At 69.3% G+C, this 55,734-nt stretch carries 59 protein-coding genes, 1 tRNA gene and 2 pseudogenes (1 of these 62 only partly in view); 35 read left to right on the top strand and 27 right to left on the bottom strand.

Annotated features, from left to right (window positions below; genetic code table 11):
• Positions 1-320, bottom strand: the 5' portion of a protein-coding gene (locus FB561_RS00305; protein ID WP_145801472.1) for a MarR family winged helix-turn-helix transcriptional regulator. 178 nt of this gene lie to the left of the window's left edge; the window shows 320 of its 498 coding nt (coding positions 1-320); the start codon lies at positions 318-320; its stop codon lies off the left edge, out of view.
• Positions 321-415: 95 nt separating this feature from the next.
• Here FB561_RS00305 and FB561_RS00300 point away from each other — a divergent pair, with 95 nt between their 5' ends.
• Together FB561_RS00300 and FB561_RS00295 are read left to right on the top strand one after the other, a co-directional pair.
• Positions 416-1,204 carry a methyltransferase domain-containing protein gene (locus FB561_RS00300; protein ID WP_145801464.1) on the top strand — a complete coding sequence of 263 codons (789 nt, stop codon included), beginning with the start codon at positions 416-418 and terminating at the stop codon, positions 1,202-1,204.
• Positions 1,204-1,551, top strand: coding sequence for a VOC family protein (locus tag FB561_RS00295; protein WP_145801457.1), 348 nt, complete (start codon positions 1,204-1,206; stop codon positions 1,549-1,551). Before FB561_RS00300 ends, FB561_RS00295 begins: the two co-directional genes overlap by 1 nt.
• Positions 1,552-1,573: 22 nt before the next feature.
• Here FB561_RS00295 and FB561_RS00290 read toward each other — a convergent pair whose 3' ends face one another.
• The 7 genes from FB561_RS00290 to FB561_RS00260 form a co-directional block, all read right to left on the bottom strand.
• Positions 1,574-4,033 (bottom strand): ABC transporter permease, encoded by a 2,460-nt coding sequence (locus FB561_RS00290; protein WP_145801448.1) that lies wholly within the window; start codon positions 4,031-4,033, stop codon positions 1,574-1,576.
• A 2-nt stretch (positions 4,034-4,035) separates the two neighbouring features.
• Positions 4,036-4,815: an ABC transporter ATP-binding protein gene (locus FB561_RS00285; protein WP_145801441.1), complete on the bottom strand. Its 780-nt coding sequence runs from the start codon at positions 4,813-4,815 to the stop codon at positions 4,036-4,038.
• 272 nt (positions 4,816-5,087) lie between these two features.
• Positions 5,088-5,762, bottom strand: a complete 675-nt coding sequence (locus tag FB561_RS00280) for a response regulator transcription factor (RefSeq protein ID WP_145801433.1) — start codon at positions 5,760-5,762, stop codon at positions 5,088-5,090.
• Entirely contained in the window at positions 5,759-6,940 is a 1,182-nt protein-coding gene (locus tag FB561_RS00275; RefSeq protein WP_145801425.1) for a sensor histidine kinase, read from the bottom strand. Before FB561_RS00275 ends, FB561_RS00280 begins: the two co-directional genes overlap by 4 nt.
• A 183-nt stretch (positions 6,941-7,123) precedes the next feature.
• Positions 7,124-7,765: a TetR/AcrR family transcriptional regulator gene (locus tag FB561_RS00270; protein ID WP_145801417.1), complete on the bottom strand. Its 642-nt coding sequence runs from the start codon at positions 7,763-7,765 to the stop codon at positions 7,124-7,126.
• A gap of 75 nt (positions 7,766-7,840) precedes the next feature.
• The gene (locus FB561_RS00265; RefSeq protein ID WP_145801409.1) at positions 7,841-8,848 is read right to left on the bottom strand and encodes an acyl-CoA desaturase; all 1,008 of its coding nucleotides are present in this window, start codon (positions 8,846-8,848) and stop codon (positions 7,841-7,843) included.
• Between the two features lie 283 nt (positions 8,849-9,131).
• On the bottom strand, positions 9,132-10,052 hold the full coding sequence (locus FB561_RS00260; protein ID WP_170284540.1) for a tyrosine-type recombinase/integrase: 921 nt from the start codon (positions 10,050-10,052) through the stop codon (positions 9,132-9,134).
• A 431-nt stretch (positions 10,053-10,483) separates the two neighbouring features.
• Here FB561_RS00260 and FB561_RS00255 point away from each other — a divergent pair, with 431 nt between their 5' ends.
• Positions 10,484-10,753, top strand: a complete 270-nt coding sequence (locus tag FB561_RS00255; RefSeq protein ID WP_145801394.1) for a hypothetical protein — start codon at positions 10,484-10,486, stop codon at positions 10,751-10,753.
• 474 nt (positions 10,754-11,227) lie between these two features.
• Here FB561_RS00255 and FB561_RS00250 read toward each other — a convergent pair whose 3' ends face one another.
• The 3 genes from FB561_RS00250 to FB561_RS00240 all read right to left on the bottom strand — a co-directional run bounded on the left by FB561_RS00250 (position 11,228) and on the right by FB561_RS00240 (position 13,361).
• A complete protein-coding gene (locus FB561_RS00250; RefSeq protein WP_145801387.1) occupies positions 11,228-11,413 on the bottom strand; it encodes a hypothetical protein in 186 nt (61 codons plus the stop codon).
• A 67-nt stretch (positions 11,414-11,480) separates the two neighbouring features.
• Positions 11,481-11,840, bottom strand: a complete 360-nt coding sequence (locus FB561_RS00245; RefSeq protein WP_145801379.1) for a YciI family protein — start codon at positions 11,838-11,840, stop codon at positions 11,481-11,483.
• Positions 11,841-12,077: 237 nt separating this feature from the next.
• Complete coding sequence (locus FB561_RS00240) at positions 12,078-13,361, bottom strand: IS256 family transposase (protein WP_238335133.1); 1,284 nt, start codon at positions 13,359-13,361, stop codon at positions 12,078-12,080.
• A gap of 106 nt (positions 13,362-13,467) precedes the next feature.
• Between FB561_RS00240 and FB561_RS00235 the strand changes: the two genes are divergently transcribed.
• From FB561_RS00235 to FB561_RS00205, 7 genes are all read left to right on the top strand, one after another.
• Positions 13,468-13,863, top strand: coding sequence for a hypothetical protein (locus tag FB561_RS00235; RefSeq protein ID WP_145801363.1), 396 nt, complete (start codon positions 13,468-13,470; stop codon positions 13,861-13,863).
• Positions 13,864-14,041: 178 nt separating this feature from the next.
• Positions 14,042-14,359 carry a hypothetical protein gene (locus tag FB561_RS00230; RefSeq protein ID WP_145801356.1) on the top strand — a complete coding sequence of 106 codons (318 nt, stop codon included), beginning with the start codon at positions 14,042-14,044 and terminating at the stop codon, positions 14,357-14,359.
• On the top strand, positions 14,356-14,916 hold the full coding sequence (locus tag FB561_RS00225) for a GrpB family protein (RefSeq protein WP_145801347.1): 561 nt from the start codon (positions 14,356-14,358) through the stop codon (positions 14,914-14,916). The genes FB561_RS00230 and FB561_RS00225 overlap by 4 nt, the downstream gene beginning before the upstream one ends.
• A gap of 105 nt (positions 14,917-15,021) precedes the next feature.
• Positions 15,022-16,353, top strand: coding sequence for a hypothetical protein (locus FB561_RS00220; RefSeq protein WP_145801338.1), 1,332 nt, complete (start codon positions 15,022-15,024; stop codon positions 16,351-16,353).
• Between the two features lie 95 nt (positions 16,354-16,448).
• On the top strand, positions 16,449-17,963 hold the full coding sequence (glmU, locus tag FB561_RS00215; RefSeq protein WP_145801329.1) for a bifunctional UDP-N-acetylglucosamine diphosphorylase/glucosamine-1-phosphate N-acetyltransferase GlmU: 1,515 nt from the start codon (positions 16,449-16,451) through the stop codon (positions 17,961-17,963).
• Between the two features lie 14 nt (positions 17,964-17,977).
• A complete protein-coding gene (locus FB561_RS00210; RefSeq protein ID WP_145801321.1) occupies positions 17,978-18,958 on the top strand; it encodes a ribose-phosphate diphosphokinase in 981 nt (326 codons plus the stop codon).
• Positions 18,959-18,981: 23 nt separating this feature from the next.
• On the top strand, positions 18,982-19,746 hold the full coding sequence (locus tag FB561_RS00205; protein ID WP_145801312.1) for a DUF1932 domain-containing protein: 765 nt from the start codon (positions 18,982-18,984) through the stop codon (positions 19,744-19,746).
• On the opposite strand, the gene FB561_RS00200 is transcribed toward FB561_RS00205, so the two are convergent.
• Together FB561_RS00200 and FB561_RS00195 are read right to left on the bottom strand one after the other, a co-directional pair.
• The gene (locus FB561_RS00200; protein WP_145801304.1) at positions 19,736-20,362 is read right to left on the bottom strand and encodes a hypothetical protein; all 627 of its coding nucleotides are present in this window, start codon (positions 20,360-20,362) and stop codon (positions 19,736-19,738) included. The two genes, FB561_RS00205 and FB561_RS00200, sit on opposite strands and share 11 nt — an antisense overlap.
• Positions 20,362-21,042, bottom strand: a complete 681-nt coding sequence (locus FB561_RS00195; protein WP_145801296.1) for a hypothetical protein — start codon at positions 21,040-21,042, stop codon at positions 20,362-20,364. Before FB561_RS00195 ends, FB561_RS00200 begins: the two co-directional genes overlap by 1 nt.
• 333 nt (positions 21,043-21,375) lie before the next feature.
• Between FB561_RS00195 and FB561_RS00190 the strand changes: the two genes are divergently transcribed.
• The 5 genes from FB561_RS00190 (at position 21,376) to FB561_RS00170 (ending at position 28,057) form a co-directional block, all read left to right on the top strand.
• Positions 21,376-22,026 carry a 50S ribosomal protein L25/general stress protein Ctc gene (locus FB561_RS00190; protein ID WP_145801288.1) on the top strand — a complete coding sequence of 217 codons (651 nt, stop codon included), beginning with the start codon at positions 21,376-21,378 and terminating at the stop codon, positions 22,024-22,026.
• A 106-nt stretch (positions 22,027-22,132) separates the two neighbouring features.
• Positions 22,133-22,708, top strand: a complete 576-nt coding sequence (gene pth, locus FB561_RS00185) for an aminoacyl-tRNA hydrolase (RefSeq protein WP_145801280.1) — start codon at positions 22,133-22,135, stop codon at positions 22,706-22,708.
• Positions 22,705-26,382 carry a transcription-repair coupling factor gene (mfd, locus tag FB561_RS00180; protein WP_145801271.1) on the top strand — a complete coding sequence of 1,226 codons (3,678 nt, stop codon included), beginning with the start codon at positions 22,705-22,707 and terminating at the stop codon, positions 26,380-26,382. The genes pth and mfd overlap by 4 nt, the downstream gene beginning before the upstream one ends.
• A gap of 25 nt (positions 26,383-26,407) precedes the next feature.
• Positions 26,408-27,037 carry a SurA N-terminal domain-containing protein gene (locus FB561_RS00175; protein WP_145801263.1) on the top strand — a complete coding sequence of 210 codons (630 nt, stop codon included), beginning with the start codon at positions 26,408-26,410 and terminating at the stop codon, positions 27,035-27,037.
• Between the two features lie 12 nt (positions 27,038-27,049).
• Positions 27,050-28,057: a nucleoside triphosphate pyrophosphohydrolase gene (locus FB561_RS00170; protein ID WP_145801256.1), complete on the top strand. Its 1,008-nt coding sequence runs from the start codon at positions 27,050-27,052 to the stop codon at positions 28,055-28,057.
• Positions 28,058-28,060: 3 nt separating this feature from the next.
• Here the strand turns inward: FB561_RS00170 and FB561_RS00165 are convergent, their stop codons facing one another.
• Positions 28,061-28,372: a transcriptional regulator gene (locus FB561_RS00165; protein WP_145801248.1), complete on the bottom strand. Its 312-nt coding sequence runs from the start codon at positions 28,370-28,372 to the stop codon at positions 28,061-28,063.
• A complete protein-coding gene (locus FB561_RS00160; RefSeq protein ID WP_145801240.1) occupies positions 28,369-28,830 on the bottom strand; it encodes a hypothetical protein in 462 nt (153 codons plus the stop codon). The genes FB561_RS00165 and FB561_RS00160 overlap by 4 nt, the downstream gene beginning before the upstream one ends.
• A gap of 124 nt (positions 28,831-28,954) precedes the next feature.
• Between FB561_RS00160 and FB561_RS00155 the strand changes: the two genes are divergently transcribed.
• Together FB561_RS00155 and FB561_RS00150 are read left to right on the top strand one after the other, a co-directional pair.
• A complete protein-coding gene (locus FB561_RS00155) occupies positions 28,955-29,578 on the top strand; it encodes a hypothetical protein (protein ID WP_145801233.1) in 624 nt (207 codons plus the stop codon).
• A 165-nt stretch (positions 29,579-29,743) separates the two neighbouring features.
• Positions 29,744-29,845: pseudogene (locus FB561_RS00150) on the top strand (IS481 family transposase); the annotation flags it as partial.
• 42 nt (positions 29,846-29,887) lie between these two features.
• On the opposite strand, the gene FB561_RS00145 reads toward FB561_RS00150, so the two are convergent.
• Positions 29,888-31,035, bottom strand: a protein-coding gene (locus FB561_RS00145) for an IS3 family transposase (protein ID WP_145801226.1) whose coding sequence is annotated in 2 segments (ribosomal slippage) — positions 29,888-30,756 and positions 30,756-31,035 — 1,149 coding nt in all. Because the reading frame shifts where the segments join, the coding sequence is not laid out codon by codon here.
• Positions 31,036-31,106: 71 nt separating this feature from the next.
• Here FB561_RS00145 and FB561_RS00140 point away from each other — a divergent pair.
• Positions 31,107-31,973: pseudogene (locus FB561_RS00140) on the top strand (IS481 family transposase); the annotation flags it as partial.
• Positions 31,974-31,983: 10 nt separating this feature from the next.
• On the opposite strand, the gene FB561_RS00135 reads toward FB561_RS00140, so the two are convergent.
• Positions 31,984-32,727: a ZIP family metal transporter gene (locus FB561_RS00135; RefSeq protein WP_145801219.1), complete on the bottom strand. Its 744-nt coding sequence runs from the start codon at positions 32,725-32,727 to the stop codon at positions 31,984-31,986.
• Between the two features lie 105 nt (positions 32,728-32,832).
• On the opposite strand from FB561_RS00135, the gene FB561_RS00130 reads away from it, so the two are divergent.
• From FB561_RS00130 to FB561_RS00105, 6 genes are read left to right on the top strand one after another with little or no spacing between them, the layout of a single operon-like run.
• A complete protein-coding gene (locus FB561_RS00130) occupies positions 32,833-34,008 on the top strand; it encodes an ROK family transcriptional regulator (RefSeq protein ID WP_145801211.1) in 1,176 nt (391 codons plus the stop codon).
• Positions 34,005-35,060 carry a Gfo/Idh/MocA family protein gene (locus FB561_RS00125; RefSeq protein ID WP_145801202.1) on the top strand — a complete coding sequence of 352 codons (1,056 nt, stop codon included), beginning with the start codon at positions 34,005-34,007 and terminating at the stop codon, positions 35,058-35,060. The genes FB561_RS00130 and FB561_RS00125 overlap by 4 nt, the downstream gene beginning before the upstream one ends.
• Entirely contained in the window at positions 35,038-36,384 is a 1,347-nt protein-coding gene (locus FB561_RS00120; protein ID WP_145801194.1) for an ABC transporter substrate-binding protein, read from the top strand. Before FB561_RS00125 ends, FB561_RS00120 begins: the two co-directional genes overlap by 23 nt.
• A gap of 27 nt (positions 36,385-36,411) precedes the next feature.
• Positions 36,412-37,353: a carbohydrate ABC transporter permease gene (locus FB561_RS00115; protein ID WP_145801187.1), complete on the top strand. Its 942-nt coding sequence runs from the start codon at positions 36,412-36,414 to the stop codon at positions 37,351-37,353.
• Entirely contained in the window at positions 37,350-38,177 is an 828-nt protein-coding gene (locus tag FB561_RS00110; RefSeq protein ID WP_145801180.1) for a carbohydrate ABC transporter permease, read from the top strand. Before FB561_RS00115 ends, FB561_RS00110 begins: the two co-directional genes overlap by 4 nt.
• Complete coding sequence (locus FB561_RS00105) at positions 38,174-39,121, top strand: zinc-binding dehydrogenase (protein WP_145801174.1); 948 nt, start codon at positions 38,174-38,176, stop codon at positions 39,119-39,121. Before FB561_RS00110 ends, FB561_RS00105 begins: the two co-directional genes overlap by 4 nt.
• Positions 39,122-39,124: 3 nt before the next feature.
• On the opposite strand, the gene FB561_RS00100 is transcribed toward FB561_RS00105, so the two are convergent.
• Positions 39,125-39,646, bottom strand: coding sequence for a hypothetical protein (locus FB561_RS00100; protein ID WP_145801166.1), 522 nt, complete (start codon positions 39,644-39,646; stop codon positions 39,125-39,127).
• 70 nt (positions 39,647-39,716) lie between these two features.
• Between FB561_RS00100 and FB561_RS00095 the strand changes: the two genes are divergently transcribed.
• From FB561_RS00095 to FB561_RS00070, 6 genes are read left to right on the top strand one after another with little or no spacing between them, the layout of a single operon-like run.
• Positions 39,717-40,568, top strand: coding sequence for a LysR family transcriptional regulator (locus tag FB561_RS00095; RefSeq protein WP_145801159.1), 852 nt, complete (start codon positions 39,717-39,719; stop codon positions 40,566-40,568).
• The gene (locus tag FB561_RS00090) at positions 40,565-41,119 is read left to right on the top strand and encodes an RNA 2'-phosphotransferase (RefSeq protein ID WP_145801153.1); all 555 of its coding nucleotides are present in this window, start codon (positions 40,565-40,567) and stop codon (positions 41,117-41,119) included. The genes FB561_RS00095 and FB561_RS00090 overlap by 4 nt, the downstream gene beginning before the upstream one ends.
• A 40-nt stretch (positions 41,120-41,159) precedes the next feature.
• Positions 41,160-42,440, top strand: coding sequence for a phosphopyruvate hydratase (eno, locus tag FB561_RS00085; RefSeq protein ID WP_145801152.1), 1,281 nt, complete (start codon positions 41,160-41,162; stop codon positions 42,438-42,440).
• 4 nt (positions 42,441-42,444) lie between these two features.
• Positions 42,445-43,056: an FtsB family cell division protein gene (locus FB561_RS00080; protein ID WP_145801151.1), complete on the top strand. Its 612-nt coding sequence runs from the start codon at positions 42,445-42,447 to the stop codon at positions 43,054-43,056.
• Positions 43,053-43,535, top strand: a complete 483-nt coding sequence (locus FB561_RS00075) for a DUF501 domain-containing protein (protein WP_145801150.1) — start codon at positions 43,053-43,055, stop codon at positions 43,533-43,535. Before FB561_RS00080 ends, FB561_RS00075 begins: the two co-directional genes overlap by 4 nt.
• A complete protein-coding gene (locus FB561_RS00070; protein ID WP_238334581.1) occupies positions 43,528-44,451 on the top strand; it encodes a Ppx/GppA phosphatase family protein in 924 nt (307 codons plus the stop codon). The genes FB561_RS00075 and FB561_RS00070 overlap by 8 nt, the downstream gene beginning before the upstream one ends.
• A gap of 1 nt (position 44,452) precedes the next feature.
• Here the strand turns inward: FB561_RS00070 and FB561_RS00065 are convergent, their stop codons facing one another.
• Positions 44,453-45,679: a glycosyltransferase 87 family protein gene (locus FB561_RS00065; RefSeq protein ID WP_145801148.1), complete on the bottom strand. Its 1,227-nt coding sequence runs from the start codon at positions 45,677-45,679 to the stop codon at positions 44,453-44,455.
• Between the two features lie 218 nt (positions 45,680-45,897).
• On the opposite strand from FB561_RS00065, the gene FB561_RS00060 reads away from it, so the two are divergent.
• Together FB561_RS00060 and FB561_RS00055 are read left to right on the top strand one after the other, a co-directional pair.
• Positions 45,898-46,728, top strand: coding sequence for a uracil-DNA glycosylase (locus FB561_RS00060; protein WP_145801147.1), 831 nt, complete (start codon positions 45,898-45,900; stop codon positions 46,726-46,728).
• Between the two features lie 169 nt (positions 46,729-46,897).
• Complete coding sequence (locus FB561_RS00055; RefSeq protein ID WP_145801146.1) at positions 46,898-48,205, top strand: NAD(P)/FAD-dependent oxidoreductase; 1,308 nt, start codon at positions 46,898-46,900, stop codon at positions 48,203-48,205.
• Here the strand turns inward: FB561_RS00055 and FB561_RS00050 are convergent, their stop codons facing one another.
• The gene (locus FB561_RS00050; protein ID WP_145801145.1) at positions 48,206-48,871 is read right to left on the bottom strand and encodes a response regulator transcription factor; all 666 of its coding nucleotides are present in this window, start codon (positions 48,869-48,871) and stop codon (positions 48,206-48,208) included.
• 52 nt (positions 48,872-48,923) lie between these two features.
• Positions 48,924-50,045, bottom strand: a complete 1,122-nt coding sequence (locus FB561_RS00045) for a sensor histidine kinase (RefSeq protein ID WP_145801144.1) — start codon at positions 50,043-50,045, stop codon at positions 48,924-48,926.
• A 101-nt stretch (positions 50,046-50,146) separates the two neighbouring features.
• Here FB561_RS00045 and FB561_RS00040 point away from each other — a divergent pair, with 101 nt between their 5' ends.
• The 3 genes from FB561_RS00040 to FB561_RS00030 all read left to right on the top strand — a co-directional run bounded on the left by FB561_RS00040 (position 50,147) and on the right by FB561_RS00030 (position 51,383).
• Positions 50,147-50,653 carry a glycine cleavage system transcriptional repressor gene (locus FB561_RS00040; RefSeq protein WP_145801143.1) on the top strand — a complete coding sequence of 169 codons (507 nt, stop codon included), beginning with the start codon at positions 50,147-50,149 and terminating at the stop codon, positions 50,651-50,653.
• The gene (locus FB561_RS00035) at positions 50,650-51,225 is read left to right on the top strand and encodes a peptide deformylase (RefSeq protein ID WP_238334580.1); all 576 of its coding nucleotides are present in this window, start codon (positions 50,650-50,652) and stop codon (positions 51,223-51,225) included. The genes FB561_RS00040 and FB561_RS00035 overlap by 4 nt, the downstream gene beginning before the upstream one ends.
• 77 nt (positions 51,226-51,302) lie before the next feature.
• Positions 51,303-51,383 (top strand) — tRNA-Leu (locus tag FB561_RS00030).
• 93 nt (positions 51,384-51,476) lie between these two features.
• Here FB561_RS00030 and FB561_RS00025 read toward each other — a convergent pair.
• From FB561_RS00025 to FB561_RS37665, 6 genes are all read right to left on the bottom strand, one after another.
• The gene (locus FB561_RS00025) at positions 51,477-52,715 is read right to left on the bottom strand and encodes a tyrosine-type recombinase/integrase (RefSeq protein ID WP_202880505.1); all 1,239 of its coding nucleotides are present in this window, start codon (positions 52,713-52,715) and stop codon (positions 51,477-51,479) included.
• A 14-nt stretch (positions 52,716-52,729) separates the two neighbouring features.
• Positions 52,730-52,915 (bottom strand): helix-turn-helix domain-containing protein, encoded by a 186-nt coding sequence (locus tag FB561_RS00020; protein WP_145801142.1) that lies wholly within the window; start codon positions 52,913-52,915, stop codon positions 52,730-52,732.
• A gap of 31 nt (positions 52,916-52,946) precedes the next feature.
• Positions 52,947-54,506, bottom strand: coding sequence for a replication initiator (locus FB561_RS00015; protein WP_202880504.1), 1,560 nt, complete (start codon positions 54,504-54,506; stop codon positions 52,947-52,949).
• A 46-nt stretch (positions 54,507-54,552) separates the two neighbouring features.
• On the bottom strand, positions 54,553-54,804 hold the full coding sequence (locus tag FB561_RS00010; RefSeq protein WP_145801141.1) for a hypothetical protein: 252 nt from the start codon (positions 54,802-54,804) through the stop codon (positions 54,553-54,555).
• A 16-nt stretch (positions 54,805-54,820) separates the two neighbouring features.
• Positions 54,821-55,063, bottom strand: coding sequence for a hypothetical protein (locus FB561_RS00005; RefSeq protein ID WP_145801140.1), 243 nt, complete (start codon positions 55,061-55,063; stop codon positions 54,821-54,823).
• Positions 55,064-55,162: 99 nt separating this feature from the next.
• Positions 55,163-55,734: hypothetical protein (locus FB561_RS37665; RefSeq protein WP_202880503.1), on the bottom strand; the 572-nt coding region annotated here is incomplete at its 5' end.

The raw sequence follows: 55,734 nt of genomic DNA, 5'->3' as shown, positions 1-55,734 counted from the left end.
TCGGCCGGATCCGGTAGCCGCTCGACCAGCCCGCGCGCCGCGAGCCGGTCCACCCGGTTCGTCATCGTCCCCGAGGTCACCAGGGTCTCCTTGAGCAGCCGGCCGGGGGACAGCCGGTACGGAGCGCCCGCCCGCCGGAGCGCCGCGAGCACGTCGAACTCCCACGACTCCAGCCCGTGCGTCGAGAACGCCTGGCTCCGGGCCCGGTCCAGGTGGCGCGCCAGCCGGGTGACCCGGGACAGCACCTCCATCGGAGCCACGTCGAGGTCGGGCCGTTCCCGGCGCCAGGCCTCGATCAGCCGGTCGACCTCGTCTCTCATGTCTCCGAGGTTAGGCGATCAAGACTCTTGACATCAAGACAACTCGCGTGAGTAAAGTATCTCGACATCAAGAGATCTTCGTCGAGGGAGCGGGTATGCGATCGTCGCCGGTGTGGAGTCCGGAGCAGTACGGCAAGTACGCCGATGAGCGGGGCCGCCCGTTCGCCGACCTGGTCCGCCGGGTCGGTGCCGAGGAGCCGGCCGTCGTCGTCGACCTCGGCTGTGGGCCGGGCAGTCTGACCGCGACCCTGCTGGACCGGTGGCCGGCCGCGTCCGTGCACGGCGTCGACTCGTCGCCCGCGATGATCGCCGAGGCGGAGAAGCTGGCCGCGGACCGGCTCACGTTCGAGGTCGCGGATCTGCGCGAGTGGTCGGCGCCGGCCGGGTCGATCGACGTGATCGTCACCAACGCGACCCTGCAGTGGATCCCCGAACAGCTCGACCTGCTGCCCACCTTCGTCGAGGCGGTCAAGCCGGGCGGCTGGCTCGCGATCCAGATCCCCGGCAACGGCGACGCCCCCTCGCACGCGATCCTGCGCGAACTGGCCAACACCGCCCCGTACGCGGAGTACGCCGCTGAGCGGTCGCTGCGAGCCGAGGTGCCGAGCCCGGCCACGTACATCGACGTACTGAGCGGGCTGGGGTGCTCGGTGGACGCGTGGGAGACGACCTACAACCACCTGCTGCCCGGCGACAACGCGGTGCTCGAATGGGTCAAGGGGACGGGCGCCCGGCCGGTACTGCAGTCGCTGCCGGATGACTTGCGCCAGCGGTTCGAGGCGGAGTACGGCGCTCGGCTGGCGGAGGCGTACCCGCGGCGGGAGTACGGCACGTTGCTGCGGTTCCGGCGGATCTTCGCGGTCGCGCACAAGGCGGAGAGCTGATGCGGCTCGATCACGTCCAGGTGTCTTGCCCGCCTGGCGGCGAGGACGTGGCGCGGGCGTTCTACCGTGACGCGCTGGGGATGACCGAAGTGGAGAAGCCGCCGTTGCTCGCTGCCCGGGGCGGCTGCTGGTTCCGCGCCGGGGAGGCGGAGATCCATGTCGGGGTCGAGCAGGACTTCCGGCCCGCGCGGAAGGCGCATCCGGCGTTTCAGGTGGACGACCTGGACGTCTTGGCCGACAAGCTCGCCGGGCTCGGCTTCCCGGTGACGTGGGACAACGACACGATCCCGGGCCGTCGGCGCTTCCACACCGCCGACGGCCACGGGAACCGCGTCGAGCTCGTCTGACGACGAGGTGGCCGGTGTCAGCTCATTCGCTGGCGAGGGCTCCGGCCGGGGCGACCTTGGCCGCGCGCCGGGCCGGCAGGACCGAGGCGAGCAGCCCGGCCACCGCGGCGACCAGCGCGATCGTGACGAGCAGCCCACCCGGTACGGCGTACTGCACCTGACCGCCGGTCTGGGCGCCCATCAGGGCGGCCGTCCCGGTCCAGCCGTAGACCAGGCCGAGCACGATCCCGAGACCGGCCGCGACCAGGGCCATCAGCAACGACTCGACCGCGAGCATGCCGCGCAGTTGCCGCCGGGTCAGCCCCATCGCGCGGAGCAACGCGTTCTCCCGGGTGCGCTCGAGGACCGACAGGCTGAGCGTGTTCCCGACGCCGACCAGCGCGATCAGCACCGAGACCCCGAGCAGACCGACCGCGACCGCGAGCAGGACGTCGAAGATCTTCGTGTACGCACTGCGCTCGGCCAAGCCGCCGGACACCGACAGCTCCTTCACCGACGGGATCGACTGCTGGACCGACTCGATCACCGCCGGACCGTCGGCCTTCGGATCGGTGGCCAGCCAGTACCCGGACACCCCGGCGGACGGGGCCAGCTTCGCCAGGTCGGTCTGGGTCAGCGTGAACGGCTCCAGCCCGGTCGCCCGGTACGCCTGCAGGGTGAGCTTGTTCTGACCGGCGACCAAGGTGACGGTCGAGCCGTCCTTCAGATCGAGCATGTTCATCGTGTTCCGGTCGAGCAGCGCGACCCCTGGCTTGAGCTTGTCGGTCAGCTCGGGGTTGTGCACGACGGCGGGCGCCTTGGCCTGGTCGAGCGCGGTGAGGTCGAGCTCCTGCTGGCCGGACTTCACCTCGAGGGTTCGGACCGGGACGACCTCGGTGACGCCCTTGAGGTCGCGGAGCTGCTGCTCGGCGCCGGCGGGCATCTTCTCCTGGTATGCGGTCACCATCAGGTCGACCGGGTACTCGCTGTCCATCGTGACGTCGAACGTCTTGCGGACCGAGGCGATCCCGACACAGGTCAGGCTGATCAGCGTCACCCCGATCAGCAGCGCGGACGTGGTCGCGGCGGTGCGCTTCGGGTTGCGGACCGCGTTGCCGACCGCGATCCGGGCCGGCACACCGCCCTTGCGCGACGGCAGCAGGCCGAGCAGCCGGACCAGCGCGGGCACCAGCAGCGAACCGATCGCCAGGACGCCGAGGAAGGAGATCACGCCACCGCCGACACCGACGATGACCTGGTTCGTCATGGCACTTGCCGCCAGCAACAAACCGCCACCGGCGAGCAGCAGGAAGCCGAGGATCAGCCGGACGGCACCCGCCTTGGACGCCGCCACCGGAGCCGCGTCCGGCCGCAGCGCGGCCAGCGGAGCCACCTTGGTCGCGCGGCGCGCCGGTACAACGGCGGCGGCGATCGTGGCGACCGTCCCTAGCAGCAGCGGGAGGACCACGGACACCAGGTCGAGGTGGAGAGCGACCGGCGGGATCCCCCAGTCGAACTCCTGGGCCAGCCGCAGCCCGAGTGCCGACAACGCGACGCCGAACACGACCCCGATCGCGGACGCGACCAGGCCGACCACGGACGCCTCGGCCAGGACCGACGAGAACACCTGGCGCCGGGACGCCCCGACGCAGCGGAGCAACGCCATCTCGCGGGTGCGCTGGGCGATCACGATGGTGAAGGTGTTGGCGATCACCAGGCAGGCGACGAACAACGCGATCACGGCGAACATGCCGAACACGCCACCGAGGACGTCGATCCCGTTGGTGAACCCCTGGACCTCGTGCTCGATCCAGGCCGCACCCGTGAACGTCTCCAGGCCCTTGCCGAGCACGGGCGTGATGGCGGTGACCAGGTCGGCCTGGCTGACGCCGGGCTTCGCGGCGACCTTCACCGCGCTGATGTAGCCCTCCGGCTCGAAGATCTTGACCGACTGGGCGGTGGCGACCGCGTGCGACGGGCCGACCGTCTTGCTGTCGTCGAGCAGGCCGACGACGGTGACGGTCCAGCGCTTCTCGTCGTACGAGGACAGGGTGAGTTTGCTGCCGATGCCGACCTTGTTCTTCTCGGCCTCCTTGGCCGGGAGCGCGATCTCCAGGGTGCCGGCCGGCAGTCGGCCCTGGGTCGTCGTCGGCCCGGCGATCCGGGAGGTGTCGTACAGCGCGGAGACGGCGAGGTAGTCCGGGCGGACCTTGCCGGCCCAGGAGACCTGCAGGAACGCGGACGTGTCGATCACCGCGGACGCGACCTGCGGGACCTTGCGGATCGCCTCCGCGTCCTTGACCTGGACCGACTCGTTGTCGCCGATCACGACGGCGTCGACGCCGGCGTTCGCCTTGCCGATGGTCTCGTCGATTCCGTGCGACGCCGACGCGTGCGCGGTCATCGCCAGGGTGCCGAAGCCGACCCCCAGCACGATCGCCAGACAGGCGGCGACCAGGCGGCCCAGGTGGGCGCGCAGCGAGGACAGGATGGAGCGGCGCACGGTCAGGCTCCCAGCTGCCGCAGGGCGTCCAGCACCGTCTCCGGTGTCGGCTCGAACAGCTCACCGGCGAGCCGGCCGTCCGCCAGCATCACCACCCGGTCGGCGTACGACGCCGCGAGTGGGTCGTGGGTCACCATCACCACGGTCTGGCCGAACTCGCGGACCGAGCGGCGGAGGAACCCGAGCACCTCGGCGCCGGAGCGGGAGTCCAGGTTGCCGGTCGGCTCGTCGGCGAACACCACCTCGGGCCGGCCGACGAGGGCGCGGGCGACGGCGACGCGCTGCTGCTGGCCGCCGGACAGCTCGGACGGACGGTGGGTCAGCCGGTCACCCAGACCGAGGACCTGGACGAGCGTGTCCAGCCATTCCTTGTCGGGCTTGCGGTTGCCGAGCTCCAGTGGGAGCAGGATGTTGTCCTTCGCCGACATCATCGGCAACAGGTTGAACGACTGGAAGACGAACCCGATCCGGTCCCGGCGGATCCGGGTCAGCTCGTTGTCGGGCAACTGGGTCAGCTCGGTCTCGCCGAGCAGCACCTGGCCCGCGGTCGGGGTGTCGAGGCCGGCCAGGCAGTGCATCAACGTCGACTTGCCGGACCCGGACGGGCCCATGATCGCGGTGAACCGGCCGACCCCGAAGTCGACGGACACTCCGTCGAGCGCGGCCACCGCGGTGTCGCCCTGCCCGTACACCTTGCGCAACTCGTGCGCCCGGATCGCGGTCCGCGGCGCGGCGTCCTGCGGCAGACGACCGAGCGGCAGCTCACCGGTCTGGATGGTCATCGGTCTCCTCGAAGTCCCTCGGTGATGGGGCTGTCCCACCACCTTCCAAGAACCTAGTGAGAACGACCATGACCCGAATCGGACCTGAGACTGCACTCTCCGTACGACCTGGGTCGTACTAGGACCGCACCACCCTGGCCCAGTGGGTGATCACATACGCCGCACTGTCCGGCCCCGGCGGATCCCCACTCAACTCGGTCGACGTCTGCTTCGGCATCAGCAGGACGACCGCGACCGACCCGTCGCGCAGGTGGACGTTCAGGTGAAGGGGGTCAGGCGTGGGGTTTGACGAGGCCGGTCTCGTAGCCGAGGACGACCAGGGCGACCCGGTCGCGGAGGCCGGTCTTGGCGAGGATGCGGCCGATGTGGGTCTTGACCGTTGCCTCGGACAACGTGAAGAGCTGAGCGATCTCGGTGTTCGACAGGCCGCGGGCGACCTCGACCAGGACCTCGCGTTCGCGGGCGGTCAGGTCGCCTAGGTCGGGTTGCTCCTGCTCGCCGTCCGGGAGTGCGCCGGCGAAGTGTTCGAGCAGCCGCCGGGTGGTACTGGGGGAGACGACCGCGTCGCCGGAGTGCACCTGGCGGATCGCGCTGAGCAGGTCGGCCGGCGGGGTGTTCTTGAGCAGGAAGCCGGCCGCGCCCGCCTTGATCGCGGCGAACGCGTACTCGTCCAGGTCGAACGTGGTCAGCACGATCACCCTGGGGGCCTCAGGCAACGACTGGACCTGGCGGGTCGCCTCGACCCCGTCCAGCCGCGGCATCCGGACGTCCATCAGCACCACGTCCGCACCGGTCACCAGCAGCTTCTCCACCGCGTCGCCACCGTCGCCGGCCTGACCGACCACCCGCATGTCGGGCTGCGAGTCCACCAGCATCGTGAACCCGGCCCGGACCAGCTCCTGGTCGTCCACCAGGAAGACGCGGATCACGTCGTCGGTCTCGGTCACTGCTGGCCTCCAGGAAGGTTGTACGGCAGCCGGGCGACCACCTCGTAGCCGCCACCCGCCTTCGGTCCGGCGTTCACCGTACCGCCGGAGATCGAGGCGCGCTGCCGCATCCCGACCAGGCCGTGCCCCGGATCGGTGCTCGGCGCAACGGCCGCGCCCCGGCCGTCGTCGGTGACGACCACGGTCAGCATCTCGTGTCCGTAGTCCAGGGTGACGGAGGTCCGCGCTCCCGGGCCGGCGTGTTTCAGCGTGTTGGTCAGGCCTTCCTGGACGATCCGGTACGCCGTCAGCCCGAGCAGCGCGGGCAGGTTCCGGGGTTCGCCGCGCACCTCGTACGCCACGGTGAGCCCGGCGTCGCGGACGTTGTCGATCAGTTCCGGCAACGAGGAGACGCCGGGTTGCGGGCGCGGCTGGTTCGGATCGAGGTCCGGCTGGGTGTCCTGTTTGAGCAGGCCGAGCATCTTGCGCATCTCGGTCAGCGACGCGCGGCCGGTGTCGCCGATCGTGGCCAGCGCCTTCTTCGCCTGCTCGGGGGAGGCGTCCGCGGCGTACAGTCCGCCGTCGGCCTGGACGATCATGATCGACAACCCGTGCGCGACCACGTCGTGGATCTCCCGGGCGATCCGGGTCCGCTCGTTCGACACGGCCAGCGCGGCCTCGCGATCACGGTCCCGTTCGAGCTGGGCGGCGCGTTCCTCGAGTTGGGCGACGTACAGGCCGCGGGTGCGGCGGCGTTCACCGAAGGCCCAGACCCCGAAGACGAGGGCGCCGAGCGCGACCATCATGGTGACCTGCTGACGCCAGTCGCTGGTGCTCCAGTACCGGGACGTCGCCATCAGGACGCCGAGTCCGCCGATACCGAGCGCGATCCGGCTGTACCTGATCTCGCCGTAGACCGAGATCGTGTAGAGCGCGACCAGCAGGCCGACGTTGCCGGCCATCAGGTTCGCCCCGCCGAGCCACTGCAGCACCGCGACCGCGGCGACGCCGAAGAAGACCAGCTCGGGCCGGCTCCGGCGCCAGACCAGCGGGACCAGCATGCCGAGGCCGAGCACACCGGTCCAGTGTTCCTGCGCCAGTGACAGGAACCCGAAGAACATCGTCAGCCCGCCGGCCAGCAGCAGGTCGAACGCCTTGCTCCGGGCGGGCAGGGGCCGCGCGGCCAGGATCCCCGTCATGCGGGCCAGGGTACGGGGCCGCGATCGCCCGGAAGTCATGCCATGGGCGGATCCGGCGAGCCGGAGTGTCGTCCCACGGGCGGACTCCCAGCACTCCACAACCCGCTGTCGTCACGCTCGACTCCGGCGAGTCGGGCGGGGCGGCCCGGGCGCGGCCGAGGTTGGTGAGTGGTGCGCGTCCGGCTACTTGTGCGGGCGGGTCGAGAGGGTCGGTTTGGCCTCGAGGCCGGACAGGCCGTTCCAGGCCAGGTTGACCAGGTGGGCGGCGACGTCCTGCTTCTTCGGTTTGCGCGCGTCCAGCCACCACTGCCCGGTGAGCGCGACCATGCCGACCAGCATCTGCGCGTACATCGGGGCGTTCTTCGGATCCAGGCCGCGGCGCTTGAACTCCTCGGCCAGGATGTGTTCGACCCGGGTGCCGACGTCACTGAGGATCGAGATGAACGACCCGGTGGACGAGCCGACCGGGGAGTCGCGGACCAGGATCCGGAATCCGTCCGACGAGCTCTCGATGTAGTCCAGCAACGCGAGTGCCGCCTGCTCGACGAGTTCGTGCGCGCGGCCCGCGGTGAGCGATGCGGTGACCGTGTCGAGCAGGCTGCGGACCTCGCGGTCCACGACCACGGCGTACAGGCCTTCCTTGCCGCCGAAGTGTTCGTAGACGACCGGCTTGGAGACTTCGGCGCGCGCCGCGATCTCCTCCACCGACGTCGCCTCGTACCCCTTCTGGGCGAACAGGCCACGGGCGATGGTGATGAGTTGTTCGCGACGCTCCGCACTCGTCATCCGGATCCGGCCGGACCGCCGCGGTTTGGGTTCCGTCACGTCGAGATCACGTCAGCATCATGCCGTAAGAAGGTGTTGCCGGGCTGACAATTAGCCCGGCTCGGTCGTTCGGACTCAGGCCGCGGCCTTCTCGGCGGCGCGGTCGGCCGCGGTCACCCGCCGGGCCTCGAGCCGTTCCTGGACGGGCCAGCGGACGTCGCTCACCCAGCCCATCTTCTCGAAGAACCAGATGCACCGCGCCGACGTGTCCAGCTGGCCGCGCAGGACGCCGTGCCGCGCGCAGGTCGGGTCGGAGTGGTGCAGGTTGTGCCAGGACTCGCCCTGGCTGAGGATCGCCAGCCACCAGACGTTGCCGGACTTGTCCCGGCTCTTGAACGGGCGGGCGCCGATCGTGTGGCAGATCGAGTTGATCGACCAGGTGACGTGGTGCAGCAGCGCGATCCGGACCAGCGAGGCCCAGAAGAACGCGGTCAGCGCGCCCTCGATCGACCAGGACCAGAGGCCGCCGATGACGGCCGGCAGCAGGACGGAGATCGTCACCAGCAGCGGGAACATCCGGGACACCTTGACGATGTCCTTGTCCCGGAGCAGGTCCGGCGCGTACTGCCGCTGCGGGGTCTGCTCGGAGTCGAACAGCCAGCCGACGTGCGCGTGAACGAAGCCCTTGGTCAGCGCGCCGACGGTGTTGCCGTACTTCCACGGGCTGTGCGGGTCGCCGTCACGGTCGGAGAACTTGTGGTGCTTGCGGTGGTCGGCGACCCAGCGGATCACCGGCCCCTCGATCGCCAGCGAGCCGGCCACCGCCAGCGCGATCTTCAGCGCCCGGTTCGGCTTGAAGGACTTGTGCGTGAACAGCCGGTGGAAGCCGATCGAGATACCGTGCCCGGCGATCGTGTAGAAGACGACCGCGATCACGATGTCCCGCCAGCCGAGCCAGCCACCCCACGCGATCGGGACGGCGGCCACCAGCGCCAGGAACGGGATCCCGACGAACAGCGCGAGCGCGACCTGTTCCCAGGCCTGCTTCTGCTCACCCCCGAGCGTTCCGGTGTCGACGTCGAGCTCGTCGGCCTGCTGGGCGCGGTCGGGCGCCTCCGGCGTGGCTACGGCGGGTGGAGTCATGTCGTATTCCCTCGGCTGGAGGATGGCTTACCGGGTCATTACCTACGCCACCGTAACCTACGGACCCGTAGGTAGAGAACCCCTACGCGTGTCGTACCCCTCACGCATGGCAGACTTTCTCCCGCAGTCCCGCGATCCCCCGTGGGGTACTCGGCAGCCCGCGAGACTTTGAATCTCGAAGACCTGGATCGAAACCAGGCGGGGGAGCACCAAGAACCCCCAGGTCAGAGCGCATCTGACCTGGGGGTTCTGTCATGCATGGACCGCTTTGCTAACGGATTTGCTAACACGCGACTAAGGCCGATCCCTCGTCGTCGTCCTCCTCAGGGGCGGCGGTGACCGGCGGAGCGGTGCCGTCAACCGCAGCGGCGAAGGTGGCCGCGACGCCGTCTGCGTGCTTCCGGATCACGTGTGCGTAGACCCGGAGAGTGATGGCTGGGTCTGCGTGGCCAAGCCGTTCGGCGACGACGTGCACCGGTACGCCAGCCGTCAGGAGCATGGTGGCGTGAACGTGACGAAGGTCATGCAGACGAGCCGGAGGAAGCGGCTTCGTCGGCCGGGGCAACTCTTGTCGCGGAGTCCTCCGCGTGCCAGGGATCGCGGGTTCGTTGAATTGCCGAATGAGTACGGCGATCAGGTTTGTGACTGTGTCCGGCGGGACCGGCTTGCCGAGTCCGGTGGTGAACACGTAGTCGCCGTCAACCCACGCACCTCCTGCGATCTCCCGTTCAGCTTTCTGACGGCCTCGGTGTTCACGCAGGATGGCCATGGTGTCGGGATCGAGAGAGACCGTGCGCTCACGACCACTCTTCGGGGTTCCCTCGGTCCGCTGACCGCCGACCATCCCAGCCGTCCCCCGGATGCGGATGGCGGGAGTCTTCCAGTCCACATCCGACCAACGCAGGAACAGCAGCTCGCCGCGACGAGCACCCGAGTAGGCCGACAGTCGGTAAAACGCGAAGAGCCGGTGAGACTCAGCCAGCCTGAGGAACGTGCGCAGCTCGGGAGCCGACCAGATGGTGCCGACCGTCTTGACCTCACGGCGGGGTCGCTTGGCCGTCTTACACGGGTTGGAGGGGATCAGCTGATCGGCGTTGACAGCGTCGTTCAGAGCCTTCCGCAAGATCGCGTTGATGTACTCCACACTCCGGCTCGACAACCCCTTGCCACCCTGCCCGCCGGACGTCGCCAGGTCCTTGTACATCGAGGTCAGAGTTGCCGAACGGACGGCCTGGAGGCGCATCAAGGCGCGCCTTCGGCGCGCGGCGCGGCGTGCGCATGCGGCCTCCGGCCGTTCACCGCCGCGCCCGCTCTCGGTGTCTTTCTGGAGAGCCCAAGGCATCGCCTCCGGCGGGGGCCTCACGACTCCGGGATGACGGGTCCGAATCGGCCGGCCTATTGGTCGGGGGTCGGGGTGCGTCTTCCCGCCTGCCGCTCAGCCCAGTCAGGACCTATCAGGAGCCACCAGAGGGGCCAAGATCGTTCGTCCAGCGGGGCGCTCCATCTTGGCCCCTCTGGCGCCTCCTGATCGCGCTACGCGTGGGCTGAACGGCAGACGGGAAGACGCAAGAACATGGTCTGTGAGCTAGCCATGCGTCATGGCAGCAGGTCGGTCTGTCATGCCAGGATCGCCATATGGATTCAGTGGCGACCGCCGCGCGGCTTGAGTGGTGGGCGAACAGCCTGACCTGTTTGGCCGCATTCCCGGTCTCGGTGACGATCGCGGTAGGCGAGCAGGGATGGCAGGCAGCAGGACAGCTCACGCGGACTGAGGAAGGTCCCGATCTCGCAGCCTTCTGCGAGCTGGACAAAGCCTTTAATCTCCGCCTTCCAGACGACAGCACGGTGGTCGTCCTGGTGACTGCTCTGACCCCTGGCGGAAGCTTCACACTGACTGAGCCGTAGGGCGATTTGCTAACGGATTTGCTAACAAACGGTCTGGATCGGTGTGGACGACCAGGCCGAGCTTGGCCGGGCGCACGCCGTGGGCAGGGCGGGCGAATGCCTCGTGTGGACCGGTGCGGACGGGACTGCGGCAACTTTGAATCTCGAAGACCTGGATCGAAACCAGGCGGGGGAGCAGCACGAAACCCCGGCTCGGACACCTCCGAGCCGGGGTTTTGTTCACGGATTTGCCACCACCCCGCTACTCGTGGCGAACCACCGAGCGGGCGTCGGGTCATGCTTCCCAACCGGGCTACCTGGTCGCGAGTACGGCCGCCGCGACACAGCAGCAGAGCGTAGTCAACAGCAAGAACAGATTCTCGGTCACCGGTGGCCGCTTCTCATCAAGCCAGTACACCTTGTCGGGCATCCAGGTGAAGGTCACCCCACGACGGGTGGCGAGCGACAGTCCGACCGCCACCCCGGTCCCCAGCGTTACGCCAAAAGGCAAAGCGCGCTCCGTCGGGGGGTGGCGGTGGTCGAGACGACGAAGGAGATCAGCAGGCCGAGCCCGGACGTCACCAGCGCGCGACGCCGTACTACGCGCAGCAGACCGACGGCAACAAGCGCCACCAGCCACAGGGCTTGCAGGCCGACCAGCATCCAGGAAGCCCCAGCCATGCTGACCTACCTATCACGCGATCAGCGCGTCTCCTGCCATTCCCAGCCGGCCGCGTTGCCTACTGCCTTACTCGATCTTGGGTTGGGGTTTGAAGCGGCGGATCTCGTGGGGCCAGCCGCAGGCTTCGGCGATCTTGGCGGCCCAGAACTTGGCGGCCTCGTCGTCGGGTACGTCCACCACGGCGAACCCGCCCAGGAACTCCTTGCTCTCGACGTAGGGCCCGTCGGTGATCAGTACGTCTCCACTGGTGGGGTCGGCGCCGTAGACCGGGCCGTCCTCTTCCTCCAGCCCACCGGCGAACACGTAGACCCCAGCAGCCTTCATCTCGTTCACAGCTGCCATCGCGAGTGGCCCACGCCCGGCGAACCACTCCTCGCTGTGGTCACCCACCCACTGCTGATTGAAGTAGATGAGGTACTCGGCCATGCTTCCTCCTTGTCCCGGCGGCCACCTCCGGCAGCCACTCTCACCAGCTCTACGAACGCCACACTCCGGATCCGACATCCCACCGACGAAATCTTTCACGTCTTCGAGCAACCCGACCGGATCAGCCAACACGCCGCCGCTGGTCCTCTGGAAAGCTTGAGAACACCCGGAGTACTTGTCCGTCCGGGTCGGAGAGGGGGTCTGTCAAAAGAACGGTGTAACTCGGGTTGAAGAAGGTTAGTTACGGCCAGTGGTGAGCCGGCCCTCGAAGGCGATATCGAAGGCGTTGAGTGCGGGTTTCCAGCGCATGGTCCAGCGTTTGCGGCCGTTGCCGGTCGGGTCCAGGCTCATGATCGCGAGGTAGACGCACTTGAGTGCGGCTTGCTCGTTGGGGAAGTGGCCGCGGGCCTTGACCGCGCGTCGGATCCGGGCGTTCACGGACTCGATCGCGTTGGTCGAGCAGATCACCCGGCGGATCTCGGGATCGAAGGCCAGGAATGGAACGAACTCGGCCCAGGCGTTGTCCCACAACCTGACGATCGCCGGGTAGCGCCCGCCCCAGGCCTCGGTGAACTCGGCGAACCGTTCCTTGGCGCCGGCCTCGGTCGGTGCTGTGTAGACCGGCTTGAGCGCCTTTGCGATCGCGGCCCAGTGCTGCCGGCCGGCGTAGCGGAAACTGTTGCGGAGCAGGTGCACGATGCAGGTCTGGGTGATCGCCCGCGGCCACACGGTGCCGATCGCGTCCGGCAACCCGGCCAGCCCGTCACACACCACCATCAAAACATCCGCGACGCCGCGGTTCTTGAGCTCGGTCAGCACATGCAGCCAGTACTTCGCGCCCTCGCCGCCGTCACCTGCCCACAACCCGAGAATGTCGCGGTGACCCTCACAAGTCACCGCCAACGCCACATAGATCGGCCGGTTCGACACCTGCCCATCGCGGACCTTGACGTGGATCGCGTCGATGAACACCACCGGATACACCGGGTCCAGGGGCCGGTTCTGCCACTCGACCATGCCCTCGACCACCTTGTCGGTGATCGTGGAGATCGTCTGCCGCGACACCCGCGCCCCATACACCTCGCCCAGATGCGCCGAGATCTCACCGGTAGTCAGACCTTTGGCCGACAACGAGATCACCATCTCGTCCACCCCCGACAACCGCTTCTGCCGCTTCGCCACGATCCTCGGCTCGAACGACGCCTCACGATCACGCGGCACATCGATCTCGACCTCGCCAACATCGGTCAGCACCGTCTTCGAACGCACACCATTGCGCGAATTGCCCGTCCCGCGGCCGGCCGGATCGTGCTTGTCATAGCCCAGGTGATCGGTGATCTCGCCCTCGAGCGCGGATTCCAGCACCCGCTTGGTCAGCTGCTGCAACAGCCCGCCCTCACCGGTCAACTGCAGCCCGCCGGCCCGGGCCTGTCCCACCAACTGCTCGACCAGTTGCTCATCCAGACCATCCAGCCCCGACCCAGGCCCCGGCTCCTCAGCATGCTCCACGTCAGCCATCATCTCGGTCATCAGATCTACTCCCACGATTGGGAGTTACACCGAACTTTTTACAGTCCCCGGAGAGGCGAAATTCTCCACCATCGCCCGCTCGCTCTAGCATTCGTCCGTGATGAACCAACGGGTGGGCCTTGGGGTTGTGCTGGCACTGCTCGCAGTGTGCACGGTGGGCTTGTACGTCACCGATGGTGTGACGGGAGCGCTTGCACCCGCGCTGGGTGTTGTCGTCGTCGGTGTCCTCCTGTTCAGGCTCGTGAAGCACCCGATGTCGCCGAGGATCTGGAGCAAGCAGAAGTTCATCGCCTACGTGGCTTTTGTCGCGGTCTTGGGCCTCGCGGTGATGGCAACGTTCGTCTGGGTGCTGGTCGTCGTTCCCGACTGGCCGACGCGCCTCCTTGCGGCGGTCTCGATAGCACTCGTCCCGGTGGTTGCCGTCTGGGGCGTACGGATGGTCCGCAGAGAAGACCAGAGCGCACGCCAGGCCCTGGAAAGTGCAAAGGAGTAGAAGCGGCTGACCTGTGCGCGACCCGGGTGTGGGTGGATAACCGGTTGTCCGGGCGTCGGGCTGTTGGAGGGTTCGGGTTCGTGGATGATGCTGAGCTCGATCTGCTTCTGAGGTGCGTACCACTACTTCGGCACCGACGACCTCTGTCTCGGGTACTGCTCGCGCTTCGTGAAGCCCGGTGGGCGGATCGGCATCGCCTGGTCTCGCCGAGGAGTACGAGACGCTTCCGCCGCCGCAGCTCGAACCGTACTGGGCCTGGGACGCCTGCGCCTGGCACAGCCCGGGCTGGTGGCGGCATTGGGAGAAGACCGGGCTGGTCACCGTCGAGGTGGCGGATCGGCTGCCCGACGGGTGGCGGGACTGGTTGCAGTGGAACGAGGCGTGTGACCTCGACAGCGGTACGCCCGGTCGGGAAGAAGCCCAGATGCTCCACGCCGACGGTGGCCGGACGCTCGGCTTCTCCCGGGTCGTCGCCGTTCGTAGAATGCCGCGGTGATTGAGGTGGTCGAGTACGACTCGGGTTGGCCGTTGCGGTTCGAGGCGCTGCGACGGGAGTACGCGGAGGCGCTGTCCGGTGCGGGCGTGCCAGTGCTGGGAATCGAGCATGTCGGGAGTACGTCGGTACCTGGGCTGGCCGCGAAGCCGGTGATCGACTGCGACATCGTCGTTGCCGCGGCGGACGTGCCGGCGGCTGCCGCGGTGTTGGCCGGGCTCGGTTTCAGGCCGCTCGGCGAGCTGGGTATCCCTCAGCGGTGGGCGTTCAAGGCCCCCGAGCGGTTGGCTGGTACCAACACCTACGTGGTCGTCGACGGCTGCCTGTCGTTGCGGAACCACCTCGCCGTCCGGGACGTGCTGCGCTCGGATCCGGTACTCCGCGACGAGTACGCGGCCGTCAAGCGGCAGGTCGGCGCGAGCGCGGCGGACATCGACGAGTACGGCCAGGGGAAGAACGCGGTGATCCAGCGCATCCTGAGCGCGGCCGGACTGAGCGCGGACGAGCGGGCGTCGATCGACGGCAACCAGGTCCCGTCACACTCCGAAGTTCCGCGCTGACAGGCGGTCGTTGACGCTTCAGCACACTCGGTGACGGGTTTGTCTGGTGGTGGTGGGGTGGGCGACGATGGGCGGGCTGGGGCGTGGGGTGAGAGAGGGCGGTCGATGCCGGGGTTTGGGGCGTCTGTGCGGCGCTGGATCGCGGGCTTGCGGCTCGTGGACTGGCGCGCGCTGTGGGCTGCCGCCTGGCCTTCGGGGACCGCTGCCGCCGTCGTCGCGGGGTGCTTGTGGGTCGCCGTGCCCTCTGGTGGGCGTGGGGTGGCGGTGCCGGCCGAGGCGCTGTACGGGTCGACGCTGCAGCAGGTGCGGCCGAGTGTGAGTGGGGACGTGGATCCCCGGCTCGGATCCGCGGTGGACGCGATCCTGGCGCGGCGCGGGCAGGCCGTGAAGACGAACGACCTCGGCCTGTTCCTGCGGGACGTGGCGCCGGAGTTGCGGGTCGACCAGCGGCTGTTGTTCCAGAACATGCGCAAGCTCGGGATGAGCGCCACGTACCGGCGGGCCGAGGTGTGGACCAACTACGAGGCGATGCGCAAGTACGGGCTCGCCACCGGCACGTTCCGGGTGAGCATGCGGTACCAGCTCCTCGGGACCAGACTCGCCCCGGCCGCGACCGACGTCGGGTACACGTACACCGTGCGGGACGGGCGGCTCTTCCTGGTCGACGACGACGATCTCGACCTGGCGATCGGGGCCGGGCGGCAGCCGTGGGACTACGGGCCGATCGACGTGGTCCGGCGGTCGAACGTGCTCGTGGTCGTGGATCAGGGCCAGCTGCCGCTCGCCGGGCGACTGGCGGACCAGACCGTCGCGATGGCGCGGCAGGTCCGCCAGCTCTGGCGGGGACCGCTGCAGCTCGTACCGATGGTGGTGGCGCTGCGGGAGCCCGGCGTACTGACGAACCTGCCGCCGACGTTGCCCGGGGACGAGCCGGCCCGGATCCAGGCGCTGCCGAGTCCGGCGGAGACCGGGCGCCCCGTCGGCGGGTGGATCGTGGTGCCGCCGACCCGGCAACGCGGGTTCGACGCGGCCCAGACGACGCACGCGCTGGTCCACCTGCTGCCGGTCCGGCTCGGTGAGGAGGCGCCGCGCTGGCTCGCCGAGGGCCTGGCCCGGTACGCCGAGAACAAGCAGCTGGTCGCGGCCGGTCGGGGCGCCGAGGTCGCCGCGCGTCGCGAGCTGGCCCGGCAGGAGTCGCTCGGCGAGCTGATCCGGTTGCCCGCGGACGACGAGTTCGCCTCGCCCGCCAGCGGCGAGATCAGCTGGCTCGCGGTGGAGAACCTGATCGGCAAGGCCGGGCTCGGCTCGGTCACCGACTTCTACCTGCAGGTGGCCCGGCGCGGGTACAACGACTTCGCGAGAGAGCGTTTGCTCAAGGAGTACACCGGTCTGACCGAACCGGCCCTGGTGGAGTCCCTGCGGAGCCAGGCCGAGTGAGCAAGTAGGCTTGCTCGGGCACCTACCGCGTGCCGACGGGTCCCGGCCGGCGTCGGCGGGATCCGAACTCGGAGGAAACTCGAGGAGAGGACCGCGTGACTTCCCACCGTCCTGCGGCGGTCATCGTCATGGCCGCCGGTCAGGGAACCCGGATGAAATCCGCGACCCCGAAGGTGCTGCACGAGATCGGCGGGCGCAGTCTCGTCGGGCACGCGGTGGTCACCGCCCGTGCGCTCTCGCCGGCCCATCTGGTGGTCGTCGTCGGCACCGGCCGTGAACTGGTCGAGCAGCACCTGGCCGAGCTGGACCCGGACGTCCGCACCGCCGTCCAGGAGCAGCAGCTCGGGACCGGCGACGCGGTCCGCGCCGGCCTGACCGCCGTCCCGGACGACTTCGACGGCTCGGTGATCGTGACGTCCGGCGACGTCCCGCTGCTGCAGTCCGAGACGCTGGCCGAGTTGGTTGCCGAGCACGACAAACACGGCAACGCGATCACCGTCCTGACCGCCCGGGTCCCCGACCCGACCGGGTACGGCCGGATCCTGCCCGGTCCGGACGGCACCGTGGCCGGGATCGTCGAGCACAAGGACGCCACCGCCGAGCAGCGCCAGATCGACGAGATCAACGCCGGCATCTACGTCTTCGACGCGGCCACCCTGCGGGCCGGGCTGGCCCGGATCACCACCGACAACGCGCAGGGCGAGCTGTACCTGACCGACGTGCTCGCGATCGCCAAGGGCGACGGCAAGCGGGTCGGCGCGTTCGTCACCGAGGACGCCATGCAGACCGAGGGCGTCAACGACCGGGTCCAGCTGGCCACGTTGCGGGCCGAGCTCAACCGGCGCACCCTCGCCGCGCTGATGCGGTCCGGGGTCACCGTGGTCGACCCGAACACCACCTGGGTCGACCAGACCGTCGAGCTCGCCCCGGACGTCACCTTGCTGCCGAACACGCAGCTGCACGGCGCCACCAAGGTCGCCACCGGCGCCACCATCGGCCCGGACACCACGCTGACCGATCTCGAGGTCGGCGAGGGCGCCACCATCATCCGCTGCCACGGGCAGGGCGCGGTCGTCGGCGCGGGCGCGTCGGTCGGACCGTTCGCGTACCTGCGGCCGGGGACCACGCTCGGTGCGAAGGGCAAGATCGGCACGTTCGTCGAGACCAAGAACGCCGCGATCGCCGACGGCGCCAAGGTCCCGCACCTCACCTACGCCGGGGACGCGACGATCGGGGCGGGCGCGAACATCGGCGCCGGCACGATCTTCGCCAACTACGACGGCGTCAACAAGTTCCACAGCACCGTCGGGCGGTACGCGTTCGTCGGCAGCAACTCGGTGCTGGTGGCCCCCGCGGACATCGCCGACGGGGCGTACATCGCGGCCGGGTCCGCGGTGGACCAGCCGGTCGGACCGGGTGAGATCGCGGTGGCCCGCGGCCGGCAGCGCAACATCAAGGGCTGGGTGGCTCGCAAGCGGGCCGGCACCAAGACCGCGAAGGCGGCCGAGGCGGCGCTGGCGGCGCAGGCCGAGGGCGGCACGGCGGCGGTCGAGGGCACTCCGGAGCAGGCGGACCCGGCTCCGCTGAGCGACACTGGCGAGAAGGCGTAACGGGAGGCGTGGCCATGAGCGGGATGAAGCGGACCACCGAGAAGAACCTGATGGTGTTCTCCGGCCGGGCTCACCCGGAGCTGGCCGAAGAGGTCGCCGAGCAACTCGGGTCGGGCCTGGTGCCGACCTCGGCGTACGACTTCGCCAACGGTGAGATCTACGTCCGGTTCGAGGAGTCGGTCCGGGGCAGCGACGCGTTCGTGATCCAGAGCCACACCTCGCCGATCAACGAGTGGATCATGGAGCAGCTGATCATGGTCGACGCGCTGAAGCGGGCGTCGGCCAAGCGGATCACCGTGGTGCTGCCGTTCTACGGGTACGCCCGGCAGGACAAGAAGCACCGCGGCCGGGAGCCGATCTCGGCCCGGCTGATGGCGGACCTGTTCAAGACCGCGGGCGCGAACCGGCTGATCTGCGTGGACCTGCACACCTCGCAGATCCAGGGCTTCTTCGACGGCCCGGTGGACCACCTGATGGCGCTGCCGATCCTGAGCCAGTACGTGGCGAACAAGTACGGCGACCAGCAGCTGGCCGTGGTCTCGCCGGACGCCGGCCGGATCAAGGTGGCCGAGCAGTGGTCGGCCCGGCTGAACGGCGCCCCGCTGGCCTTCATCCACAAGACCCGGGACATCGACCAGCCGAACGAGACGGTCGCGAACCGGGTCGTCGGTGAGGTCAAGGACCGGGTCTGCATCCTGGTCGACGACATGATCGACACGGCCGGCACGATCACCAAGGCGGCCGACGCGCTGTACGCCGACGGCGCCGCGGGCGTGGTGATCGCGGCGACGCACGCGATCCTGTCCGGCCCGGCGGTGGACCGGCTGAAGAACTGCCAGGCCAGCGAGGTGATCGTCACGAACACGCTGCCGATCCCGGCCGAGCGGCAGTTCGACAAGCTGACCGAGCTGTCGATCGCGCCGTTGATCAGCCGGGCGATCCGCGAGGTCTTCGAGGACGGGTCGGTCACCAGCCTGTTCGACGGCCGCGCCTGATCGCCGCGGCGGGCCGAGCGCGGATGCGGATCGCGGTCTTCCACCCCGGCGCGATGGGGTCCCGGCTGGCGGCCGGGTTGGTGGCCGCCGGCCACGAGGTGCACTGGGTACCGGCGGGCCGCAGTACGGCGTCCGTCGAGCGGGCCGAGTCGGCCGGGCTGGTCGGCAGCACGTTCGAGGACGCCGTCGGAGTGGCCGAGGTGGTGCTGTGTTCGTGTGCTCCGCAGGGCGCGGTCGGGATCGCCGAGCAGGTCGGGCGGGCCGGGTTCGCCGGCGTGTACGTCGAGGCGAACCCGTTGTCACCTGCCTCGCTCACCCTGGCCCAGGACGCGTTGCCTGAGGCCACCTTCGTCGACGCGGGCGTGATCGGCCCGCCACCGACGGGCGGGAGTTCCCCGACCCACCTCGTCCTCGCCGGGTCGGCCGCGCAGCAGGTGGCCGACCTGTACGCCGGGACGGCCGTCACGCCGTTGGTCGTGGGGGAGGAGCCCGGGGCGGCGAGCGCGGCCAAGTCGGCGTACGCGTTGTACAACAAGGGCCGGAACGCGTTGGCGGTCCTCGCGTTCCAGCTGGCCGAAAAGCACGGTGTCACCGAGGCGCTCACCGCACAACGGGTCCGGACGGACGCCGAGATCCTCGGTGATCCCGCGTTGCCGGAGCAGCTGACCCGGGTCGCCTGGCGGTGGGGTCCGGAGTTCGACGAGATCGGCGAGACGCTCGACGCGGCCGGGCTCGACGGCGAGGCGGCCCGCGCGCTCCGCGAGGTGTGGACGAAGCTCAGCCGTTGACCCGGTAGTCGGCGAGCACGAACGCCGGGATCCGGTCCCGCACACCGTTCAGGCCGACGACTGCCGAGGTGACGCCGCCGACGGTCCAGTGCCCGGGCCCCCAGGTGACCAGCAGGCTGCCCTCGATCCGCCACTGCAGGGACCGGTGGGCGAGCATCCACTCCATCAACCGCGGCTGCAGCACCGCCGAGGCGTACCGGGCGTCCTCGCAGTTCACCCAGAACGCCTCGTTGAACTCCGCGCTCTCCAGTTCCAGGTCCGGTACGCCGAGGCCGCGGGCGATCGGGTTGTCGGCGACGACGGCGAGCGGCGGCAACGGAGCCGGGAGCCGGATCGAGACCAGGTGACACTTCGCCGCGGTGCTCGTCCGGGACGCCGAGTAGGTGAAGTCGACCGCCTGGAACCCGTCCGCGCCGACCTGGTGCTCGGCCGCGCCGGGCGCGAAGATCCGGTTCCCCGCCTCGGCCAGTGCGGGGTCGACCGGCATCGTCCGCCAGCCCGCGCGCAGCGCCACCGCGGCCCGCGCGTCGAACCGGCGGCGACGGCGCGCACCGGCGTACACGGACAGGGCGAGCAGCGCGGCGCCGACCAGGATGGCGATGACTGTCGGCAGCATCAGAACACCGGCCGGCCGTAGTCGCGCAGTACGAACGGCGGGATCCGGTCGGCCAGCCCGCTCATCGCCTCGAGCCGAGCGTAGACGTCCTGGATCACGAAGAGGCCGCTGCCCCAGGAGATCAACGCGTTCCCCGCGAACTGCCACTCCAGGCCGGGGTTGTAGAGCAACCACTCCATCATCCGCGGGTGCAGCACGGCCGAGGCGAACCGGTCGTCGAGGCAGGTGATCCGGAACGCGTCGTTGAACGCCTTGCTCTCCAGCTCCAGGTCGCGGCCGCCGAAGAACCGCTTGACCTTCGAGTCCGCCGTCACCGTCATCGGCGGCAGCGCGACCGGCAGGTTCAGCGCGACCAGGTGCACGTGGTGCGTCGTGGTGGTCACCTGGCCGTTCGCCCCGGACGAGGTGGTCGTGTACGAGTAGTCCAGCACGCACATCCCGCGGCCGTGGAAGTCGCCGGCCAGCATCTGGCCCGGCTTGCCGTTGCGCCACAGGTCGATGGCTGCCTGGATCAGCCACGGGTTCGGCGCGGCCGGGTACCAGCCGCACCGGGCCGCTTCCCGGGCCCGCTGCTGCATGAACTGCTCGCGCCGCCGGAACTGGACCACGACCAGCGCGATCAACCCGGCGACGAACAGGGCGAACGGGACGAGGCCGAGGAGCAGGGCGGGGGCGAACACAGTCGGCAACCTAGCGGATCCGGCGGGCCACCGAGGTGTCCTTCTCAGCGGGTGACCGGGCCCGTCGGCGCGGGCGACGAGGGACGGCAGAAAGTCACCGCGAAGGACGGATTTCCCGTTCGCGCGGGCTCGTGGGTAGACTGTTTTGGTTGCCTCGGCGAGGGACGCCCCCCGAATCGTGTCCTAGTGAAACACCTGACGGGCGCGGCTCCGTGATCGACGCGGTGGTTCGTTGCCTGACGCCTTCGGGCTCTGGACGTGCCCAGCTGAGGCCGCAGCCGGTACCACCACAGTCGACCAGATCACCGCAACGTTTTTGAGGGAGTTCAGCTCGTGGCCGAGGTCAAGATCCAAGCCGAGTCGCGCACGGAATTCGGCAAGGGTGCTGCCCGCCGAATCCGCCGGGACAACAAGGTTCCCGCCGTCCTCTACGGCCACGGCAGTGACCCGGTGCACATCACGCTGCCCGGTCACGACACCATGCTGGCCCTGAAGACCGCGAACGCCCTGCTGCTGATCGAGGTGGCCGGTGGCGAGAGCCACCTGGCGCTGCCGAAGCAGGTCCAGCGCGACCCGATCAAGGGCTTCATCGAGCACGTCGACCTGGTCATCGTGAAGCGCGGTGAGAAGGTCCAGGTCGAGATCCAGGTGCACCTCGAGGGCGAAGCGGTCAGCGACACCCTGGTCGTCACCGAGCACCCGACCGTGCTGGTCGAGGCCGAGGCCACCCACATCCCCGAGGGTGTCACCGTCTCCATCGAGGGTCTCGACGTCGGCGCCCAGATCCACGCCTCCGACCTGGTCCTGCCGAGCGGCACCACGCTGGCGATCGAGCCGGACACGCTGATCGTGAACGTCACCGCGGCCCCGACCGCCGAGCAGGTCGACGCCGAGCTGGCCGACGCCGAGGCCGAGGCGGGCATCGAGAAGGACGAGCCGGAGGCCGCCGAGGCCGAGGAGCCGGTCGCCGCCGCGGCGGAGTAAGTACCTCGCACCGACAGCGCCCGACGCGCTGTCTCGCAGCGAACAGAGCCGGTCACCCAGCGCGTGCGCGGGTGACCGGCCCGAGACGAGAAGGGGCCGGGATCCCGTGGCGGACGACGTGTGGTTGGTCGTCGGGCTGGGGAATCCCGGCCCTTCGTACGCCCGGACCCGGCACAACATCGGTCACCTGGTCGCCGACGAGTTGGCGGCGCGGACCGGGGACCGGTGGAAGCAGCACAAGCAGGTCAAGGCCGAGGTGGTCGAGACCAGGATCAGCGGTCTGCGGACCGTCCTGGCCAAGCCCCGGTCGTACATGAACGAGTCGGGCGGCCCGGTCTCCGGGCTGCTCCGGTTCTTCAAGGTCACCCCGGCCGCGCTGGTCGTCGTGCACGACGAGCTCGACCTCGACTTCGGCACCCTGCGGGCCAAGTTCGGCGGCGGCGACAACGGTCACAACGGGCTGCGCTCGATCCGGAAGTCGGTTGGCACCGGCGACTACTATCGAGTCCGGTTCGGTGTCGGCCGCCCGCCCGGTCGGCAGAACCCCGCAGATTTCGTGCTGAACGAGTTCTCCTCCACCGAGCGCAAGGACCTGCCGTTCGCGGTCGACCGGACCGCCGACGCCGTCGAGTCGCTCCTGACGGACGGACTCGACGTAACCCAAGGACGGTTCAATTCGTGAAGCTGGCCGGTCTGGTCGACACCCTGATCACCGATCCGGTGGTGGCCGAGGCCGTTCGTGACGCCCGGAGTTCCACCCAGCCGGACGGTGTCACGGCACTCGACCTGAGCGCTCCCGGGCCGGTACGCCCGTTGCTGCTCGCCGCTCTCGCCTCCGCGCGCAACGGCGCCGACCGCCCGGTTCTGGCGGTCACCGCGACCTTCCGCGAGGCGGAGGAGCTCACCGAGGCGCTGCAGTGCCTGCTCGAGCCGAGCACCGTCGCGTACTACCCGGCCTGGGAGACGCTGCCGCACGAGCGCCTGTCGCCCCGGTCCGACACGGTCGGCCGCCGCTTGGCCGTACTGCGTCGCCTGGTGCACCCGGATCCGTCGGACGAGACCACCGGGCCGATCAAGATCCTGGTCGCGCCGGTGCGGTCCGTGCTGCAGCCCCAGGTGGCCGGGCTGGCCGATCTCAAGCCGGTGCAGCTGCACGTCGGCGACTCGGTCGAGCTGGACGACGTGGTCGAGCGGTTGTCGGCCGCGGCGTACCACCGGGTCGACCTGGTCGAGCGGCGCGGCGAGTTCGCGGTTCGCGGCGGCATCATCGACGTCTTCCCGCCGACCGAGGAGCACCCGTTGCGGGTCGACTTCTTCGGCGACGACGTGGAGGAGGTCCGGTACTTCGCGGTGGCCGATCAGCGCTCGCTGGAGATCGCCGAGCACGGCCTGTGGGCACCGCCGTGCCGCGAGCTGCTGCTGACCGACGAGGTGCGCTCGCGGGCCGGCGTCCTGGCCAAGGAACACCCGGAACTGGCCGAGCTGTTCGAGAAGCTCGCCGAGGGTCACGCGGTCGAGGGGATGGAGTCGCTCGCGCCCGTCCTGGTCGATCGGATGGAGCTGCTCGTCGACCTGATGCCGGCCGGGACGCACGTCGTGGTCAGCGACCCCGAGCGGGTCCGGGCCCGGGCGCACGACCTGGTCGCGACCAGCCAGGAGTTCCTCGAGGCCTCCTGGGCGGCCGCCGCCGGTGGCGGTGAGGCGCCGATCGACCTGGGCGCCGCCGCGTACATGGCGCTGGCCGACGTCCGGACGCACGCGCTGGACCGCGGTCTCGCCTGGTGGAGCCTGTCGCCGTTCGCGGCGGCTCCGGCCGACGCGGACGTGCCCGTCCTGCGGGACTCGATGGGGGAGCGGGTCGCGTTCGACATCGACCCCGACGCCGGAGCGGTCCGCAGCAAGCAGATCGCCGCGCACGAGGTGGATCCGTACCGCGGTGAGACCGCCGCCGCCGTCGAGGACGTCCGCGGCTGGTTGCGGGACGGCTGGCGGGTCGTCTGTGTGACCGAGGGCCACGGTCCGGCCCAGCGGCTGGCCGAGGTGTTCGCCGAGGCGGAGCTGCCGGCCCGGACCGTCGAGTCGATCGAAGCCGTCCCCGATCCGGGCGTCGTGCAGATCTCGCAGGGCGGCCTGGACCACGGGTTCATTGCCGACGGCATCAAGTTCGCGGTGCTGACCGAGAACGACCTGGCCGGTCAGCGCTCGGTGGCCGAACGGCGTTCCCAGCAACGGATGCCGAGCCGGCGGAAGAAGACGATCGACCCGCTCGAGCTGCAGCCCGGCGACCACGTGGTGCACGAGCAGCACGGCGTCGGCCGGTACGTCGAGATGATGCAGCGCACCGTCGGGTCCGGTTCGCAGAAGGCGACCCGCGAGTACGTCGTGATCGAGTTCGCGCCGAGCAAGCGCGGCCAGCCCGGCGACCGGTTGTACGTGCCGACCGACCAGCTCGATCAGGTCACCCGGTACGTCGGTGGTGAGCAGCCCACGCTGGACAAGATGGGCGGCGGCGACTGGGCCAAGCGCAAGGGCCGTGCCCGCAAGGCGGTCCGGCAGATCGCGGGCGAGCTGATCAAGCTGTACGCCGCCCGGCAGGCGACCAAGGGGCACGCGTTCGCCAAGGACACCCCGTGGCAGGGCGAGCTGGAGGACGCGTTCCCGTTCGTCGAGACGCCGGACCAGCTGGCCACCATCGACGACGTGAAGCGCGACATGGAGCGGGTCACGCCGATGGACCGGATCGTCTGTGGCGACGTCGGTTACGGCAAGACCGAGATCGCGGTCCGGGCGGCGTTCAAGGCGGTCCAGGACGGCAAGCAGGTCGCGGTCCTGGTCCCGACCACGCTGCTCGTCCAGCAGCACTACGCCACCTTCGCCGAGCGGTACGCCGCCTTCCCGGTGAACGTCGCGCCGTTGTCGCGGTTCCAGACCGACAAGGAGGCCAAGGCCGCCATGGACGGCCTGGCCGACGGGTCGGTCGACGTGGTGATCGGCACGCACCGGCTGTTGTCCGGGGAGGTCCAGTTCAAGGACCTCGGCCTGGTTATCGTCGACGAGGAGCAGCGGTTCGGCGTCGAGCACAAGGAGCAGCTGAAGCGGCTGCGGACCGCGGTCGACGTACTGACCATGTCCGCGACGCCGATCCCGCGCACCCTGGAGATGTCGATCACCGGCATCCGGGAGATGTCCACGATCGCCACCCCGCCGGAGGAACGGCATCCGGTGCTGACCTTCGTCGGCGCGTACGACGAGGGCCAGGTGACCGCGGCGATCCGGCGCGAGCTGCTCCGCGAGGGCCAGGTCTTCCTGGTCCACAACCGGGTGAACACGATCGAGAAGGCGGCCGCCCGGATCCGCCAGCTGGTCCCGGAGGCCCGGGTCAGCGTCGCGCACGGGCAGATGAACGAGCACACCCTGGAGCAGGTGATCCAGGACTTCTGGGAGAAGCGCTCGGACGTCATCGTCTGCACCACGATCGTCGAGTCCGGGATCGACATCTCGAACGCGAACACGCTGATCGTGGAACGCTCCGACCTGCTCGGCCTGTCCCAGCTGCACCAGCTCCGCGGCCGGGTCGGCCGTGGCCGCGAGCGGGCGTACGCGTACTTCTTCTTCCCGCCGGAGAAGCCGCTCACCGAGACCGCGCACGACCGGCTCGCCACCATCGCCCAGCACGCCGACCTCGGCGCCGGGATGCAGGTGGCGATGAAGGACCTGGAGATCCGCGGCGCCGGCAACCTGCTCGGCGGCGAGCAGTCCGGCCACATCGCCGACGTCGGGTTCGACCTGTACGTCCGGCTGGTCGGCGAGGCGGTCGCGGAGTACCGCGGCGACACCCAGGCCGAGGAGCCCGAGGTCAAGATCGAGCTGCCGATCGACGCGCACCTGCCGCACGACTATATCCCGTCGCAGCGGCTGCGGCTGGAGATGTACCAGCGGCTGGCCGCCGTCCGGGATGAGGCTGACCGGGGCGGTGGGGCGGGGGACGCATCGCTCAGCGTCGCCGAACTGGTCGAGGAGCTGCACGACCGGTACGGCAACATCCCGCAGCCGGTGCTGAACCTGATCGAGGTGGCGAAGTTCCGCAACCACGCCCGCCGGGCCGGTCTGCACGACGTCACCCTGCAGGGCAACCTGATCCGGTTCGGCCCGGTCGACCTGCCCGATTCGAAGGTGCTGCGGCTGAACAGGCTGTACCCGAAGAGTCTGGTCAAACCGCAACTGCGTACGATCCTGGTGCCGAGACCTGCCACCCGGCCGGTCGCCGGTCAGCCGCTCCGCGACCAGGAGCTGCTGCAGTGGTGCACCACCCTGATCGACGACGTGATCGCCGAGCCCGTGGGGGCGCCGGCCTGATGGAAACCAGCTGGAGGAGAGTCCGTTGAGGAGAAATCTCGCCCACGTGACCGGTGCGGCGCTGGCCTCGGCGTTGCTGCTGGGCGGTTGCGCCGCGGGGACCCACCCGGGGGCCGCGGCCGTCGTCGGCGACACCGAGATCACCGTCGGCGACGTCGACGAGACCTCCCGGTCGGTGACCACCGCGCTCGGGCAGCCGTTCAGCACGAACCTCACGCTGAGCGAGCTGGTCAACAGCGCGCTGGTCCAGAAGGTCGCGGCCGAGAAGTCGATCACCGTCGACGAGGCCGAGATCGCCCCGGCGATGAAGGCCGTCGTCGGCGACCAGACCGCGTACGACCGGTTCACCAAGGACCCGGTCGCGAACGAGTTCCTCCGGGACGTGGCCAAGGCCGCGATCGGCACCATCAAGCTCGGCGGCGGTACCGGGATCACCGACCCGAACGTGCAGCAGGCCCAGCAGGCCGGCCTGGCGACGGTCCGGGACGCCTCGAAGGGCATCGACGTCAAGATCGCGCCGCGGTTCGGTCAGTGGAGCGACGGCGCCATCGACGGCAAGGTGTCCGGCTCGCTGTCCGAGGAGTCCGCGCAGGCGAAGGCGAAGCGCGAGGCCCAGGAGCAGCAGCAACAGCAACAGCAGCAGCCGCAGGGCTGACGGGACGCTGTCTTGATCAAGGTCGTGCTGACCAGCCCCAGGGTCGCCCCGGGGCTGCTGACCCGCGCGGCCTGGCAGGCGTTCGACCAGGCCGAGGAGATCGGCGCCGCGGCCGGGGTGGAGAGCCCGACGGTCCAGGCGATCGTCGGGTCCGGCCTGGTGGTGACGTCGGTCGAGGGCGGCCCGGACACGCAGTGGACCTGGCTGACCACGGCCGCCGAGGCGGGTCGCCGGGTTACCTGGCTGGTCGGCGAGGACGGCGAGCCCGCGTTGCTGCGGCTCATCGCCGACCACCTGCACTCCGAGCCGCGCCCGGAGCACGAGGTGGAGATCCTGCACGGGTCGTACGACGTCCCCGGTGCGCGGCTGATCGACCTGGTCCGGGTGATGGACCGGCTCCGGCGGAACTGCCCGTGGGACCAGGAGCAGACCCACGCCAGCCTGGCGAAGTACCTGCTCGAGGAGACCTACGAGACCCTCGAGGCGATCGACAGCGGTGACCGCGACCACCTGCGTGAGGAGCTCGGCGACCTGCTCCTCCAGGTGGCGTTCCACTCCCGGATCGCCGAGGAGCCGGCCGACCACGCGTGGACGATCGACGACGTGGCCGGTGACATCGTCGAGAAGCTGGTCCGCCGGCATCCGCATGTGTTCGGCTCGGTGGACGCCGCCGACGCGGCCGCGGTCGAGGCGAACTGGGAGACCATCAAGGCCGCCGAGAAGCAGCGCACCTCGGTCCTGGAGGGGATCCCGCTGGCGCTGCCGGCCCTCGCCCTCGCCGACAAGGTGCTCGGCCGCTCCGCCAAGCTCCTGGACTCCACCGGTGCCGCGGCCCAGGTGTCGGAGATCGACGCGGATCTGACCTCCGGGGTCGACGAGACCAAGGAGGCGCAGTACGGGCGGCGGTTGCTGGCGCTCGTCCGGGAGGCGCGCGACGCCGGGGTCGACGCCGAGCAGGCGCTGCGCGAAGCGGTTCGCGACCTGGCCGCCGACATCCGCTCGGCCGAAGCGCGCGGCTGACCCTCAGTCCTGCGGCAGGTCCTCCGGCGACGGCCCGTCGAGCAGCGCCCTGAGCGCGTCACGGTGCGCGTTGTACGCCTTCTGCCCGTCCCTGGTCAGCTTGAACGTCGTGGTCGCGCCGCGTCCGCGCCCGTCCTTGGCGGAGTGCACGTACCCGGCCGCTTCCAGCGCGGACATGTGCTTGGACAGATCCGAGTCGCTGATGTCCAGGTAGTTGCGGAGGAACCGGAACGACGCGGTGGTCGAGTTCGCCAGGACGGCCATCGCCGCCAGCCGCTTCGGCGTGTGGATGACCGGGTCCAGTCCGTTGATCATCCGAGCCGCTTCCGGACCTCGGCGGCCGCCTGCGCGTAGCAGTACTCGTAGTACGCCAGCCCGGCCGTCACCGTGACGAACGCGGTCGCCGCTCCGGCCGCGACGCCGATCCGCCACCAGGCCAGGCCGACCAGGGCACAGACCACCAGCAAGCCCACGAAGTACCGGCTCCAGACCCGGCCGATCTCCGCCGGTGGACGACCGCGCCCGGGCATCGGCAACGCGCCGTGCCGCCGCTGCATCCAGGTCACGAAGACGAGCTCCAGCAGGATCAGCCCGGCCAGCGAGGCCGCGAACAACGGGGTGTTCTCCCGCCACCAGGTGAAGGCTCCGATGAACGCCGCGGCCCACGCACCGATGGCGGGCGCGTACCAGCGGGGCGTCGGCGGGTAGCTGATGTACGGCGCCGCCTCGGCCCGTTCGAGAATCCTCAACTGCTCCCGCGCATCGTTTTCCATAGTGGAAAGCTTATGGAGTACTTTCCACTTCCGCAAGTAGAAAGCCGGAAATCCGGTCGCGCCCCTCTGACGCCGTCCCGCGATCAGGTCGTCGGTGGTATCCCCGGCATGACAGAGTGGGCCGATGGCAACAAAACGTCGGGTCCTGCTCGCCGCGGTGGCGGTCCTTGCCCTGACGGTGTTCACCGGGTGCACCTTCCGTGTCGGCGATCCGGAAGAGCCGGACCCGGTGTTCGGGCAGGGGAGCAGTGTGCGATGGGACCTGACCCGGCCGATCGAGGCGAAGGTCGTGGGGCTTCCGGCCGACGAGATGGAGATCCTCGAGGTGCCGGACGACGCCACCGTCACCTTCACCCTGCCCACCGATGCCTGGTCCGGGCGGATCGAGGACATGACGGTGACCACCCGGCACGGGTACCTCGACACCGTTGACATCTTCTGGACCGAAGCCGACGGGCAGGCCGCTGCCGACCGGATGGTGGCGGACGCCGAGGTGCTCGGCGTCGACGCCGCCCGGGTGGCCGGCTGGGCCGGGATCGCGCAGCGGGCCGAGACCGCCGGCACCCACGAAACCACCGAGAAGGCCAACTACAACGGCTCGAACGGCCGAGTTTCCACCGCGATGAAGCCCAGCATGAGAACGAGCAAGGGCAAGGGCACCCCGGTGCGGCTTTTCTACCGGTTCTACCTGCGCAACGTGGTGGAGAAGACCGAGCCCGGCGTCCCGCGCACCAGCCCGACCAGATAGCGCCCCCTGGCGCCCCGCGTCGGAAGTTCTGTTGCACAACTTCCGACGCGGGGCCCTAGATGTACCGGGTCGAGACGTTGGTGGCAGGTGGGGTGGGGTTGACGTGAGGAGAACCTCCGGTTGGGGTGTGGCTTGTCGAAGGCTTCACACTCACCGGAGGTTCTCGTGTCCCACCGTAACGCGCGTACGACGTTTCATGGCCGGTTGCTGATCGTGCAGCGGCACCGGGCCGGGTGGGCGCAGGCGCATATCGCGAAGGCGATGGGTGGGGACTGCCCCGAGTTCAGTTGACTCGTGGGGTGTGGTGGTTCAGGCCGCGAGTACGACCGGTTGAAGTGTCTCAAACTCGATGGGTGTGAGTTTGCCGAGGCCGCGTTGGCGGCGTCGGCGGTGGTAGGTGGTCTCGATCCAGGACACGATCGCCAGACGCAGTTCGTGTCTGGTGGTCCAGCGTCGTCGGTCCAGAACATTCTTCTGCAGCAGGGCGAAGAATGACTCCATCGCGGCGTTGTCGCCGCAAGCTCCGACGCGGCCCATTGATCCGCGCAGCTGGTAGGCCTTCAAGACCCGGACGAATTTCGTGGACCGGAACTGGCTGCCGCGATCCGAGTGCACGATCAGATTGGCAGTTGGTGCCCGCAAGGCGATCGCGTTCCGCAGCGCTGACACCGCCAGGGACGCCTTCATTCGTGACCCGATCGAGTAACCGACGATCCGGTTGGAGTAGACGTCCTTGATCGCGCAGAGGTAGAGCTTGCCCTCAGCTGTGGCGTGTTCGGTGATGTCGGTCAGCCAGATCAGGTTCGGTCCGGCCGCGCTGAACCCGCGTTTCACCAGGTCGTCGTGCACCGGTGGGCCGGCCTTGCGGGTCAGGCCGCGTTTCTTGGCGTGGATCGACCAGATCCGCTCCTGCGAGCACAACCTGGCGACCCGGTTCTCACCCGCGGCGACTCCGGCGTCGGCGAGCTCGTCGGCGATCAACCGGTACCCGAACGTCGGGTCATCGGCGTGAATGTCGATGGCGACGTTGATCAGGTGCGCATCGTCGAAATCTCTTTGCGTGACAGGATTCTTGCGCCACTTGTAGAAGGCTTGGGTGGTGAAGCCGAGTACCCGGCAGGTCACCGCGACAGGGATCGCGTCGGCGGCGAGGTCAAGGACCAGCGGGTACATCATTTTGGGTTGACGTCGCGGGCGAAGTAGGCCGCGGCGCGCCGCAAGATCTCGTTCTCCTGCTCCAACTGCCGGTTGCGCTTCTTCACCTCGCGCAGCTCAGCCGACTCCTCCCGAGTGGCGCCCGACTGGTGACCGTCCTCGATATCGGCCAGCTTCAGCCAGCGCTGCAGACACGACACGGAAATCCCGAAGTCCTTCGCGACCTGCGCGATCGGCGCCTCACCCTTGCGGGCAACCGCGACCACATCACGACGGAACTCCAACGGAAACGCTTTCGGCACGACAGACATCCTTCCAGCAAGGACCCAAGTCCTCACAGATCAGGAGTCAACCGAACCCGGGGCAGTCCCGTGTGTCGCGCAAGTGTGTGAAGACCTGGCTCGATCGGTACGAGGCTGAAGGCGAGGCGGGTCTGCGGGACCGGTCGTCGCGGCCGCATCGGTGTCCGCGGCGTACGCCGGCCGAGGTCGAGCAGCGGGTCCTGGACGCGCGGGAGCGGTTGCGGCTCGGTCCGGAACCGATCGCGGCCCAGACCGGGGTACCGGCCCGGACGGTGTCGCGGATCCTGCGCCGCCACCGGGTGCCGCATCTGGCCGTGTGTGACCCGATCACCGGTCAGGTGATCCGGGCCTCCAAGACCACCGCGATCAGGTACGAGCGGGACCGGCCAGGCGAACTGGTCCACATGGACGTGAAGAAGATCGGCCGGATCCCCGACGGCGGCGGCTGGCGCGCACACGGCCGCGCCAGCGCCTCGACCCGCCGCGACCGCAGCACCCGGGTCGGGTTCGACTACGTGCACTCACTCGTCGACGACCACTCCCGGCTGGCCTACTCAGAGATCCTGCCCGACGAGAAAGGCCCCACCTGCGCCGGCTTCCTGACCCGCGCCATCGCCTTCTTCGCCGCGCACGGCATCACCCGGATCGAACGGTTGATGACCGACAACGCCTGGTCCTACCGCTGGTCACTGCGCGAGGTCTGCGCCACCCACGCCATCACCCAGAAATTCATCAAACCCCACTGCCCCTGGCAGAACGGGAAGGTCGAGCGCCTCAACCGGACCCTGCAAACAGAGTGGGCCTACCGGCAGGTCTTCACCACCAACACCGAACGCACCGCCGCACTTGCACCCTGGCTCGAGTCCTACAACACTCAACGCCCACACACCGCACTCGGAGGACACCCACCCATCACCCGACTGCAACCAACCTCATGACCGGGTACACCTAGAGCCGGTCGAGGAGGACGGCGGCGAGGAAGCCGGCGGTGGTGAGCAGGCCGACCATCGGGCCGCCTTCCTGGACCGCTTCGGGGAGCATCGTGGACGCGAGCATGGTGAGCACGGCGCCGGCCGCGAACGACAGGACGAAGGCCGTGGTCGCGGGCGAGGCGTCGCCCATCGCGGCGTACCCGACGGCGGCCGCCAGCCCCGACGCGACGGCGATGCCGACCCAGATCAGCAGGATGAACCGGACCGAGTGGCCGCGCTGACGCATCCCCACCGACGAGGACAGTCCCTCGGGCAGGTTGGACAACGCGACCGCGACGATGAACGCCGTACTGGGCGCGCCGCCTTCGAGCAGGGTGATGCCGATCGCGGCGGATTCGGGGATCCCGTCGAGCAGAGCGCCGAGCGCCAACGCGGCCCCGGCTGAACCGGCGGCGGCGGTACCGGCTCTCGTCGGCAGGCTGGAGCGTTTGCGGTCGGAGCCGCCGGATCGGCTGATCAGCACGTCGCCGACGAAGAAGGCCAGGCTGCCGAATCCGAGGCCGAGGCTGACCGCGGCGAGGCTGCCGGTGTCCGCCGCCTCGCCGACCAGTTCGTACGCGACCGACGCGATCAGGACGCCGGCGCCGATCGCCATCACCGCGGCGGTCACTCGCCGGGGGAGTTGGGCGAAGCAACCGATGAGCGACCCGACGACCAGCGTCGAGCCACCGGCCAACCCCCAGAGCAACGCCGTCAGCACCGCTCGATCGTCGCACGGCCGCCGGGTCGGTTGGGGTCTTGCGTCGACGACTAACTCCACTCTACGATCAACTTCGATCATTCATTGAACTAAGAAGGCAGATCAGTGGACGAAGATGTCATCACGACCTCGTCGCCGAGTTCCGCGGCGATTCTCGCGGCGATTCGCGATGCCGGCGGGGTGTCGCGGGCCGACCTGGCCGCGCGCACCGGGCTGAGCAAGGCGATCGTGTCCGAGCGGGTGCGTTGGCTGGTCGAGTCCGGTCTGGTCGAAGAGACCGGGGCGAACGCGAGCACCGGCGGCCGCCGGGGTACGGCGTTGTCGCTGAACCGCAGCCGAGGCGTGGTGGCGGCGGCCGAGGTCGCGATGACCCACATCCAGGTCACGGTCTACTCGCTCGCCCATGAACTGCTGTGGGAGGAGCGTGTCCCGGTCTCGATGCGGCAGGGCCCCGGCGTCGTACTCGGTGAGCTGGAGGAGGCGATCGGGCGCGGCCTGGCGGCGACCGAGGCGCACCTGCCGTTGTGTGGGATCGGCGTCGGCATCGCTGGACCGGTGGAGTTCGAGACCGGGCGGACGATTCATCCGCCGGTGCATCCGGACTGGCACGACCAGCCGGTGCGGGACCGGTTGCAGGATCGCTTCGGCGTGCCGGCTCGGGTCGACAACGAAGTGAATCTGATGGCGCTGGCCGAGCGCACCGTGGGCAAGGGCCGCGAGGTCCGCGACCTGCTGGTGATCAAGCTGGGTTCGTGGGTCGGCGCCGGCCTGATCTCGAACGGCAAGTTGCACCGGGGCGCGCAAGGCAGCGCCGGAAGTCTGGTCACCTCCCAGGGCGGCGACCAGATCGCCGAGCAGGCGGAACTGCTGGCGAAGTCCGGCCGCAGCCCCCGCCTCGCGGCGGCCGTCGAGGCCGGACAGGAGATCACTGCCCAACTTGTCGTCGAGTGCGCGCAGCGGGGCGACGCCGCCTGCCGCGAATTGCTCGACAAGGCCGCCGAGCACATCGGCCAGGTGCTGTCCGTGGTGGTCGACTTCTTCAACCCGGCCACGATCGTCGTCACGGGCCGGATGGCGGCCGGCAACGACCTGCTGGCCCGGATCCGCGAGACCATCTACGGCCGGTCCCTCGCGCTGGCCACCCGCGACCTGCAGATCGTCCCGTCCGCGCTCGGCGACGAGGCGGCCAGCCTCGGCGCCGCGCTGATGATCATCGACGAGATCACCAGCGCCCAACTCCTGACCCGCACCGCGGTCCAACTGTCCGGGTCACTCCGATGATCCGGGTCGGCATCATCGGCGCCCGCGGCGTCGGGGCCATCCATGCGGCCGTCCTGGCCGCGTTGCCCGAGGTCGAGGTGACGACGATCGCCGGTACGACGCCTGCGTCCGCCGCAGCGGCGGCCCGCCGGCTGGGCGTGCCGCGGTGGACGGCCGATCTCACCGAACTCGTCAGCAAGGTCGACGCCGTCCACGTCTGCTCACCCAACGACCAGCATTTCGAGGCCGTCCGGCTGGCACTTGCCGCCGGCAAGCATGTCTTGTGTGAGAAGCCGCTGACGCTGACTCCGGACCAGGCCGACGTTCTCGCCGCGACCGCACTGCAGCACGGCGGCATCACGGCAGTGGCCTACAACTACCGCTATTCGGTCCTCGTGCCGCGGCTGCGGAGACTGGTGTCCGACGGCCGGCTCGGTGAGGTGCACACGATCCGCGCCAGCTATCTGCAGGCTTGGGGCCTGGAGGGCCGGCAGTCCTGGCGCTCCGACCCGGCGCGCACCGGCCGCTCCAGGGTGCTGAGCGACATCGGGGTCCACCTGCTCGACCTGGTCGAGTTCGTCGGCGACACCCACTTCGAGGCGCTGAACACGACGTTCACCGGGCTCAGCCGGACGGATCCTCGCTGCGACGACGTGGCGATGGCCACCGCGCGGAGCGGCGACGGTATCGGCTTGTCGTTCGTGGCATCCCAGATCTCGGCCGGTCACGCGAACTCCTTGACCATCTCCGTCGACGGCCGGTCCGCGTCGGCCGAATGGTCACTGACGGATGCCGAGGTGGTCACCGTCTCCGCAGCCGTTCCCGGACTCCGCACCGACGTCCACGCGCCTGCCTCCGTAGCGGGCGAGTTCTGGCGCGCGGAGCCGTCACCCGACAGCGCGCGGCGCGCACTGTTCACCGACTTCTATTCCGCGGTCGCGACCGGCACCCGTCCGTCGCGTCTACCGACCTTCGCCGACGGAGCCCGCCACGTACGCATCGTGGCAGCGGCCTCCGAGGCGCTCACCAGCCGGCCCCAAGGAGGCAATGATGATTCCGCGCTCTCCGCGTAGCACGCTGCGACGTTTCGCCGCACCGGCCGCCGCGACGACCCTGGCCCTCGGCATCGCGGCCTGCGGTACCACGACCGGCGGCGGCAGCACCGAAGACGGCGCCGCCGTCGGCGAGAAGGCCACCTTGACCGTGGTGTCGCAGTTCGGCGACAACGCTGCGCTGCAGCCGGTCCTGAAGAAGCTCAACGAGGAGTACCAGGCCAGACATCCCGAGGTCAGCGTCAACCTGCAGTTCCTCTCCGCCGACGACGAGCAGAAGACGCTGCCGACCTCGCTGGCGTCCGGATCCGGACCCGACATCTTCGACTACGACGCCGCCGAGTCGGGGCTCGGGGAACTCGCGACCAACGGGCTCGTCGCGCCGCTGGACAAGTACGCCGACAAGTACCGCTGGGCCGAGAAGATGGAGTCCACGGTCCTCGACCGGGCCACGTACGACGGCAAGCGGTACGGCGTCCCGCGGTCGAGCGAGGCGGTCGGACTGTTCTACAACAGGACCCTCTTCGCGAAGTACGGCGTATCGGCGCCGACGACGTACGCCGCGTTCCTCGCTGCTGCCGAGAAGCTGAAAGCGGCCGGTGTCACGCCGGTCGCGTTCGGGAACAAGGACCAGTGGCCGTCGTCGCATCTGATCGGTGCCGCGATCCATGCGAACACGCCGGCCGACACGATCCGCTCGCTGGAGTCGCTCGGCGGGACCGCGACCTGGGGTGACGCGACGGTCCGCGCGTCGATGGACCTCGCGCGGTCCTGGGTGGCGAAGGGCTACCTGACCCGCAACTTCAACGGCGTCACGTTCGACGACGCGTTCAAGTCCTTCTACACCGGACAGGCCGGCATGTTCGTGGAAGGCACTGGAGTCACCCCGGACATCCTGCAGAACGCAAGCAGTCCCGGCGACTTCGCCTTCGTCTCGTTCCCGATGGTCGCCAGTTCGCTCCAGCAGCAGGCCGAGGGCGGCGTCGGCGGAGCCTGGTCGATCTCGGCGTCGTCCAAGGCGGCCGACATCGCGGCGGACTGGATCGACTTCGTTCACTTCTCCGACACCGCCGAGGCTGCCTGGCTGACGGCCGGGGTGCTGCCGACCTCGACGTTCGACACCAGCAAGGTCGATGTCGCGCCGCTCCTGCAGCAGAACGTCGACGTCGTCCGGGCCGCGCAAAACGGCGGCGGCATCGGGGCGTGGACGGGCTACACCTCCAGCCCCCTGGTCACCGAGGCGTGGAACGGCGCCGCCCAGCAGTTCCTCGACGGCAGCCGGGACTCCGCGACCTTCGCCGCCACGCTCGACGACGCACTCTCCCAGGCACGCAAGAAGAAGTAGTCCTCCGAGACCACAGGGAATGAACCCGTGAGCGCATCCACTTCGCTCGAGCGGCCGACCGTACTGGCGCCGCCGGGCACGGCACCTGACCGCCGTCGTCACCGCGACGGCCGCGCCGGCGTCCTCGGCTACTGGCTGGTGCTGCCGGCGGCCACGATCTACGCCGTGTTCACGCTGTGGCCGATCGTGCAGACCGCCTATCTGAGCTTCACCGACTGGAACGGGCTGTCACCGGCGAAGTCGTTCGTGGCCTTCGACAACTATCGGGAGCTGGCCGGCGACCGGCGATTCTTCAGCGCCCTGCTGCACAACCTCGAATGGGTCGCGGGCAGTTGGCTGGCGCAGGGCTTCGGGTTACTGCTCGCGGCCCTGCTGTCCGCGTCCTGGATCCGGGCCCGCACGTTCTTCCGTACGGTGTTCTTCGTTCCGGCCACGATGTCGCTGGTCGTGGTCGGGATCGCGTGGAACCAGATCTACCGGCCCGACACCGGCGTCCTGGCCGCCACCCTCGAAGCCGCCGGGCTGCCCAGCGCCGGTTGGCTGTCCGATCAACACACCGCCATGCCGGCCGTGATCGCCACGGCCAACTGGACGTACTACGGCTTCGCGATGGTGATTCTGCTCGGCGGACTGCAATCGATCGACCGCAGCCTGTACGAGGCGGCCGCGGTCGACGGGGCTGGGGCGGTTCGCCAGTTCGTCCACATCACGCTGCCCGGGATCCGCAACCAGATCACGCTGCTCGTCGTGCTGTCGTTCATCAACACCCTGAAGACCTTCGACCTCGTCTACATCATGACCAACGGAGGTCCGGGCCGCGCGACCGAGGTCGTTGCCTACTACATCTACTCGCTGGCGTTCGTGACCCATCAGGTCGGGTACGGCGCTGCCGCCGCCGTGGTCCTGACCCTGATCATCCTGGCGATCACCATCGTCTTCCTGCGGCTGCGGGAAAGGAGCGAACGATGAACCGCCCCAACGCCTCGACCAGGATCTCGGCCTACACGGCGCTGGTGGTCGTCGCGATCATCTCCCTGGTCCCGCTCGTCTGGGTCCTGCTGCAGTCGTTGCGGACGTCGAACGCCACCTCACTGGACCCGTTCGCCTTCGAATGGCCGCCGGTCGTCCGCAACTACGCAACCGCGTGGAACCAGGCGCATTTCTCGCAGTACCTGCTGAACAGCGCGGTGGTCGCCGTGGGCACGATCGCCCTGGTCCTCGCCGTCGCGTTCCCGGCCGCCTACGCGTTGACCGTGCTGAAGCTCCGGCTGAGCTCACCGGTGTTCTACACCTTCCTGCTCGGGCTGATGATCCCGGTCTGGTCGGTGGTCATCCCGCTGTTCTTCCAGTTACGCAACATGGGACTGATCAACACCCGCCTCGGTGCCGTCCTGGTCGAGACCGCACTGGGTATCCCGTTCGCGATCTTCCTGCTCCGTGCGAGTCTGCGCGACCTGCCGTACGAACTGATCGAGGCGGCCCGGATCGATGGCGCCGGCGACCTGCGGACGCTCTGGTCGATCGTCCGGCCGCTGCTCAGCCCGGCTCTGCAGGCGGTCGTGATCCTGCAGTTCATGACCTCGTGGAACGAGTTGGTCGTGCCGCTGTTCTTCCTGCAGACCGACGACGTCCGTACTCTTCCGATCGGCCTGACCTTCTTCCAGGGCCGCTTCACCACCGACACCTCGGTACTGGCTGCCGGCACCACGCTCGCGGCGCTGCCCGTGCTGATCATCTACGTCATCCTCAACCGCCAGTTCATCCAGGGCCTGACCGCAGGAGCCACCAAATGACCGCATCCGTCTACGAGCTCGTCCGGCCCGGCGCGGGGCGGCTCGTCCCTCAGCAGGTCCCCAGTCCGGGCCACGACCAGGTGGTCGTCCGGGTCCACACCGTCGGTGTGTGCGCCAGTGACCTTCCGACCTGGGCCGGTGAGCAGCCGGCGTACCCGGTTCAACTCGGGCACGAACCGGTTGGCGAGGTGATCGCAGCGGGCGCGGGCGCGGGGATCGCGATCGGAGCGCTGGTCGGTGGCAGGATCTTCCCGTCGTTCGCGACCTACGCGCTCGCCGACGCGGCCGACGTCGTGGTGATCCCGGCGGGCGTCGATCCCGCGGTCGCCCTGCCCGAGCCAGTGGGTTGCGTCGTCGAGGGATACCGGCGGACGCCGCTCGCGCCCGGGGCGTCGGTCGCCGTGATCGGCGGCGGATTCATGGGGCTGGTCATGGTTCAGCTGCTGGCGTCGTCGCTGGTGTCGGACCTGATCGTCGTCGACCCGCGTGCCGATGCCCGGGCCGCCGCGGCGGCGTGCGGCGCCGATCGGGTGTACGAGCCGGCCACCGTGCCGGACGGTCTTCGCTACCACCTCGACAGCCAAGAGACTGCCGGCGTCGACGTCGTCATCGAGGTGTCCGGGTCACAGGCCGGACTGGATCTGGCCGGTGACCTGGTCCGCCCGCACGGCGTGCTGTCGATCCTCGGCTATCACCAGGGCGCGCGGCAGGTGAATCTTCAGGACTGGAACTGGAAGGCCCTCGAGGTGGTGAACGCCCACGTCCGGGACCGGCGGCTGTTGCGCGAGGCGACTCTCGCCGGGCTGCGCCTGCAACAGTCCGGCCGGCTCGACCTGCGCCAGCTGGTCACGCATCGTTTCCCTGCCGATCGGATCGACGAGGCGTTCGAGACGCTGCGCAGCAAGCCGCACGGGTTCATCAAGTCCGTCGTCGATCTCGGCTGAGGCTCACGGACCAGGAAAGACAGGCCGCGGCGACCTCGGGACCGGCTCGCCGGCGATGGCCGTTTCCACCTCGCTCCAGGTCCGGGTGGCCGTCACCCCGGCCGGTACGTGCCGGGAGCGTTGCGGGCCGAAGAGGTAGCGATACGGGACGAGCCCGGCCAGTGCTTCGTGGACATCGGGTTTGTCGTCCACGAAGTGGGTGATGCCGAGTTCGCGGCAGTGGATCGCCTTGTCCGGTCGGCGGAGACAGAACCGGACGTGGTCCGCCGGGATCCCGGTCCGCTCGAAGAAGCGGTGATGAAGCAACCAGTCCAGCGAGCGCTGCTGGATCCGCGGGCCGCACTTCGAGACCAGCCAGGCCTGCCCGTCGAAGAGCTGGACCAGCCGCGCGATCGTCGCGAACGCCTCCGCGACGGCCGGCGTCCGCAGCATCGCGGCCCGGTCGCCCTGGAAGAACGACGTGTCGCCGGGGCCGGCCGAGCCGTCGATGATCACGCGTCCGATGTCGATGCCGAGTCTGTCCATGGACCTCAGCCTGCCGACCCGAGCTCATCAGGAGAACTATCGACAAAGCGACTAGCTATAGTCTCAGTCAATGGACCGATTGGTGGCCGACGACCTGGCGGCGTTCGCGGTGTTCGCCGCGCATCGCAACTTCACCCACGCCGCCGAGGAGTTGCACGTCAGCCAGCCGTCCCTGCACACCCGGATCCGCAAGCTGGAGCAGCACCTCGGCCGGCGGCTGTACACCAAGCACGGCAGGCAGTTGCGGCTCACCAAGACGGGTGAACAGCTGGCCGCTTTCGCCAACGACACCAGGCGCCGCGTGGACGCGTTCCTCAGCACGCTCGACGTCGGACCCCGCCGCCCCCTCGTCCTCGCGGCCGGCTCGGGCGCGTACCTCTACCTGCTCGGTGACGCGATCCGGCGGTACCTGGACAAGGGCAACCAACTCCGCCTCGTCACCGCCGACTCCCGGGCCACCGTCACCGCGGTCCGGGACGGCTCGGCTGATCTCGGGGTCACCGCGCTCGGGATCCCACCGGACGACCTGGAGTGCGAGCGGATCGCGCAGTACCCACAGATGCTCGCGGTCCGGCCGAGTCACCGGCTCGCCGGGCGCCGCAGTGTCCGGCTGAAGGACCTCGAAGGAGAGGCGCTGGTGGTTCCGCCGAAGACGCGGCCGCATCGGCGTGCACTGGAACGCGCCCTGCTCGATCAGGGCGTGCGGTGGTCCGTCGCGGTCGAGGCGGAAGGCTGGGACCTGCTGGTGCAGTTCGTCCGGCTCGGGGTGGGACCGGCGATCGTGAACGGGTCCGTCCGGACGACGACCGCGGTACGGACCGTGCCGGTGAAGGACCTGCCGCCGGTGCGTTACTACCTGATCACCTGTCGCGACCGGCCCGACGACGAGCGGCTGGATATGCTGCGGAGAATGCTGCTGTGAAGGACGTGGTCCGGGACAGCAAGCGATTGTCGTGGTTGCTCCGGCACGGCGCCGGCGAACGCGGCCTGGCCATGTCGGCGGACGGCTGGGCCGCGATCGAAGACGTCCGCGCCGTCCTGCGGATGGACCGTACCGCCCTGGATCGCGCGGTCGAGCACAACGACAAGAACCGCCTCCAGGTCGACGGCCCGCGGATCCGCGCCTGTCAGGGGCACTCGCTGGACGGCATGCCGGTGACGCGTGAAGCCTTGGAGAACAGCTGGCGAAAGGCGGATCCACCTGGCCCGCTGTGGCACGGCACCACCGAGGCGGCCGTGCCCGGGATCCGCGACCACGGGCTGCTGCCGGGGCGGCGTACGCACGTCCGTCTCGCGCCGGAGCGGGACAGCAAGGTGGGCAAGCGGTCCCGGGTCGCGGTGTTGCTGCGCATCGACCCGGCCGATCTGGCCGTCTTCGAGGCCCCCAACGGTGTGTTGCTGACCCGTCAGGTCCCGCCGGATGCGATCGTGTGGGGTGACGCGGTCCACCCAGGTCGCTGGTCTGGCCGTTAGGCTCGGTGCTGATCCGTCATCCGAGAACTTGGGAGTAGATGTGGCCACCATCGAGGCCGTCGGCGCCCGCGAGATCCTCGACTCGCGCGGGAACCCCACTGTCGAGGTCGAGGTCCTGCTCGACGACGACACCGTCGCCCGGGCGGCCGTACCGTCGGGCGCGTCCACCGGGCAGTTCGAGGCCGTCGAGCTGCGCGACGGTGACAAGGGCCGCTACGGCGGCAAGGGCGTGCAGAAGGCCGTCACCGCGATCCTCGAGGACATCGACAAGGAGATCGTCGGTTACGACGTCCACGAGCAGCGGCTGATCGACCAGGCCCTGCTCGACCTGGACGGCACCCCGAACAAGGCCAAGCTGGGCGCGAACGCCATCCTCGGCGTCAGCCTCGCCGTCGCCAAGGCGGCCGCGGACAGCTCCGGCCTGCCGCTGTTCCGCTACGTCGGCGGCCCGAACGCGCACGTCCTGCCGGTGCCGATGATGAACATCCTCAACGGCGGCGCGCACGCGGACAGCAACGTCGACGTGCAGGAGTTCATGATCGCCCCGATCGGCGCGGCGACCTACGCCGAGGCGCTGATGCAGGGTGCCGGCGTCTACCACGCGCTGAAGGCGGTGCTGAAGGAGCGCGGGCTGTCCACCGGCCTGGGCGACGAGGGCGGCTTCGCGCCGAACCTGCCGAGCAACCGGGACGCGCTCGACCTGATCGCGGTCGCGGTGGAGAAGGCCGGCCTGCAGCTGGGCAAGGACATCGCGCTGGCGATGGACGTCGCGGCGAGCGAGTTCCACACCGACGGCGTGTACGCCTTCGAGGGCGGCAAGAAGTCGGCCGACGAGATGATCGCCTACTACGCCGACCTGGTCGCGTCGTACCCGATCGTGTCGATCGAGGACCCGCTGAACGAGGAGGACTGGGACGGCTGGAAGGCCATCACCGCCGAGCTCGGCGCCAAGACCCAGCTGGTCGGCGACGACCTGTTCGTCACCAACGTCGAGCGGCTGCAGCGCGGCATCACCGAGCAGTCGGCCAACTCGCTGCTGGTCAAGGTGAACCAGATCGGCTCGCTGACCGAGACCCTGGACGCGGTCGACCTGGCCCACCGCAACGGCTTCACCTGCATGATGAGCCACCGCTCCGGCGAGACCGAGGACACCACCATCGCCGACCTGGCCGTCGCGACGAACTGCGGCCAGATCAAGTCCGGTGCCCCGGCCCGCTCGGACCGCACCGCGAAGTACAACCAGCTGCTCCGGATCGAGGAGGAGCTGGACGACGCGGCCCGGTACGCCGGCCGCTCGGCCTTCCCCCGGTTCCAGGGCTGACCTGATGTCGCCCCGCCGGGAGTCCGGTGCGCGTCCTGGTTCGCGGCCGTCGAGCCGCAGCCAGTCGCGCCCACCGGCCCGGCGGGACGGCACTCAGCCGAAGCGGCGGACCGCGGGCCAGCAGCCGCCGCGGCCGCCCCGAACCAGGGGATCGCGCAACCTGACCGGCCGGGCCGCCGTGGTCCTGTTGGTCCTCGGCGCGTTGATCGTGTCGTACGCGCAGAGCCTGCGGGTCTGGTTCGACCAGCACCAGCAGATCACCGCGCTGCAGCAGGAGATCCGGGACCGAGAGAAGCGGGTCGACCAGCTGAACGACGAGATCGCCCGCTGGGACGACGACGCGTACGTCCGGGCCCAGGCCCGGCAACGGCTCGGCTGGGTGATGCCGGGCGAGGTCGGGTACCGGGTGATCGGTGCCGACGGCAAGCCGATCGGCGCCCCGCCGGACCCGGTGGTCCCGTCGGACGCCCAGGCGGACGAGCAGCAGCCGACCTGGTACACGAAGCTGTGGGGTAGCGTCGAGGGCGCCGGGAAGCCGGTCACCCCGGCGCAGCAGACGCCGGCCAAGCCGACCCCGAAGCCCATCCTGACCCCCTCGCCGAAGGCCACCCGTTGAGCGTCACCCCCGAAGACAGCGCGACCGTCAGTGCCCAGCTGGGCCGCACCGCCCGTGGCATCCGTTCCGTCGCGCACCGTTGTTCCTGCGGTCTCCCCGACGTGGTCGAGACCGAGCCGAGGCTCCCCGACGGCACCCCCTTCCCGACCACGTACTACGTGACCTGCCCGCGGCTGGCGTCCGCGATCGGCACTCTCGAGGCCGAGGGCATGATGAAGGAGATGACCGACCGTCTCGGTACCGACGAGGAGCTGGCCGCCAAGTACGGCGCCGCCCACGAGGCGTACCTGGAGCACCGCGAGTCGATCGCCCACGTGGACGAGATCGCGGGTATCTCGGCCGGCGGCATGCCGACCCGGGTCAAATGCCTCCATGTCTTGGCCGGCCACTCCCTGGCTGCTGGACCAGGCGTCAACCCGCTCGGCGACGAAACCCTCGAAGCCCTCGAAGACTGGGGCCGCCGAGGTCCCTGTGTCTGAGGTCGTCCGGGTTGCTGCTGTCGACTGTGGGACGAACTCGATCCGGTTGCTGATCGCCGACATCGCCGACGGGCAGCTGGCCGAGGTCGATCGCCGGATGACGATCGTCCGGCTCGGCCAGGGCGTCGACTCCACCGGCGCGTTCGCTCCTGAAGCGCTGCGGCGGGTCTTCGCGGCGGCCGACGAGTACGCCCTCGCGATCAAGGAGGCGGGCGCGAGCCGGGTCCGGTTCGTGGCGACCTCGGCCGCGCGGGACGTGAGCAACCGGGACGAGTTCTTCGCCGGGATCCGGGACCGCTTCGGCGTCGACCCGGACATCATCTCCGGCGACGAGGAGGCCGCGCTGAGCTTCCGCGGCGCCACCGAGGGCCTGCGCGAGCTGGCGATCCCCGCCCCGTACCTGGTCGCCGACGTCGGTGGCGGCTCCACCGAGCTCGTCCTCGGCGACGAGTCCGGCGTGATCAGCGCGGAGTCCCTCGACATGGGTTCGGTCCGGATGACCGAGCGGCACCTGCGGACCGACCCGGCCACCATCACCGAGATGACCGCCGCCACCCGGGACGTGGACGCGCTGCTCGACCGTACCGTCGTCCCGCTCGGCCTGGCCCGCAGCCTAATCGGCGTCGCCGGGACCGTCACCACGGTCGCCGCCGTCGCGATGAAGCTGACCGACTACGACCGCAAGCTCGTTCACCACGCCCGGATTCCGGCCCCGGCCCTGCTCGACACCACCTCCTGGCTGATGGGATCCACCCGGACCCAGCGGGCGGGCGTCCCCGCGATCCACCCCGGCCGGGTCGACGTGATCGGCGCGGGCGCACTGATCCTGCAGCGCCTGTTCGACCGGATGCCCGTCACCGAGGTCGTCGTCTCCGAACACGACATCCTCGACGGCGTCGCCCTCACCCTGGCCTGAATCACGCCGCTTCCGCGGAAGGCTGGAGCTGCCGCGTTTCTCGACGCCGGACGGCCACGACCACCGTCACCGCCGCGCCGACCGCGAGCCAGAGGTACGAGTCGCCCGCGAGGTGGTCCAAGAACGACCACCCCAGCTCCCGATCGTCCCGGCGCGGCGGCCACCAGATCGGCGCGAGGGCGAACACCACGAACCAGGCCGCGGCCACCAGGTACCGCGCACGACCCGCGAACGAGCGGCAGAGTGCGACGCCGAGAGGGATGACCCAGACCCAGTGGTGATTCCACGAGACCGGTGAGCAGAGCAACCCGATCAGGCTGCAGACGGCGACGGCCGCGAGCCGCTCGCCCTGGTTCCACAGCAGCCGGGTGGCCCAGAGCCCGGCCGCGATCGTGACGCCGACGAGCCCGTACCAGAACGGTCCGCCGCCGGCCGGGTCCCCGGTCAGCCGGGTCAGGAGGCCGTTCCAGGACTGGTTGCCCGCGTACGCCAGAGCGCCGATCCGCTCGCTGTCTGGCAGGATCCGGGTCCAGTAGTCCAGCGCGGTCCGGGGCGCGACGACGAAGCCGATCGCCACGGTGCCGAGGAAGGACACGGTCGCGGTGGCAAGCGCTCGCCACTGCCGGGTCACCAGCAACAACCCGAAGAAGACCACCGGGGTCAGCTTGATACCGGCCGCGATCCCGATCAGGATCCCTCGCCGCGACCTGTCCACGCTCAGCAGGTCGAACAACACCAGAGCACACAGCACCAGGTTGATCTGCCCGAACGAGAGCGTCTCGCGGACCGGGTCGAGCAGCAACGAGAGCACGGCCGCAGTCAGCAGGATCGACGGGTGGATCCGGCCGAGGCAGAGCCTCCAGATGAGCAGCAGCGCGCCGAACGAGATCGCGATCGAGACGGCGTAGGCGATCGGCCACGGCAGTGCGGCGGCCGGGATCATCACCACAGCACCGAACACCGGGTACGTGAACGGCAACGACATGTGCGGCGGGCTGGCGGTGTAGAGCGTTGCCGGGTCGTCGAGCACCGTCGCACCGCCGAGCCGGTACACCTTCAGATCCGCGCCCGTGTGCCACCACAGGAACGGCAGGAGCGCCGCTACCAGCAGGCAAGCCGCCGCCAGTACCCACCAGCGCGCGGGCGTCGGCAGGGCCGAGATCCCCGGCATCCGGCCGCTCGGCGGCGTTCGGTCGTCCCCGGAACGACGGGTGATCGCGCTGTGCATGAGCCTTCCCCCCGAAAGACACGCTGTGTCACCGATCCAGCAGCGACCGCTGCCGACCGACAGGTCCAGCCCAACCCAGCTGACCCGCGAGCGCAAGGGGGTCGCCGGACCTGCAACACTCACCAACCGCGCCGTCACCCCACCCGATCCGCCTGCGTCCTCGTCCTGAGAGGGCGCGTGGCCGAGTTGGTGAGTGCTGGGTGTCCTAGCCTGGACGGATGCTGTTGCCGCATCCGTTGACGGGGGAGTTGTACGACAGCCCGGTCCCGCCGGGGACGGGCTGGCCCGAGGATCCTGCCGACTCCCGGACTCCGGTGGCCCGTGACCCGGACGAGGTGGTGGAGCTGGCGCGGACCGGCGACCTGGCCGAGTTGGAGGCCAGGGTGTCCGTGTGTGCTGCCTGTCCACGGTTGGTGGAGTGGCGCGAGGACGTTGCCGTGAGCAAGCGGAAGTCGTTCGCGGACCAGCCGTACTGGGGCCGGCCGATCCCGGGCTGGGGCGCTCCGGAGCCACGTGTCCTGATCGCCGGACTCGCGCCCGCGGCCAACGGCGGGAACCGGACCGGCCGGGTGTTCACCGGGGACCGGTCGGGGGACTGGCTGTTCGCTTCGCTGCACCGCGTCGGCCTGGCGAACCAGCCGACCAGCGAGCACGCCGGCGACGGCCTGAAGCTGACCGGGACGAGGATGATCGCCGCGGTCCGGTGCGCCCCGCCCGCCAACAAGCCGACGCCGCAGGAGCGGGACAACTGCAACCCGTGGTTCCGGCGAGAGCTCGAGCTGGTCCTGCCGACCACCCGCGCGATCGTCTGCCTGGGCAAGTTCGGCTTCGACGTCCTGCTCGCCGCCCTCGCCGGAACCGGCGTCGAGGTCCCACGGCCACGGCCCCGCTTCGGGCACGCCGTCGAGTACGCCCTGCAGGGCCCGGCCGGCGAGGTCACCGTACTCGGCTGCTTCCATCCGAGTCAGCAGAACACCTTCACCGGCAAACTCACCGAACCGATGCTGGACGCGGTCCTGGCCCGCGCCGGCGCGATCGCCGGACTCTGAAATGAGCAACTCCCGACCGGCTCGAAGGGCGCACACTAAGGCGTGTGCCTCCCTCGCAAGGGTGACGTCCGATGGCTGAGATCACCCGGCAGAGGGTTTGTGAAAGTTTTCACGAGCGAGCTATCCTGAAGTGGACATGAAGTCGGAACCCCTCAGGGAGAGTGACCGCATGACAGCCCAGGTGCCGCACATCCTCGTCGTCGGGGGCGGTTACGTCGGGATGTACACCGCCTACGGCCTGCGCAAGGCCGCCCGCCGGGGCAAGATCCGGGTGACCGTGGTCGACCCCCGCTCGGTGATGACCTACCAGCCGTTCCTGCCCGAGGCGGCGGCCGGCTCGGTGGAGCCGCGGCACGTCGTGGTGCCGCTGCGCAAGACGCTCAAGGGCTGCCGGGTGGTGACCGGCCGGGTCACCGCCATCGACCACGAGCACAAGGTTGCCAAGGTGATGCCGGAGGAGGGCCCGGACTACGAGCTCGCCTACGACCAGGTCGTGGTGGCGCTCGGCTCGATCGCCCGGACGCTGCCGATCCCCGGCCTGGCCGAGGAGGCGACCGGGTTCAAGAACGTCGAGGAAGCCATCGCGCTGCGCAACAAGGTGCTCGACCGGCTCGATGTGGCCTCGTCCCAGCCCGACCCGGCGCTCCGCAAGGCGGCGCTGACCTTCGTCTTCGTCGGCGGCGGGTACGCCGGGGTGGAGGCGTTCGCGGAGCTGGAGGACATGGCCCGCTACGCCACCCGGTACTACGACAACATCCAGCCCGAGGACATGCGCTGGGTCCTGGTCGAAGCGACCAACCGGATCCTGCCGGAGGTCGGCCCCGAGCTCGGCAAGTACACCGTCGAGCAGCTGCGCGCGCGGAACATGGACGTCAAGCTGGAGACCCGGCTGGAGTCCTGCGAGAAGGGCCGCGTCGTGCTCAGCGACGGCGAGGAGTTCGACGCCGACACGATCGTCTGGACGGCCGGGGTGAAGGCCAACCCGGCGCTCGCCCAGACCGGCTTCCCGCTGGACGAGCGGGGCCGGGTCAAGTGCCTGCCGAACCTGCGGATCGAGGGTGTCGCCGACGCCTGGTCCGCCGGTGACAACGCGGCCGTGCCCGACCTGACCTCGGACACCGGTGCGTACTGCGCCCCGAACGCGCAGCACGCGGTCCGCCAGGCCAACCGCCTCGCCGAGAACATCCTGCGGGTGGTGGATGGGCAGGCGCCGGTCGACTACAAGCACAAGTACGTCGGCTCGGTGGCCAGCCTCGGTCTGCACAAGGGCGTCGCCCAGCTGTACGGCGTGAAGATCAAGGGCTGGCCGGCCTGGTTCCTGCACCGCACGTACCACGTGTCCCGGGTCCCCACCCTGAACCGGAAGGCGCGGGTCATCCTGGACTGGACGCTCGCGCTGTTCTTCCGCCGCGAGGTCACCAGCCTCGGCAGCCTGCAGACCCCCAACGAGGAGTTCCGCCGGGCCACCGGCAGCTGATCAGCGGATCCCGTCGAGCAGGCCGGCGTCGTGGACCAGCAGGGCGATCTGGACCCGGTTGTTCAGGTCGAGCTTGGTGAGGATCCGGGAGACGTGGGTCTTCACCGTGGGCACGCTGAGGTACAGGGTGCCGCTGATCTCGGCGTTCGACTTGCCCTCGCCGACGGCGACCGCGATCTCGCGTTCCCGGTCGTTCAGCAGCTCCAGCCGGGTCAGCGCCCTGGTCTTGCGCTGGTCCTGGCCGGAGGCGGCGACCCTGGTCATCAGCCGCTTGGTGACGGCCGGGGAGAGCACCGGCTGGCCGTTCGCGACCCGGCGGACCGACTCGACGATCTCGGCCGGCGGGGTGTCCTTGAGGATGAAGCCGGCCGCCCCGGCCCGGAGCGCGCGGAGGACGTGCTCGTCGGCGTCGAACGTGGTCAGGATGACGATCTCGGGCGCGTCCGGCCGCCGCCGGACCGTCTCGGTGGCGGTCAGGCCGTCGGTCCCGGGCATCCGGATGTCCATCAGGACCACGTCCGGGCGGTGCTTGTCGATCAGCGCCTGGACGCCGCTGCCGTCGCCGGCCTCGCCGACCACGCTCAGGTCGGGGGCACCGGCCAGCATCATCTTCAGGCCCGCGCGCAGCAGGGGATCGTCGTCCACGATCAGGACCCGGATCGTCATGGCCGTCCTCGCTTCGCTCCGGTCGCGGCTGGTTCGGGGGATCGGCTGCACCTCATGCGGGCCACGGTAACCAGGCGGCCAGCCGGAAGTCGCCGGCCGGGGTCCGTCCGTGCTCGAGCTTGCCCTCGACGAGCGCGGCGCGTTCCTTCAGCCCGATCAGGCCCTGGCCGACGCCGGGCGGCCGCTGCGGCGCCGGGTTGCTCACCTCGACCTCGAGGCCGTTGCCCGGAGCACCGGTCACGCTGATCGTGACGGGCTGCCCGGGCGCGTGTTTGAGCGCGTTCGTGAGCCCCTCCTGGACGATCCGGTACGCCGTCCGGCCGACGTGGTCGGGCAAGGTGCCCGGGGCATCGAGTTCGAGGTCCACCGGGACGCCGGCCCGCCGGGACCCCTCGACGAGCGCGGGCAGGTCGGAGAACGTCGGCTGGGGCAGTTCGCCGACGGGCGCGCGGAGTACGCCGATCACCTCGCGCAGGTCCTGCAGGGCCTGGTGCGCGCTGGCCCGGATGATCTCGGCGGCACCGGCCACCTCCTCGGTGGAGGCGTCCGGCCGGTACGCGAGGGCGCCGGCGTGCACGCTGAGCAGCGAGAGCCGGTGACCGAGGATGTCGTGCATCTCCCGGGCGATCTCCTCCCGGGCCCGCATCTGGGCCTGCTGCGCCTCGAGCTGGGCGACCGTCTCGGCCCGCTCGGCCCGGTCGCGCAAGGTCTGCAGGAGCTGGCGGCGGGACCGGACGTACAGGCCCCAGCCGATCGCGCCCGCGTACACGATGGCCGAGGTGATCATGTTCGTGACGAGGCTGTCGGTGCCGCGGACGAACGAGTACGCGACCAGGCAGAGCATGCTGAAGGCCGTCAGGTACAGCGTGACCCGGAGCCGGAAGTGCACCGCGACGGTCACGAACAGCAGCAGACCGGCGATCCCGCCGGTCTCCGAGTAGATGCTGACGAGGCTGCCGATCACCGCCAGCTGGATCGGCCATCGGCGCCGGAACCACAGGGTCAGGCAGAGCAGCAGGCCGCTGAGGTAGTCCAGGTCGAGCAGCCACTTGGGGATCTCGTCGGTCCGCGCGGAGTCGAAGATGACCAGGCCGAGCGCGACCGAACCGGCGAACGCGACACTGTCCACCACCCAGTCCCGGGCACTGCGCCGCCGGTCGAGGGAGTGGTCCATGGGTCGAATCTAGCGAGACCGGGCGGTTCCGCGCGGCGTTTGCGGGGTCCGGATACCGAAGTCGCGCCGGGTCGAGACTTTCGGCCGGGTAGGTTGCCGCCATGAGCCAGCTCGCCGTCACCGTCATCGGCCCGGACCGCCCGGGCATCATCGCGGACGTTACCGAGGCCCTCGCCCAGGTCGGGGTCAACCTCGAGGACTCCACGATGACGCTGCTGCGCGGCCACTTCGCGATGATGATCGTCTGCTCCGGCCCGCTCGACCCGGTCCGCGAGGCGCTCGAACCGTTGCGTGGCGAACTGGTGATCACCGTCCGCGAGGTCGGCCCGGACACCACCCACGCCCCGATCGGCCCGCCGTACCTGCTCGCCGTCCACGGCGCCGACCGCCCGGGCATCGTCTCCGCGGTCACCCGGATGATCGCGAGCGTCGGCGGCACGGTGACCGACCTGTCGACCCGGCTGAGCGGCTCGCTGTACGTGCTGACGGCCGAGGTGGAGATCCCGCCGACGGCGGAGCTTGCAACGCTGCAGCGCGCCCTGGAGATCACGGCGGAGGAGCTCGGTGTCGGGGTCACCCTGCGGCCGACCGAGAGCGACGACCTGTGACCAACCCCGAAGTCGCCCACCCGAACCAGGCCCTGGCCGCCTGGAGCCCGGCGCAGTTAGGGCTGGCGGGGGACGTACTGGAGGTGGTCCGCGCCCCGCACCCGGTCCTGGCGATGGAGGGCGCCGAGGTGGATCCGGTCGACCCGGTGATGCTCGCCCTGGCGGCGGACCTGGTGGCGACGATGCGGGTATCGCCGGGGTGCGTGGGGTTGGCGGCTCCGCAGGTCGGGGTGGCCGCGCAGATGTTCGCGCTGGACGTGACGGGGCACCCGAAGACCCGTACGTGTCACGGGGTGTTCGTGTTGTGCAACGCCGTCGTCGTGGAGTCGAGCCGGCGCGAGAAGGCGCGTGAGGGGTGCATGTCGGTCCCGAACCTCACCGGCGACGTGAAGCGAGCGACCCGGCTGACGGTTCGCGGGGTACTGCCTGGGACGACCGAGGTGGTCTCGGTGACCACGGACGCGTTCGAGGCGCGGGCGATCCAGCACGAGATCGACCATTGCAACGGACAGCTGTTCTTGGACCGCGTGGCGGGAGCGCACGCGGTGTACCCGCGAAAGGTGTACCTGTAAACGAGACTCGCGACTGCCGCGCTCAGCTCCTGCCGGTCGGGGCGCCCGCCTTGTATCGTCAGCCCTGGCCAGCCGACGCCCGGGTGGCGGAACGGCAGACGCAGCGAGCTTAAACCTCGCAGCCGAAAGGCGTACGGGTTCGAATCCCGTCCCGGGCACAGTGGTGGCTGACCTGCATACATGCCTCATAAGCAATACACCGACGATACCGAGCAGACCCACAACGGTTGCAACGGCGGTTGCAGTTGCCATCATGCCCACAGCGCCTTCCCGATCTTTGCCGCTGCGTCTTCGGTCAGCTTGTTCGTCACGTGCGCATACCGCTTGGTCACCGCAAGACTGGCGTGACCAAGGATCTCCTGAACCACGCTGACATCAACGCCTTGTTCAAGGAGCAGAGTTGCGGCGGTGTGCCGCGCGTCGTGAGGACGCGCATCCGGAAGGCCGGCCGCCGCCAGCATCTCCTTGAACTCAGCCCAGTCCTTCGCGGCTTGGATCGGCTTACCGGTGGGTCCTGCGAACACCAGATCCCAGTCTTCCCAACCATCTCCAGCAGCCAGCCGCTCGGCAGCCTGTGCGGCCTTCTGCGCCTTGAGCTGCGGGACCAGAGGCTCCGGGATGACGCTCCATCTCGTCTTTCCTCCCTTCGGCGGACGGAACACCCAGTCACCACCCTGCCGTTCCGGGCAGTACCGAGCATGATTGACGCAATGCGCGAAACAACTCGCACGATGCCGATCCTTGATGCACTCCCTCGGATCAGCGCAACCATGCTTGAATCTCCGGCGCTTCAACTGCCAGACACGAATCCGCCGCTTCTCCAGGTCCATGTACGACCAACGCATCCCCAGTGCTTCGGACTGGCGGTATCCAAGCGCGAAGGCTACCGACCATCGAGCACCGTTCCGCCTCTTCGCGGACTCTTGGAGAATCGCTTTTGCTTCCTCCTGAGCGAACGCCTCGATCTCTGCGTCACGATGTTTTGGGGCATCGATCAACGTCGCGACATTCACCCCGATGATCCTCCGGCGTACCGCCATCTTGAGACACCGGCTCACCTGCTGGTGAACCATGAGCACAGACTTACTGGCCAGCCCAGCATCGGCGATCTCGGTGTATAGCGCGTCGAGGTGATCCGCCCTGAGGCGATCGAGTCGATGCCGGCCGATTCGCGGAATGACCCAGATCTCCATGCGCGGCCGGTACACGGACTCGATGGTTGATTCACTGGCAGTCCGTGGCGCGATGTCGGTCAGCCATGTCTGGATCCACTCAGCGACGGTCGGGATCTTGCCAGCGTCAGCGACTGTTCCCTCAGCCCGTTGACGCTCCAGCGCTTCGACCTTCTTCGTCACTTCCGTCTGTGACTTCCCCCGGCGATGGCGACGATCCGGTTTGCCATTGGCTTTCACGCCGACGGTCACCCAGCCGTGCCAGACGCCGTTCGCATCCTCGTAGATCGATGACCGCCCGTTTGCCTTGCGTGGCATCTCGCTCTCCTTCCTCAAGCCGCGGTGGATTCGAGCTTCTTCGCGTACTGCCGAAGCGCCTCGACAGATACGCGCCGTGAACGTCCGATGAGTACCGACTTGATCTCACCCTTGGCAATGAGATCGAACAATCGAGTGCGACCAATTCGGAGCGCCTTCGCCGCCTCCTCTACGGTCAGGAAAATCTGTACGTCAGTCATGTAGTCACCTCCTCGCGTTGACAGTTACGTGTCAGTCCTCGTTGTGCTCGGCAACCAATTCCTTGACGAGTCGTCGGTGTTCACGAGCTTTGGCGGCGGCAGTGTTGGCAAGCAGCGCGTCACCGATAGTTCGCCAGCCGGTGTTGGCGTACGTGAAGTTGCCGACGATGAGGGTCGTTTCAACGCCGTCGTCGTGGTCGGCAGAGCGGTGGCGTTCTTGCCGCCAATTGGCTCGGGCTTCTCGGAGCGCCTTGAGGGTGGTGGAGTACTGACGGGACTTGGTGGAGAAGTGGCCGCCGAAGCCGAGCATGTGTGCCCACTTCTGCAGCCGTCGGTAGGACAGGCGTGCAGAGTTCTTCGCAGCTTCGTCTTCGTCCAGGTCAGAGCCGGGGCGTCCGAGTCGCCAGCAGGCGTCAACCAATCGGCCGGCGTGGGTGTGCAGGACGGCGTACCGCCGGACGGTGGAGTCTGTGAGCCGCGCTGATGAGTGGCCGGTCGCTTCGGCGGCTTTGGTCGCGTACTTGGCCAGGTATCCGGCGACGGCGGTTTCGGTGATGACTCCGTCAACGGCCTGCCGTACGGGTCGCAGGTCGAGTTGGGCGCCCCAGGCGATCTCCCAGCCGTTGGGCGCGTCGGGGTGGGGCAGGGACCGGAACCGGGTGCCTTCGACGGCGCGGCGGATGGCGTAGGCCAGGAGTGCGAGATCGGCGGATGAGTGGGGTACGACGATCTCGTGAAGTGCGGTGGGGTCGATGCCGTCGAGGCGGACCAGGGCGTGGAAGTGGGCTACTCCCCTGGCCTGCATTTCGGCGACCTTGCCGTAGGACAGCTTGATCCGGAGGCCGTGCCGCTTGCCCCAGGTGCGGAGGGTGTCTTTGACGCGTTCCATGGTGCGTCGCCACAGTTCGCCGGACAGGGCGTTCCAGACGACCTGGTGGTCGTGGTCGTAGCACTCCAGGCACAGCGGCTTGCCGAGCATCCTGTCTCCGTCTCCGTGGACCTGGCGGCAGGTGAGGTCGACGCCGTGAGGGCACGGTTCAGGATTGCGGCGTGGTCGGCAAGGTCGGTTGCGGAGTTTGCCGTCTTTGTCGCGGGCTTTGCGGGTGCCGTGGACGGCTCCGAAGCTCGGAGCAGTGAAGGTGACGAACGCGCACGGGTGCTGAGTGACCGACGCGGGGATGCCTTTGCCGCCCTGGAGCCCGGCGAGGACAAGTTGGTAGGTGTCGCCGCGGTAGATCTCGGCGCAGGACGGGCAGACGGCGGCGCGGCGGTTGCCGCAAGCTTTGTAAATGACGCCGTCGGGCATGTCGTCGGTGTGGCGGGTAGAGATGATGCGGCCGGTACGGGTGGACACGACATGAGCTTCGCCGCGAAGCTGGATTGGACGGACACACCCGCCTGCGGAGGCGGTGTGGTCGAGCCACTCGCCGTAGTTCGCCGTGGTCGCCGCGCGCTGAATGGCCTGTTCGACGCCTGAGGTGGGGTTGGTGCGGTTGCCGGGGTCGAGGGTGTGCTTGTGCTCGGAGATGATCTCGACGCCGCCCAGGAGGCCGTTCAGGACGTCCAGCGGGTCATGGTCGTTGGTGGTCATGGTGGCCTCCTCTCGGGCAGACGTCGGGGGTGTTGACAGTTACGTGTCAGGCGGTGCGGGCTGGGGCGGGTTCGAGGTCGGGGGTGCCGAAGAGGTGGTAGCCGCAGCCGGTGCAGTAGCGGCCGACGATGGTTTCGCCCATGACGACCAGGGCGTAGGCGTCGCCGGGTTCCAGGACGGTCGGGCACCAGTCGTGTCCGCCGATGTGGTCGTTAGCCACCCAGTCGCACAGGAACGTGTCGGTGGCTGTGTCGCGCAGTGCGGTGAGTTCGGCGTAGGCGTTCAGGTCGACGGTCATGGTGGTGTCCTTTCGGTCAGTGGGAGATGACGGGTGCCGAGTGCTGGGTGATGCCGTTTCCGCAGCGCAGGTAGGGGCAGTGAGCAACGATCGGGATTCCGAGCTGGACGGCGAGCGACCAGACGTAGACGGGGTTCAGCCACTCGATCCGTGCGGCCACGATTGGCCGGCCACAGCCGTTGCAGTGAAAGGCGCGGAAGATCGAGCCCATGAGCCAGGCGGCGAGGTCCTGGTTGGCGCGGTTGCTGGTGGTGGTCACGTCTACTGCTTCCTTTCTGTCGTTGGCGTCTGGTGGGTTCGGTGTTCGCCCTCACCTCCGGGGTTCGCCCAGAGGTGGGAGCCAGCAACGAAGCCGCGGTTACTCGTCGGGTTCGAAGATGGATTCGCAGACGCTGCAGGTGATCTCCCCGAGTTCGAGGACTGCTTTGGCGACGCGGATCCGGCGCGGGCACTGGCACGCGCAGGCGACGGCGTTGTTGTTGTTCTTCTTGACTGCTCCCCCGGGTGCTTCGGGGTGCCGGTAGGCGATGAGCGCCGACTTGAGTTCTGCCAGGACAGCTTGGTAGGTGGTGGCTGTCTCCGTGCGAAGCTTGCAGAGCGACCAGCCGATACGGTCGTCTTTGGTGGTGTCGAGGCCCAGCTCCTTGGCGAGTTCGGCGAACTTCTGGTTGTGCCACCGGCCTTGTCGGCTGGTGTCCTTGATCTCGCGGATGTGCGCGAGTGAGTGGGTGGCTTCGTGGAGCAGGGTCGTGAAGACCTCTTCGACGGGGCGTTGGAGTCCTTCGCCGGAGATGAGGACTTCGGCCAGGCGCTGTTCGCCGTGCTGCCAACGGATCGGGGCGAAGTGCCCGTACTTGGCTTGCTTGGTGGCCGTGCCGGAGCCGACGATGATGACGACGGCGGGGATCTCGGTGTGCTGGGCGCGGATTG

Source organism: Kribbella amoyensis (genome assembly GCF_007828865.1).
GTDB classification, from domain to species: domain Bacteria; phylum Actinomycetota; class Actinomycetes; order Propionibacteriales; family Kribbellaceae; genus Kribbella; species Kribbella amoyensis.
This window is presented reverse-complemented; position numbering and strand designations above follow the sequence as displayed.

What these genes read in the sequence shown, in the direction of transcription:
- FB561_RS00060 (WP_145801147.1), top strand. Translation starts at nt 45,898, where the DNA reads ATGCTGTTGCCGCATCCGTTGACGGGGGAGTTGTACGACAGCCCGGTC.
- FB561_RS00260 (WP_170284540.1), bottom strand. Translation starts at nt 10,052, where the DNA reads ATGTACAAGGACCTGGCGACGTCCGGCGGGCAGGGTGGCAAGGGGTTG.
- FB561_RS00275 (WP_145801425.1), bottom strand. Translation starts at nt 6,940, where the DNA reads ATGACGGGGATCCTGGCCGCGCGGCCCCTGCCCGCCCGGAGCAAGGCG.
- FB561_RS00065 (WP_145801148.1), bottom strand. Translation starts at nt 45,679, where the DNA reads ATGCACAGCGCGATCACCCGTCGTTCCGGGGACGACCGAACGCCGCCG.
- FB561_RS00255 (WP_145801394.1), top strand. Translation starts at nt 10,484, where the DNA reads ATGGATTCAGTGGCGACCGCCGCGCGGCTTGAGTGGTGGGCGAACAGC.
- FB561_RS00165 (WP_145801248.1), bottom strand. Translation starts at nt 28,372, where the DNA reads ATGATCAACGGACTGGACCCGGTCATCCACACGCCGAAGCGGCTGGCG.
- FB561_RS00205 (WP_145801312.1), top strand. Translation starts at nt 18,982, where the DNA reads ATGCGGATCGCGGTCTTCCACCCCGGCGCGATGGGGTCCCGGCTGGCG.
- FB561_RS00015 (WP_202880504.1), bottom strand. Translation starts at nt 54,506, where the DNA reads ATGACCACCAACGACCATGACCCGCTGGACGTCCTGAACGGCCTCCTG.
- FB561_RS00100 (WP_145801166.1), bottom strand. Translation starts at nt 39,646, where the DNA reads ATGGACAGACTCGGCATCGACATCGGACGCGTGATCATCGACGGCTCG.
- FB561_RS00110 (WP_145801180.1), top strand. Translation starts at nt 37,350, where the DNA reads ATGAACCGCCCCAACGCCTCGACCAGGATCTCGGCCTACACGGCGCTG.
- FB561_RS00160 (WP_145801240.1), bottom strand. Translation starts at nt 28,830, where the DNA reads ATGGAAAACGATGCGCGGGAGCAGTTGAGGATTCTCGAACGGGCCGAG.
- FB561_RS00080 (WP_145801151.1), top strand. Translation starts at nt 42,445, where the DNA reads ATGTCGCCCCGCCGGGAGTCCGGTGCGCGTCCTGGTTCGCGGCCGTCG.
- FB561_RS00045 (WP_145801144.1), bottom strand. Translation starts at nt 50,045, where the DNA reads ATGGACCACTCCCTCGACCGGCGGCGCAGTGCCCGGGACTGGGTGGTG.
- FB561_RS00050 (WP_145801145.1), bottom strand. Translation starts at nt 48,871, where the DNA reads ATGACGATCCGGGTCCTGATCGTGGACGACGATCCCCTGCTGCGCGCG.
- FB561_RS00240 (WP_238335133.1), bottom strand. Translation starts at nt 13,361, where the DNA reads ATGATGGCTGACGTGGAGCATGCTGAGGAGCCGGGGCCTGGGTCGGGG.
- FB561_RS00040 (WP_145801143.1), top strand. Translation starts at nt 50,147, where the DNA reads ATGAGCCAGCTCGCCGTCACCGTCATCGGCCCGGACCGCCCGGGCATC.
- FB561_RS00155 (WP_145801233.1), top strand. Translation starts at nt 28,955, where the DNA reads ATGGCAACAAAACGTCGGGTCCTGCTCGCCGCGGTGGCGGTCCTTGCC.
- FB561_RS00220 (WP_145801338.1), top strand. Translation starts at nt 15,022, where the DNA reads ATGCCGGGGTTTGGGGCGTCTGTGCGGCGCTGGATCGCGGGCTTGCGG.
- FB561_RS00295 (WP_145801457.1), top strand. Translation starts at nt 1,204, where the DNA reads ATGCGGCTCGATCACGTCCAGGTGTCTTGCCCGCCTGGCGGCGAGGAC.
- FB561_RS00010 (WP_145801141.1), bottom strand. Translation starts at nt 54,804, where the DNA reads ATGACCGTCGACCTGAACGCCTACGCCGAACTCACCGCACTGCGCGAC.
- FB561_RS00055 (WP_145801146.1), top strand. Translation starts at nt 46,898, where the DNA reads ATGACAGCCCAGGTGCCGCACATCCTCGTCGTCGGGGGCGGTTACGTC.
- FB561_RS00210 (WP_145801321.1), top strand. Translation starts at nt 17,978, where the DNA reads ATGAGCGGGATGAAGCGGACCACCGAGAAGAACCTGATGGTGTTCTCC.
- FB561_RS00025 (WP_202880505.1), bottom strand. Translation starts at nt 52,715, where the DNA reads ATGCCACGCAAGGCAAACGGGCGGTCATCGATCTACGAGGATGCGAAC.
- FB561_RS00250 (WP_145801387.1), bottom strand. Translation starts at nt 11,413, where the DNA reads ATGGCTGGGGCTTCCTGGATGCTGGTCGGCCTGCAAGCCCTGTGGCTG.
- FB561_RS00245 (WP_145801379.1), bottom strand. Translation starts at nt 11,840, where the DNA reads ATGGCCGAGTACCTCATCTACTTCAATCAGCAGTGGGTGGGTGACCAC.
- FB561_RS00105 (WP_145801174.1), top strand. Translation starts at nt 38,174, where the DNA reads ATGACCGCATCCGTCTACGAGCTCGTCCGGCCCGGCGCGGGGCGGCTC.
- FB561_RS00120 (WP_145801194.1), top strand. Translation starts at nt 35,038, where the DNA reads ATGATTCCGCGCTCTCCGCGTAGCACGCTGCGACGTTTCGCCGCACCG.
- FB561_RS00095 (WP_145801159.1), top strand. Translation starts at nt 39,717, where the DNA reads ATGGACCGATTGGTGGCCGACGACCTGGCGGCGTTCGCGGTGTTCGCC.
- FB561_RS00300 (WP_145801464.1), top strand. Translation starts at nt 416, where the DNA reads ATGCGATCGTCGCCGGTGTGGAGTCCGGAGCAGTACGGCAAGTACGCC.
- FB561_RS00265 (WP_145801409.1), bottom strand. Translation starts at nt 8,848, where the DNA reads ATGACTCCACCCGCCGTAGCCACGCCGGAGGCGCCCGACCGCGCCCAG.
- FB561_RS00285 (WP_145801441.1), bottom strand. Translation starts at nt 4,815, where the DNA reads ATGACCATCCAGACCGGTGAGCTGCCGCTCGGTCGTCTGCCGCAGGAC.
- FB561_RS00020 (WP_145801142.1), bottom strand. Translation starts at nt 52,915, where the DNA reads ATGACTGACGTACAGATTTTCCTGACCGTAGAGGAGGCGGCGAAGGCG.
- FB561_RS00125 (WP_145801202.1), top strand. Translation starts at nt 34,005, where the DNA reads ATGATCCGGGTCGGCATCATCGGCGCCCGCGGCGTCGGGGCCATCCAT.
- FB561_RS00200 (WP_145801304.1), bottom strand. Translation starts at nt 20,362, where the DNA reads ATGCTGCCGACAGTCATCGCCATCCTGGTCGGCGCCGCGCTGCTCGCC.